This window comes from Shewanella sp. UCD-KL21 (assembly GCF_001957135.1).
Lineage (GTDB): Bacteria > Pseudomonadota > Gammaproteobacteria > Enterobacterales > Shewanellaceae > Shewanella.
The window spans coordinates 57,672-115,342 of record NZ_MPHK01000002.1; the positions used below are offsets into that span (position 1 = coordinate 57,672).

Sequence of the window (57,671 nt, forward strand, 5' to 3'; positions counted from 1 at the left end):
CCATGATGGTGGGTTGGCAATGCCTTTGAAAAAACCTTTCTTTGACACCATAGGTCACCTCATTCAATTATTATCATTTGATATAAACAGTAGACAGTCTAATACGCGTTTAAATTTCAAAAAGTTTACAATTTTGCTGTTTTGAGTTTAATAATTAAGCGCTTAAGTATTAAATAGCCCCTTTGCAGCTTGCAGTGTACTGCCCTGCATGAGAATCTTAAGCATCATTTTTTGCAGGTTTTTTGCATGACATTTCCTACAAGTTTAACTATCCCCGAAATTATCGTTTTAGCCGCCGTCGCTTTTTTATCGCTTCTTATTGGCGCATTACTTAATCAGCGGTTAACCCGTCAGCGCTGGGAGCAACACAGGCAGCGCATTGCTGAAGAAATGAGCCAATTAACTGCTGAATTTGAAATTAAACAGCAAACACTTACAGAGCAAATTGATGACAAACAAGATGCGTTAATGCTCACTCAAAATAAGCTCGAGTCATTGATTGGTCAATTAGCTAAAATGGAAGCCTTTGCCGAAAGAGTGCCATTACTAGAACAACAGTTAAACGATGGCCAGCGTAAGTTCATGGAAACCCAGCTAGCACTGTCTAAATCTAATGCGATTCAACAAAGCATTCAAGCCCAGGCTAACATCGAAAAAACCGCCTTAAATGACAAAATCGCCTTACTAGAATCAGCCGAAGAAAGGCTAAAACTGCAATTTGAAAACCTGGCCAACCGTATTTTCGAGGAGAAGTCAGAAAACTTTAAGAAGCAAAATGTCAGCCAAATGGATGGCGTGCTTGGGCCCTTAAAACAGCAGCTAGAAGGCTTTAGACAACAAGTTAGAGAATCCTATAGCCAGGAGCAAACTGAGCGCAGCGCCCTTAAACATCAACTTGATGCACTCAAAGAGTTAAATTTGAGAATGAGTCAAGATGCAGTCAATCTGACCAAAGCGCTTAAAGGCGATAACAAGCAACAAGGTAATTGGGGTGAAGTGATCCTTGAACGAGTCCTACAAGAAAGTGGTCTGCGTGAAGGCCATGAGTACGATACCCAGCAAGATTTAAAAGACGATCAAGGTAAACGCTTTAAACCTGATGTCATCGTTCACCTACCTGAACAAAAAGATGTGGTGATTGATGCCAAAATGTCATTAATTGCCTACGAGCGCTTTTTTAATAGTGAAGACGAGCTAGTGCAGCAACAGGCGATAAAAGAGCTGGCTTTATCTATTCGTCAACACATTAAAGGCCTAAGCCATAAGGACTATCACAAGCTACATGGCCTCAAAAGTCTCGACTATGTATTAATGTTTATTCCAATAGAGCCTGCATTTTTACTGGCACTGGAGTCAGATCCTAGCTTGGTCAATTTTGCTCTCGATCATAATATTATGTTAGTCAGCCCAACGAACTTATTAGTGGCACTGCGCACCATTAACAATATTTGGCGCTATGAGTACCAAAACCAAAATGCCCAAAGTATCGCAGCCCAAGCTGGTAAAATTTACGATAAATTATGCAGCTATGTTGACGACATGGATAAACTGGGCCGCGCTTTAGACACTGCCGATAAAGCCTACCAGCAAGCAATGAATAAACTGTCCCAAGGTAAAGGTAATTTAATAAGGCAAGCCCATGTTATGCAAAAATTGGGTGTTGAAACCAGTAAAAACCTTGATCCTCAATTAATAAATAAAGCCTTAGATGACTCTAAAGAGTCATAAGCGGTTTTAATTTAGTTTTTATAAGCAATTTTTATGAGCAATTATAGCTAATTGCACTATTCTTTGGCTTGAGGTGGCAACACCTTAAGCAAAAATAGACACTTGGCTAATATTGATAATGCCGCTTAATAGATACTATTCATTAATTAGATTCAAACAGATTGGTTCGCAAAAGATGTCGTACTGAGGCGGAGATTCTCATTATTATGCGCAACATATTGGTTAATTTTGTAGTTTTTCTAGGGTTACTGTGGCTGTCAGCTAGCATTAATCTCGCCCATGCTGAAAAATCAAGTTTAAGCCCCCAACAGCAATTGTATCTTGATGCCAGAGAGGCGTTAGACAAACAACAGCTCAACCAATACCAAAAGCTACGTAAGCAGTTGGGTGATTACCCATTAACTGTTTATCTTGATTATCATGAGCAAATCGCCAAGATTTTAAAAATGAGTGGAGCTCAAGCCCATAAAGCTATCGAGCAATTTAATACCACTCCACTTTATAACGGCTTACGCTATCGCTATTTGAAAAATGCTGGCGAGAAAAAGCAGTGGCAAAACTTTTTAGCCATCTCACCTAACGCCCCTAATGATGTCACCTTGCAGTGTTACTATTACCGCGCTCAATTATCTCAAGGCAATAACAACATCGCTTATGAAGGCGCTGAAAAACTGTGGCTTTATGGTCGCTCACGCCCCAAGGCTTGTGATGTGTTATTTAGTCAATGGACCAAAGCAGGTAAAAGAACCCAAGCATTAATTTGGTCAAGAATGTTACTTAGTTTTAATGAAAACCAATATGGCTTAACCCAATACCTATCAAGAAAAATCACCAAAAATAAAGCTGAAGCGGATTTACTCATTTCAGTTTATCGCGATCCCAACAGTCTACGTAATACCAAAAAGTTTTCGTCTAAAACGCCCATTGTAGCGGATATTGTTAATGTTGGGCTCAGAAAACTTGCCAGAAAAGACTTAAAACAAGCAGTCAAATTATATAAGAAATATGATAAGGCTAATCGTTTTAGTGCTATCAAAGGCCAACAACTTAATCGTTATATTGTCCGCAGGGCATTAATCAGAAAAGAAGCTGATTTACTGGAACACATTGATGCAAGCTTACCGATTTTAGACTCTGATGACTTATTTCAAATTCGTTTGCGCTGGGCAATCGCAGAGCAAGATACAAAAGCAATTAAACACTATCTCACATTACTCAGTGATGATGTGATTGATGACTCTCGCTGGCAGTATTGGAGCGCACGCATAAGTCAAACCACCGACAAAACCCAAGCAGACAAGATAACGAAGCAACTTAGCCAAGCACGCAATTTTTATGGCTTTTACGCCGCCCAATCCATAAAGGCCCCGCTGGCGTTAAATGATGACAAGTTACAGTCATCGCCACAGCTTGCTAAAAAACTGCATGATGACCCCGGCCTTGCCAGAATTATCGAATTAATTGCCATCGATAAAACCCGCGATGCTCGCAGTGAATGGGTTCATTTGCTGCGCCGCCATGATACCGCGATGAAGGCCGAATATGGCCTACTCGCCCTTAAAAATGCTTGGTTTGATTACAGCGTCGAAGCCAGCATACAAGCCAGAAAATGGAATAGTTTGCAACTACGCTTTCCTAACGCCGCCCAAAACGAATTTGAACAAGCAAGTAAAAAATATCAGGTTGAGATAGATGAAATACGCGCAATCGCCCGCCGCGAAAGTGCGTTTTACCCTTATGCCACCTCTGGTGTGGGCGCGCGCGGATTAATGCAACTCATGCCCGCAACCGCAAAAGAAACTGCCCGTAAAAATAAGCTCAAATTTAACAATAAAAATGACCTATATAAGGTGAATTATAATGTCCAACTTGGCAGTGCTTATTACGGCCAATTGCTCAAACAGTTTGATCAAAATCGCGTCCTCGCCACAGCAGCGTATAATGCCGGCCCCCACAGGGTCACCCGTTGGTTAAAAGAGTCTGACGGAAAACTGGACGTCATGAGCTTTATCGAAACCATTCCCTTTAAGGAAACCCGGGAATATGTGCAAGCCGTACTCAGCTATAGAATGATCTATCAGCAGCAAGAGGGTCGCGATGCCCCTATGTTTAGCGATGCCGAACGCAAGTTTGCTTACTAATACATTTGTCATAAGTCATTAGCCTTAAGCCACTTTAATGCCCGTTTAAGGCTTACTCAGGCTGTCGTGAGCAGTGCTCTAAACCGATAACTCACTGCCACGATAGCTAAACTCATCACAGAGTTTAGCTATCATTTTTTATCACTGAATATCTTCCTTTATTATCTTTGGCAGGTTAACGTAAGCCATTCGATGTACTTGTTAGCAAAATAGCTTAATTAGGCCGTATTTGTTAACTAACGGAGTATTTAGTGTCAGCAACAAAACTACAATCGCTGTTAAGCCAATTAGAAACGGTATTATTAGGTAAACCTGAGCAAATCAAACTGGCGCTAGCCTGTATTCTCGCTAAAGGTCATTTACTGATCGAAGACTTACCTGGCATGGGTAAAACCAGTCTGTCTCAAGCATTAGCCACCTCGCTAGGCATGAGCTATCAACGCATTCAATTTACCAGTGACATGTTACCTGCCGATATTTTAGGGGTATCCATTTACCAGCAGCAAAATCAAGTATTTGAGTTTCACCCTGGCCCAATTTTTAATCAAATGCTGTTAGCCGATGAAATCAACCGCGCCAGTCCTAAAACCCAAAGTGCCTTACTTGAAGCCATGGCAGAAAGACAAATCACCATTGATGGTGAAACACACACATTGCCACAACCATTTTTTGTTATCGCTACCCAAAACCCCATTGAGCAATCGGGGACTTTCCCCCTGCCTGAATCGCAACTTGACCGCTTTATGATGCGCATTTCTATTGGCTACCCTGATGAACATGCTGAGTTAGCCATGCTAAAGGGGCTACATCAGCGCAGCGATGCCCCGCCGCTTACACAATGCTTAAGCCCAACCGAGCTAATGAGTTTGCAACATCAGGTACAAAAAGTCAGTGCTTCTGATGCAGTGCTTAAATATTTAATCAACCTTGCCCAATACTCTCGCCAGCAAATCGATGGCAATGGGCTATCGCCTCGGGCCAGTATTGCACTGCTGGACTCAGCTAAAGCTTGGGCGCTATTAAATCATCGCAATTATGTGGTACCTGAAGATATTCAGGCCGTATTTCACTGCGTAGCAGAGCACCGCATAAGAACCAATAGCCAACTGCAGGGGCAAGCGTTGTCAGATCAAATTCTCGCAAGCGTTAACCCAATTAGCTAAGCAGAAATTAATTGCAGATGAATAACTCCAAGGCGACAAAGAAATGGTATTCACGCTTGATCCCAGCCGCGATTAAGCAGCGCTGGTCACAGTGGTTAGATAAGCGAATACCCGCGAACAAACAAATCACCTTAAGCCATAAAAGTATTTTTATTTTACCCAGTGGCTTTGGGGTCGCTTGGTTTTTGCTGATTGTGGTGCTGTATTTATTTGGCACCAACTATCAAAACAACTTGGTGATCGGCTTAAGTTTATTACTGGCCAGTGTGTTCCATAGCTGCATTATTTACAGCTATAAAAATCTTGCAGGTTTAACCTTAACCGCATTAACCCCACCTGAGACTTATGCCAACCAAAGCTTGGCCTTTCCGGTTGTGTTATCCAGTAAAATCAACAAAGACAACAGCCAAACCAGTCACCAGCAAATTTGCTTGAATCTACCTAATGAGCGCCATAGCCGCATTACCGATGTCGCTGAAGGCATCGACACCAGCGTCAGCAGCTCTGCGCAATCCAGAGGTCTAGTTAACCCCGGTAGAATTCGCGTCTCATCCAGTTTCCCACTGGGGCTATTTAACACTTGGTCCTATGTGGATTTAAATATCCAGCATATTATTTATGCCGCGCCGCTGGCCACCCATGTATCGTTAACCAGTTTAGATAATGACAATCAAACCGAATTTGAACACGGTAAATTGCAACCTGGGGTTGATGACTATAAAGGCCTTAAAACCTTTGTTGAAGGTGAGTCACTTAAACAAGTGGCATGGAAGCAATGGGCACAAGGGCGCGGTATGCTAACAAAAGAATTTGCCCAACCTGAAGGCAAACCTGTGTGGCTCAGTTTAGACGACACCCGTGGTGATAGTCTTGAACAAAAACTCAGTAAACTGGCGTGGCAAGTCAACGCCTTATCTCAATCACAGCAAGTTTTTGGCTTGGCATTAAACCAGCAAATTATCGAACAAGACAGCGGCGAGTCACATCGAAAACAATGTCAGCAAATGATTGCGCTTTATGGCTCAGCAGCTCAGCCAACTGTTACACCTAAACCAACAAATACACCAGAGTCAACAATTACACCTGAGTCAACATCGGCATTTACTGATAAACGCCCAGTGGAGAGCAGAAAATGACCCAAGGCTCAAAGGCGTTAAAACATCAGTTAAATGACCCATTTAATGAGAACATTGGTCGCAATACCCTCTTTTGGTTATTAATTACCAATGTATTGGTGCTATCGCCGTTATACCAGCATGCCACCTTATGGAGCATCGGCATTTGCGCCATTTGCTTTGTGTGGCGGGTGGGGATTTACCTTGGCAAGGTGGCGGCGCCGCCTAAAGTATTAGTCACAGGGCTAGCCATTGGCGCCGCTGTCACCTTGGCTTTAGTGTCACAGGAAATTGGATTACTAAATGCATTAGTCAATTTGCTACTGCTCGGCTATGCCCTTAAATACATCGAAATGCGCCAAGTACGCGATGTTAAAGTCGTGGTATTGGTGGGCTTTTTCTTAATCGGTTTTGCACTATTAGATCGTCAATCCATACTCGACACCCTGCAACTGAGCTTTGTCGCCATCATTAATACCTGTGTGTTAATCAGTATTTATCAGCATTCAAGTCGGAAGGTAAACTTTCGCTTCGGGGTAAAATTATTCGCCCAAAGCTTGCCTTTAGCCATACTGCTTTTTGTGGTATTTCCAAGGCTGCCACCATTGTGGTTAGCCCCCAGCATGAAAAACGCTACTACCGGCCTGTCAGATGAAATCGCATTAGGGGATATCAGTAAGTTAACCCGCTCGCCGGATTTGGCATTTAGAGTGGGTTTTGAAAATGAACTCAACAACACCGATAAGCAGCAACTGATTAGCAATGAGCAACTGTATTGGCGCACACAGGTCATGGAAAACTACGATGGTCAGCGCTGGAGTCAGTCGCCTTATCGTAAAAATGAACAGCGTAGCGCCTATGGCAATAAACCTAAGCGCGCTAAGCCCAATGCAGCAGGTCTTGCGGCGCCATTAAATTATCAAGTGATCACTGAGCCGACTTATCAAAAATGGTTGTTTGGTTTAGATCAGGCTTTTAGTCAATCTGAGCACATTGTCGAGTTATCCGACTTTAGGCTATTCTCACTGCGCAACATTGATCAACGTTTAAGTTACCAAGTGAGCTCTTATCCCAATAGCGCACTTGATGACAAACTCGCGCCAGATATCAGCAAGATAAATTTGGCCATTCCTAATAATAGCAATCCACTAACTCGCCAGTTGGCAGCCCAATTTGCTAAGGATTACCCACAGCCAGCAGCGCGCATCAATGCCATGATGGGTTACTTCGCCGAGCAAGCTTTTTACTACACCTTAAGCCCGCCAAAGCTTGGCCAGCAGCAAGTAGATGACTTCTTATTTACTAACCAAGCAGGCTTTTGCTCCCACTACGCTTCAGCTCTGGTGTTTCTCGCCCGTTCAAGTGGCATACCTGCCAGATTGGTCACAGGTTACCAAGGCGGCGAATATAACCCCAAAGCCGGTTATTACAGCATTTATCAATACATGGCCCATGCATGGACCGAAGTTTGGCTAGAAGGCCAAGGTTGGGTAAGGTTTGACCCCACCGCCATGATTGCCCCAGAGCGTGTATTAGACGGCTTTGATGCTACGTTTACAGGCCAAGATAGCTACTTACAAGACAGCCTATTTACCAGTTTACAGGTCAAAAATATTCCGTGGTTGAACAATATTCGCCTGCAACTGGCTAGCATCGATTTCTACTGGAGTGTGTGGGTACTGGGTTTTGATGAACAGCGACAGCAACAAGTATTAGCCAAACTACTTGGCAATGTCACTAGCAGTAAAGTGGCCATAATGATGATCATCAGCTTTATCATTATTGCCCTTATAATCGCCTATTTTGCTGGCGTGTTTAAACTGCAACCCAAGCAAGATCCATGTATTAAACGTTATAACCTTATTTGTGAAAAGTTAGCACACAAAGGCTTTCAACGTGATGCGATGCCTCCACAAGCTTATGCCCAGTTTATTCATCAAGCATTTAGTGAGCAGCAACCACAACTGGTGGCTCATTTTGACAAAATGACTGAACACTTTATTGCGCTGCAATATCAACCATTGACGGCGAAACAAGTTGTTTTGCACCAAAGATTGTTTAAGCGCTATTTTAGGAAGGTAAAAAGGAATTTGTAGGCTGATTTGTGTATTTCTAAAAGTTGTTGAGTTCATTTATTAGATCAAAGTCGTGGTGCTAAAGAGATAAAAGCAACATCGCAGGATTCCATCCTGCACCGGCCAAAAGGGTATCAACAGCAATACCCTCTATACTCCTTGTTAAAGAATTAGGCCCTGCCGCCCCTAACGAAAAATGCTGAAAAGCGCATAATTTCCGATGGGGATTAATCCAGCTTTTAACTTCGTTTATTGCTAACTTCAGACTTATTCGAAAATGCTAACGCTTCCGATGGTGCATCCATGCACCGCGAAAGCTAAACTCACATCCATGTGAGCTTCACGCTATTTTCTCTGCGTCCTCAATTCAAATTGAACATGCCTATCTTTAAACTTCGTTACTAATGAAGTTAAATCGAAGAGATAAAAATTCCAGTGTAAGCGCGGCTGTGACCGTCCATGACATGGACGTCATGGCCGAGCTTTCAGGGACCTTTTGATTTATATAAAGAATGCAGCGTGTCGCAGTCGTGCTTGCACAAAGGCCTGCAGCAGGCAATTGATTAACTTGAAGCTATGGTTCTCCATAACCTAACCAATACAACTATGGCAACTTGCCTATGGCTTAAAGCTGATAATTGAAAAATTATTTATGGGTGTCACAAATAATTTCCTCAATTCAAATTGAACATGCCTATCTTTAAACTTCGTTACTAATGAAGTTAAATCGAAGAGATAATAATTCCGGTGTAGATGCGTTCAAGACCTTCGAAAACATGGATGTTTTCGTAGAGCCCACAGGGATGTGTTCACGGCGTGTCTTGGATGCATCTGCACATAAGCCTGCGGCAGGCAATTGATTAACTTGAAGCTATGGTGTTCCATAACCTAACCAATACAATTATGGTAACTTGCCTATGCCCAAAGCTGATAATTGAAAATTAATTATGGGTGTCTCAGTTATTTTTTTATTAACTAAATGGTCAAATAAAAAACAATTGACATAATATGTCTCAAAAGCTAACTTAGACATAATATGTCAAGCAAGGAAGTGTAAATGGATATTTGGAATTTTTTCACCAGTTTTATTGTGCAAACTATTGGTTTTTTCACTAACGAAGTTGGTGTGACTGAGGCCGTAGCAATCATATTGTTTACTCTGATTGGACGCTTAGTCTTAATGCCTATGAACGTTCTGGCTATGACAAATATGTATAGAAATAAAAAAGCAATATCTGCAATAAAACCTGAGTTAGAAGAAATAAAAACAATATATAAAGACAAACCAAATGAAATAGCTAAATGTACAATGGCGCTATATAAAAAACACAATATTAAAATTCTGGATAAAAATAGTGCAGTGAATATTGTCAGTCAGGGTGTTTTTGGTTTAGGCATGTTCCAAGCCCTTCAACAGATAGTGTTTAATAGTAAATTTGCTTGGATTGCTAACATTGCAAAACCTGATGTTGCACTGGCATTGCTTGTTGGCGTTATCACATACTTTTCTATGACTATGATGCCAGGTAGCGCGGAGCACACCAGTACTTTGTTGCTTATAATCCCCTCTATTATTTGTGTTGTTACCTTAATAAGCTTTCCATCCGCTATCGGTTTATATTGGGCTACATCTAGCGTGACTAGTTTATTTCAATCCTTGGTGGTTAATAAATTTTTGCATCAACAAGACACATATAAAGCTATTTAATTTGAATAGATAAAAGGTCAGAATGAACTTTATTCTGACCTTTTATAACTCTTCACTCTCTAAAAATTAATGCCCAAAATCTGCTTCCACAAGTAAAGCCTACTAAATGAAATACGCTATACCCCCTAACCAATACACATCGAATTTGGTTGCTTATTTAGCGCTTAAACCCTCGATGTGATAAAAGCCTTTCAAACCTAATAACAACCTCTTAGAATGGTTTTCATCATCATTTGTAGAGTCGATTAATGCTTAGATTAATTCAATCAAATCAGATGGAAGTTCTGTCTGAACAACTGTCTAAAATGCTCGCTATCCCCCTTGATAACGCTAATTTACTCGCAAATGAACATATCTTGGTGCAAAGCCCGGGGATGTCGACTTGGCTGCGCTTAGAAGTGGCCAAATATAATGGCATTGCCGCTGCCCTGTCCTTTCCGCTGCCTTCAAGCTTTACTTGGCAGTTATGCCATGAGCTGTTGCCTGATGTGCCTAAAGATAATGCTTTTACTAAAGCGGCGATGACGTGGAAGTTAATGGATTTACTGCCGCCATTACTTGATGACCCAGATTTTGCGCCGCTGCAAGCCTATTTAGCCCCAGTAGAAACTCAGCACGCTAGTAACAGCGATGAAACACTGCCCTATGTGCAAGCTGGCAGTTTTGATGCTATTAAGCTGTATCAATTGTGTGGCCGTATTGCTGATATTTTTGACCAATATCTTGTTTATCGCCCTGATTGGATTTTAGCTTGGGAGCAAAATGAGCATCCGCTTAAATTGGAAGAAAACCAGCTTTGGCAGCCTAAACTGTGGCGGGCACTGATTGAATATAACCAGCATCAACTTAATGCCAGCACTTATCATCGCGCTAACTTGCATCAACACTTAATTGCCGCATTGCAAAACTCTGATACTGTGATTAAGTCGCTACCAGAGCGGTTATTTGTGTTTGGTATTTCTTCAATGCCGCCGCAAACCTTGCAAGTGCTGTATCACTTGGCTGAACGCATTGAAGTGATCATGTTTTCCTTAAGCCCGTGTCAGCATTACTGGGGCGATATTATTGACCCTAAAGCTCGCGCAAGAATGGCGCTGCAATACGCTGATAAAAAACAGTTAGGCGAGCAATGGGAAGAAAAGCTTGAAGTGGGTAATCCGATTCTGGCTAACAATGGCAAAATGGGCCGTGAATTATTGGATTTAATGCTCGAATTACCGCCTGAACACACTGATTTTAGTTACGACTGCTATATCGAGCCCGATCAATCCCCTGACAGTTTAAATCTACTGCAAGGGGGGCAATACGATATTCTGCAAATGGAAACCTTAGGCCAAGCCCTTGGACCTGATGCAGCGCTTTATCAAAATGTCGCCAATAGACGCTCGTTAAGCCAGCAAGACCAATCTATTACCCTGCGCAGTTGCCATAGCCCGCTACGTGAAGTCGAAACCCTGCACGATCATTTACTTGAGTTGCTGTCAACCAATGCGAATGACAACGGTAAAGAATCACTAAAACCCAAAGATATAGTGGTGATGATGCCAGATGTAGCAGCTTATGCGCCTTATATTGATGCGGTATTTGGCACTAGCAATAGCGGTTTACATCGAAGTAATCAAGACTCAGGCAAAACAGCTAATTACTATATTCCCTATGCCATTGCCGATAGAGGCGCAGCTCAAGAGTCACCGCTAATTAACAGCTTTTTGAATTTACTCAATATTAATCAAAGCCGTTTTGGCCTCACTGACATTATCAGTATTCTCGAAGTCCCAGCAATTTTACGAAAATTTCAGCTCGATGATGATGCTCTGCAGCTTGTTAGACGTTGGTTAGATGATGCCAACGTGCGTTGGGGCCGTGATGAAAAAACCCGATTGCAACAAGGAGTGCCAGCCTTTAAGCAAAACTCTTGGGCATTTGGTATTAGCCGCTTAATTCAAGGTTATGCTTTTAATGACGAGTCAGCGCTTTATAACGATTCATTGCTCGTACAAGGTGTTGAAGGCCAGTCTGCGCAAATTCTTGGCTATTTACTCAATTTCTTAGAGGCCATTGACGAATACCAACTGCAACTGGCTAGCCAATGTCCAACCCTTGAACGTATCGCGCAGCTACAAGGCTTATTAGAGGTTTTCTTTGATGCTGATGATGACGAGCGCGAGCAAGTTCAAACCATTCGCGAAGCCTTAGTCACCTTAAGCACCGAGCTTGAAGATGCGGGTCACCAAGGAGAGTTAGATGTTGAAGTGCTCAAGCAATGGTTTAATCAAAACCTTAATGAATCTCGAGTTGGTCAGCGCTACCTTGCGGGGAGTGTGAACTTTTGTACCTTGATGCCGATGCGCTCAATTCCCTTCAAAGTGGTATGTTTACTGGGTATGAATGATGGCGTTTACCCGCGAGTACAACACCCTGTTGGATTTGACTTAATGGCCCACAATGGCGCCATTAAAGGTGACCGTTCCCGCCGATTAGACGATCGTTACCTGTTTTTAGAAGCCTTATTGTCTGCCAGAGAGCAATTTTATATTAGCTATATTGGCCACTCTGAGCGTGATAACGCTGAACGAATTCCCTCAATGTTGGTGTCAGAGCTAACCGAGTATTGCCAGCTGTGTTATTTTGCTGACTATTATTTCACTACAAATAATGAGCCACAACTGGAAACCGGCCAAGGGTTACGTGAAAGCTTACGTGAAAGCGTTGAAGTAAATAATGCCGATAAAGCAATATTAAGCCATTTAATCCAGCAGCAACCGCTGCAACCCTTTGATGCCAAATTGTTTACTGCAACTCAGCAAACTAAATTGCAGCAAAGTTATAATCATCAGTGGTGCCCGCCAAGTATCGCTGATGCGAACCACTTACTTAATAATGCCCGCTTCTTTAACCGCCTTAAGCCGTTAGATTTAGCCAACGATGACAACCCATTTGATGCTGTTGCCGACGATGGCAGCGCAATTGTACAACTTGAATTGTCGGCATTATTACGATTTTTCAGAAGCCCGGCGCAATTCTTTTTTAATCGCAGTTTAAAAATTGATTTTAATTTACGTATTCAAGCTGACGATAACGACGAGCCATTTAACTTAGATGCATTAGAGCGCTATAAATTACAATCAGCAATGATTGACAGTGCAGTGCATCACCAACTTGAACACGCTGACATTGAGTTTATCAACCAGCTAAAAGCCAGTGGCAGTTTACCCATGGCGCCCTTTGATGACGTGCTGCTTAATCGCTACCAAAACGACATTAAATACGTCATTGGCAGGGTGCTCTATCTTACTGGCGATAAGAGCCACAGTCAGGAAGTAGATATTGATTTACAGTTTGAAGGGCTAACGCCGCTAGACAGCACTCAATCAAACATTAACGTTAACCTTATTGGCCGCATCGATGATATTTACGCTAAAGGGCAAATAAATTATCGCCCTGGTACTGCCCATGGCCGTGATTTTGTCAGGGTGTATCTACGTCATTTATGTCTTAATGCCGCAGGAGTTGAGAAAAACAGTTACCTGCTGGATATTGGTCATTTTCATGCCTTTAGTGCAATTACGCCAGAGTCCGCTCAGCAATTATTACAGCAATTTATTCAAGCTTATCTCAATGGCCAAGCCCAGCCGTTATGCTTTATGCCGCGCACCGCATTAGCCTATGTTGAAGCCGATGGTGATCATATGGAAAAACTGCAAGCAGCCGAGCCATTATGGCTTGATGAACAATCAGGCTTTGGTGAAGGGAACGATCCCCATAATCGGCGTTTATTTAGTTTTCCTGAAGACTTTACTGAAGCTGAATTTGGCAAAACAGCCACCATGTTACTGCAACCTATGTTGAGTATTTATCACAAAGGCACCCTCGCCGAGCTTGACGAATATGCGACCCAACCACCTAAGCTCTCAGTGATAAAAGGGGGCAAAGCCTAATGACTCATATTATTGACAATGCTAGCAAGTTAGAGGCCGCTAACACAGAAATGACTGACTCTGAAATCGCTCATGGCAAAGAAACTCACTCCCAAGTCAGCAAGCTTAATCCGCTAACACTGCCTTTTGCAGGTTCAAGCTTAATTGAAGCCAGTGCTGGCACCGGTAAAACCTACACTATTTCAGGGCTGTATTTACGGCTATTACTGGGCGATAAAGATAAAGCGCCGCTCAGCTGTGAACAGATTTTAGTGGTGACCTTTACTAATGCCGCTACCGAAGAGTTGCGGGATCGAATTCGTAAACGTATTCAAGTGGCCTTTAAGTGCTTTATTGGCTTAGACACCGATGATGAATTTGTAGAGGCGCTGTACCAACAAGTACCAGAGCCTGAGCGGGCAATTGCCCTAAGACGCTTAGATTTAGCGCTAAAGTCACTGGATGAAGCGGCTATTTTTACCATTCACGGTTTTTGTCAGCGCATTTTATCTGACATGGCGTTTGAGTCATCGCTATTATTTGAGTCAGAATTTACTCTCGATGACAGTGAATTTTTACATCATGCTGTACGTGATTTTTGGCGTGAGACCTGTTATCCGCTACCACAAGTATTAGCCCAAGTGATTGATAACGAGTTTGGCGACCCTGATAGTTTGGCTTGGCAACTTAAACCGTTACTCGGCGCGAGCCAAGCCAATATCCCGTTTGTGGCGAAAGAGTTTAACCAGTTAGCTGATGAATTAGTTCAAAGGCTTGCTCGCTTTAAAAAGCGCTGGCCAACAGACAGTGAAAAAGAACTGGAACTACTACACAGCTTACCGCTCAATGGCGCGAGATTCGGCAAAAAAGCCGATGATTATCCGAAGCTTGCCGCCATGTATGATCGCTTAACCAATTGGGTTACCTTCGGCAATGGCCTGCCGCCAATTAAAGATTTAGAAATGCTGGCGCTATCTGAGCTAAAACTCAATAAAGGTGGCACTATCCCCAGCGCAAATGATGCGCCACTGCTCGATCATATCGAGCGATTATTTGCACTTATCCAGCAAATAAAGCCATCATTTTTAATTCGCGCCCGTGACGGTATTCGCCTGCGATTTATGCTGCAAAAAGCCCAGCGCAACTTGATGACCCCAGATGATCTCTTGATCACCTTGGCTGATGCCTTATCAACGGCGACTGAAACTACTGCTACTGAATCAACTGCTACTGATTCAACTGCCATTGAATCAACTGCTATTGAATCAACTAAGAATGAACCAAGCGCGCAGCATTTAGCCAAAGCCATTGCGACGCGCTTTCCGGTGGCATTAATTGATGAATTCCAAGATACCGATCCGCTGCAATTTACGATTTTCTCTACCATTTATCAGCAGCAAACTCAGCTTGATAGTTTAAGTTTATTAATGATTGGCGATCCCAAACAAGCCATTTATGCCTTTCGCGGCGCCGATATTCATACCTATATTCATGCCCGTAAGCAAACTAAAGCGCACTATAACCTCGAAACCAATTACCGCTCATCTACTGCACTGGTTAATGGGGTTAACCAGCTCTTTAGCCAACATCAGGATCCATTTATCAGTGATGCGATCCCTTATGATGTGGTTGATACCCCAGCCAGCGCTGACAATAAAAAGCTCACTGAAGCCACAGAAGACAAATCAGCGCTGCGAATTAAACTACTTAGCGAAGGTGAAAGCGGCTTAAATAAAACCACTGCCCGTCATCTACTGGCGAATGATGCTGCCAGTGAAATAAAACGTTTATTAACTGAAGCGCAAACTAATCAAGACCAGATAGATGGTCAAAAACAAACTAAACAATGCCATATGAATGGCACAGCGCTCATCGCCAAAGATATTGCCGTGTTAGTGCGCGATAAAAACGAAGCCTCGGTGATGAAGCAAGCCTTAAGCGAGCGTAATATTGGCGCAGTATTTTTAAGCCGAGATAGCGTGTTTAACACCCAAGAGGCCTTTGAACTGGCGATCATTTTACGGGCTATTGCTAACCCGAAAGATGAGCGCTGCCTTCGCGCAGCACTTGCCACCGAGCTTATGGGTTACAGCGCCCAGCAAATTCATCTGTTTAATCAAGATGAAGAGCAGCGACAAAGCTTACTGGATCAATTTGCTGATTGGCATCAAACCTGGCTTAAGCGCGGCATCATGCCTGCGCTGTTAAGTTTGGCTAACCAAACCCAGCTGATTAAGCGCTATTTAAGTAAACAACTTAGCCCAAGCGTCGACAGCAACTCAAATAGCATGGCTGATAGTAGTATTGATAGTAGTGCTAATAGTAATGCTGAAAGTGGCGAGCGCCGCCTCACCGATTTCCGTCATTTGTGCGAACTACTGCAGCAAAAAGCCACCGAACTTGATGGTAGCAGCGCGATAATGAATTGGTTTGACCAGCAACTGATTGATGCTCAAGGCAATGATGAGCAGCAATTGCGCCTTGAAAGCGAACAAAATCTGGTGCAAATCGTTACCATTCATAAAAGTAAGGGGCTTGAATATCCCGTTTGTATGGTGCCATTTATCAGTCTCGCGCGGGATAATCGTAAAAAGCCTGCACCTATGCTTTACCATAAAAATGACCAATTAGTTTGGGATGTTGAGGGTAGCAAAGAAGGCTGGGAGCAATACAAACAAGAAAACCTCGCTGAAGATTTACGTCTGTTATACGTGGCGCTCACCCGCCCGGTTTATGTGTGTTACTTATACATTGCCAACCATAGCCGCATGCTTAAAGCAGGGGTAAGTAGTCACTTATACGAAACCGCCATTGGTTATTTATTGGGGATCACCACTAAAGATTGTGATTTTGAGTTGTTATCACAACAAGCACAGGCCATAAAAACCAGCGCGCCAATCCCCGATGCCATTAGCGTGGTTCAGCTAGAGGCGATTGATGACTCAGTACTCACTGAACTTAATAGCCAGTCGCAACAGTTAGCGGCAAAAACCTTGCAGCGTGATTACCACACCCCATGGCGAGTGGGCAGTTACTCAGGTTTGGTGAAACACCTTGCCCATGAAAAAGTCTCTCCGGGTGCCGACGATGAAGACTTTAGTCAAGAAACCCTGCCGCAATTTGAATCCGCCGCTGACATCAACCCTTTTGACACAGATGTTGAAGACAACGCCATTAACCGCTTTACCTTCGAGCGCGGCGCCAATGCCGGTAGCTTCATGCATTTGGTGTTAGAGCTATTTGATTTCACCAATGCTGAGGTTGAATTGCCACAAGCCTTACCCAAAGCCATGGAGCAATATGGTTTTGACCAAGAGATATGGACAGATACCTTAATCGAATGGTATCAGCAAATCCTTAATAGCCCGCTCATTACCAATAATGCAGCGCAAGATAGTCAACTATTAAATGACCATGGTTTGCCACTGACATTAGCCCAGTTAGCCCCAGAGCAAAAATTAGTTGAGATGGAGTTTTATCTGCCCATTAGCCAATTAAAATCTCAGCAGTTAAATCAGTTATTACAACAATATGGTTATGATGCAGGGCTTGAATTTGACGAGCTACAAGGCATGTTAAAAGGCTTTATCGATTTAACCTTTGAGTATAAAGGCCAGTATTTTATTGCCGATTATAAATCTAACCATTTGGGTGACGATTTAACATGTTATGACCATAATGCTATGGCGACAGCCATTAGTAGCCACCGTTATAATTTGCAATATATTCTTTATACCTTGGCACTGCATCGTTACTTATCTTTGCGAATGCCAAGTTATGATTACCAGCGTCATATAGGCGGCAGTTTTTACCTTTTCTTACGTGGTATGAGCCCAGAAGCTTTAGGCGCTGGAATATTTTTCGATAGACCGCCACAGGCCTTAATCACTGATTTAGATGCACTATTTACTAACAACAATGCATTGGAGCAAAAATAATGATTACCCTAAGCGCCCCAATGACTCAGTTACTTAAAAATTGGCAACTACAAGGGTTAATTACCCCACTAGATCGTCACTTCGCCCTTGAAATGGCTAACTCTCAGCTCGCTCAAGTTGATGCCAAAGATGACGCTGATAATGAGTTTTTATTATTAATCTGTGCGCTATTAAGCCAGCAATTATCAAGTCAGCACAGCTGCTTAGTTATCAATAATATCGATCTTGATAATCCGTTTTGCGAGCAAGAGTCCCATTGCAAGTTAACAATGACCCACCAGCAACTCAGCGACGCTATCGAAGCATTAACCTGTGTCGGGTCACCTTCTGAAAACCAGCCATTAATTGTTGAACATAACCGGTTGTACTTAAATAAGTATTATCACTTTGAAACCCAAGTGGCTGCCCGATTCAACCAGTTGGCACAAGTTAACTTAACTGTTGATACCGCAACGCTAGCGCAATATTTGAATGACTTATTCGATGAAAAAACTGATGTAAATAGCACTAGCATCAACTGGCAAAAAGTGGCCACTGCAACGGCGCTAACTAAAGCCTTAGCGGTGATTACTGGCGGCCCCGGCACAGGTAAAACCACCACGGTCACCAAGTTATTATTACTGCTGTTAACCCAATCAGCATTAACCATTCGACTGGTGGCACCTACGGGTAAAGCCGCAGCGCGATTAAGTGAGTCCATTAAAGCCTCTAAAGCGCGGCTAGTAAATCAAGTTGAGCAAACCGCTAAGCCAGAGCTAATTGATGCGCTAAGCAAAATTCCTGAAGAGGCCGCTACCCTGCACCGTTTGTTGGGAGTGATCCCTAACTCACACTTATTTAGACACCATAAAGATAACCCTCTTAGGTTAGATTTATTGGTGGTCGATGAAGCATCAATGGTTGATTTGCCCATGATGCATAAGCTGTTAAGCGCGCTACCTAAAAATGCACGGCTGATATTATTGGGCGATCAAGACCAGCTGGCATCCGTTGAAGCAGGCGCAGTATTGGCTGATATTTGTGCCGGTTTGAAAGTGACTGCCGATCTTAGTGCTAATGCATCACCATGGCAAATGCGCTATTCAGAACAGCAAGCCAACTTATTGCAGCAGTTAACTCAGCAAAATACCAGTCAGTTTATTCATCCTAAACCTATGCTCGGCGACAATTTATGTATGCTGATGCACAGCCACCGCTTTAAAGGTGATGGCGGCATTGGCTTGCTGGCCAATGCGGTTAACTATGTCAACATCAACGGCATTCGCCGTGAGTGGCAGTGCGGCCATCAAGAGTTAACTTGGATAGAGCATCAGCCCGACGCCCAAAGTCTGCCGTTATTGCAATCGGCAGTAGCAGCTTATGCTGAGTACTTACAAAAAGTGCTCGATAATCAGCATGCTTACTCGCAGCAATTAAGCAGGGTTTATGGCGCAGAAGAGATTATTGATACCTTCAATAAATTCCGCATTCTATGTGCCATGCGCTCAGGTGAATTTGGCGTTGATGGCATGAACCTCGCCATCACTAATGTACTTAAACAAAACCATTGGATAAAACCCACTCAAGAATTTTACCTTGGCAGACCGATTATCATTCAAAGCAATGATTACAATTTAGGCTTGTTTAACGGTGATATTGGTTTGATATTGCAAGATGAGCAAAAGCCTGAAAAATTAATGGCCTACTTCGTTAAAGCCGATGGCAGCTTGTTAAAAGTACAACCTGCAAGGCTACCCAATCACGACAGTTGCTTTGCGATGACCGTACATAAAAGCCAAGGCAGCGAGTTTGAAAAAGTCGCCTTTGTGTTACCACAAAAACCCAGTAACGCCCAATGGCAGCTGCTGACTAAAGAGTTGGTTTATACCGCTATCACCCGCGCTAAAGAGCATTTTATTTGCTTAGGCACACCTTATGTATTTGAGCGTGCCAGCAAACAGGTAACCTCACGCGCATCAGGCTTAGCGCTGAGGTTATGGGAAGAGGATAACGAGTAGTTGGTATTTTAAACTACGGGGGCTGCCGCCAAGCAATTGGTCAAATTGAGAGAGCTAGAAATGTAACTTTTTTGATGTTTTTCCATAAAGCAGCTAAGTTAGTTTCTATCAGTTAATTCATAGAAACAAGGAAGTATAATGGATCTAGAAAATAGTTTAGACCAAGCAGATAAGGCAATAAATGACCCCAACCCGCCTAGATGGCAAAAGATAGGTAAAGAAAACTATAACCTAGTTCTCAATCGATTCAGTCCAGGGCATGAATTTAAAATTGCGCCGCTACATAAGGAAGACTTTGACAACGCTGCATTTATTGTAACCCATATCACTAATGATAAAATATCCACTGTGATTGATTATAACGGCGAACTTATAAGTGTTTCAGTCGCGTTCAATGATCTGGCTTGTGACTCACAAACGACTCCCTCAACGGGCAAAACCTCTAAGCCTGTTTTAAGTTCTTCAGCTGGAAAGGATAGGTTTGAATGCGTCGTATTTTTAAAGCGAACAGGCTAGTATCATCGAACCGATAATCTTTAAAAACTTAAACTGGCAGTTATCCCGTTAAGATAACTGCCAAATCAACCCCTAAAAACAACCTAAAAACTATCCCCAGGTATTCTTACCCAACCTTCCATAAGCACTCTAGCGCTGCGGCTCATGCTGGCTTTATTCACCTGCCAGCTACCATTGGATAATGTCGCTTCTGCGCCCACTTTTAGAGTACCTGATGGATGACCAAACACCACTGAAGTACGTGCTTGTCCACCAGTGGCAAGATTGACTAGCGAGCCTTCAACGGCAGCAGCCGTGCCTATTGCTACCGCAGCGGTACCCATCATGGCATGGTGCAGTTTACCCATTGATAATGCCCGCACTTGTAAGTCAATATCAGTGGCCGATATCGCTTTACCACTTGATGAGTTGTATGCACTTGGCGGCGACACAAAGGCAATCTTGGGCGTGTGTTGGCGCGCTGCGGCTTCATCAATATGTTTAATTAACCCCATTTGCACTGCGCCATGGGCACGTAAGCTTTCGAAAAATGCTAATGCGCTATCATCATTGTTTATGTCATCTTGAAGCTCATTTCCCACATAACCAATGTCGGCAGCATTAACAAATATCGTTGGAATACCTGCATTAATCATAGTGGCCTTAATAGATGGGATCCCTTTTGCGGTGAGCTCTGGCACAACTAAATCATCCACTACATTGCCAGTTGGGAACATAGCAGCATCAGCGTCAGCTGGAGCCAAAAACTCTACCAGCACTTCGGCTGCAGGAAAGGTCACCCCGTCTAATTCAAAATCACCGGTCTCTTGCACTGCGCCGTTAGCCATTGGCACGTGCGCAATTATGGTTTTACGGATATTGGCCTGCCATATACGCACTACCGCAATACCATTTTCAGGTACGCGGCTACTGTCAACTAAGCCATTGGATATGGCAAATGAACCCACAGCCGCCGTTAAATTACCGCAATTACCACTCCAATCAACAAAGGGTTTATCAATGGCCACTTGGCCAAAAAGGTAATCCACATCGTGATCGGCTTGGGTGCTTTTAGACAGTATTACCGTTTTGCTGGTACTAGAAGTCGCGCCGCCCATACCATCATTTTGCTTACCATAAGGATCAGGACTGCCAATGACTCTAAGCAGCATGGCATCGCGGGCATCACCAGCCACTTGAGCGGATTTAGGTAAATCAGTTAGATTGAAAAACACCCCTTTACTGGTGCCACCACGCATATAGGTTGCTGGAATTTTTATTTGTGGAATATGAGACATCATGTTTCCTAAAATCAATCAGCACAATGAGTGAGAGGCGCTCATTGTGCTGATGTTTGTTAAATTTAACGCAGCTATAATTACTTATGACTAATCGCTAGTCACTAATCATCACTAATCACTAAAAACTAATGGCTGGCCTCTAAAAAGTCTTGTGCAAAGCGCTGTAAAATACCGCCCGCTTCATAGATAGACACTTCTTCAGCCGTATCTAATCGACACTTAACAGGGACAGTTATTTGTTCACCATTATGACGCGTGATGATAACCGTGAGTGCAGCGCCTGGAGTACGTTCACCAATCACATCATAGGTTTCTGTACCGTCAATTTGATAGGTATGACGATTATCGCCATTGGTAAATTCAAGCGGTAAAACGCCCATGCCAACAAGGTTAGTACGATGAATACGCTCAAAGCCTTCAGCAACAATGACTTCAACACCTGCTAAACGCACGCCTTTGGCAGCCCAGTCACGACTTGAACCTTGACCATAATCAGCACCTGCAATAATGATAAGCGGCTGTTTACGTTCCATGTAGGTTTCAATCGCTTCCCACATGCGCGACTCTTGCCCTTCTGGCTCTATTCGAGCATAAGAACCTTGCTTAATCATTGGCTTGCCGTCTTTACCTAAGGTGGTCACCATTTCATTAAACAGTTTAGGGTTAGCAAATGTGGCGCGCTGGGCGGTTAAATGATCGCCGCGATGGGTGGCATATGAGTTGAAGTCAACTTCAGGCAAGCCCATTTTATCAAGATAAGCACCTGCAGCACTATCAAGCATAATCGCGTTTGATGGTGATAAATGATCGGTAGTGATGTTGTCACCTAATACCGCTAATGGACGCATGCCTTTCATCTTACGCTCACCCGCTAATGCACCTTCCCAATAAGGAGGTCGACGGATATAGGTACTCTGAGGACGCCAATCATACTGTGGATCAATCTTTGCTGAAGAGCCGCTGCCGTATTCCACTTTGACATCAAACATTGGCTCATACACTTTACGGAACTGCTCAGGCTTAACGCTAGCAGCGATAACCGCATCAATTTCAGCATCTGATGGCCAGATATCTTTAAGTCTGATGTCATTACCTTGTTGATCCTTGCCTAAGATATCTTTTTCAATATCAAAACGAATGGTGCCAGCAATAGCGTAAGCAACCACCAGTGGCGGCGATGCTAAAAACGCTTGTTTAGCGTAAGGATGAATACGACCATCAAAGTTACGGTTACCCGATAACACTGCGGTGGTGTAAAGGTCGCGATCAATCACTTCTTTTTGAATAACAGGGTCAAGTGCGCCACTCATACCATTACAGGTGGTACAGGCAAAACCGACAATACCAAAGCCTAACGCTTCAAGTTCGGTTAATAAATTGGCATCTTCAAGATACAGTTGCACTGCTTTTGAACCTGGGGCTAATGAAGTTTTAACCCAAGGTTTACGTGTCAGCTCCTTGGCATTGGCATTACGAGCGATTAAGCCTGCGGCAATCACATTGCGTGGGTTAGACGTGTTAGTACAACTGGTAATAGCGGCAATAATACAAGCGCCATCAGGCATTAAGCCCTCTTCATTCTCAACAATACCGCTAATGCCTTTAACGGCTAAATCACTAGTCGATACGCGGCGATGTGGGTTTGAAGGACCTGCAATGTTACGTCCAACACTGGATAAGTCAAAACGCAGCACGCGTTCATATTCTGCATTAACTAAGGTGTCAGCCCATAAACCGTTTTGTTTGGCGTAAGTCTCAACTAACTCAACTTGTTTATCGTCACGGCCAGTCAGTTTTAAGTAATCAATGGTTTTATCATCGATATAAAACATCGCTGCTGTAGCGCCAAATTCTGGCGTCATATTCGAAATAGTAGCGCGATCGCCCAAGGTCAGATTAGCCGCACCTTCACCATAAAACTCAAGGTAAGTTGATACCACTTTTTGTTCGCGTAAAAACTCGGTAATCGCCAACACAATATCTGTTGCAGTAATGCCTGATTGACGCTCGCCGACCAGCTCAACACCGACAATATCAGGCAGACGCATATAAGACGGACGACCTAGCATCACGCTTTCAGCTTCGAGTCCACCAACACCAATAGCGATAACGCCTAAAGCATCAACATGGGGCGTATGACTATCCGTGCCCACTAAGGTATCAGGAAATGCCACGCCTTCACGGGCTTGCACTACTGGCGACATTTTCTCTAAATTAATTTGATGCATGATGCCGTTGCCGGGCTGGATCACATCAATATTTTTAAAGGCTGTTTTAGTCCAGTTAATAAAATGAAATCTGTCTTCATTACGTCGGTCTTCAATGGCGCGGTTTTTTTCAAAGGCATCTTTTTCAAAACCTGCATGTTCGACAGCCAGTGAATGATCGACAATCAACTGCGTTGGCACTACTGGATTCACTTTTGATGGGTCGCCGCCTTTTTCAGCGATAGCATCACGCAAACCCGCTAAATCAACTAATGCAGTTTGACCAAGAATGTCGTGACAAACAACGCGGGCTGGAAACCAAGGAAAATCGAGATCTCGCTTACGTTCAATAATTTGTTTTAAGCAATCTGTTAGCGTCTCAGGTGGGCAACGACGCACAAGGTTCTCGGCATAGACGCGAGAGCTATATGGCAGTTTGTCGAATGCGCCAGCTTGGATATCATCAACAGCAGCTTTGGTATCAAAGTAATCAAGCTCTGTACCTGGTAACGGTTTTCTATAATTTGAATTCATAACCCAATCCATCAAGTTTGGTAATTGTTAGCTAGTTTGCAATTTGCATGTTCAATAAGGTCTGAAAAACAAAAGGCTGACCCATTGGCCAGCCTTTGACTGTTTATCTTTGGCTAATTGGCGTTACTGTGCGAGGCTCTGAACCGATGTAATCAGCACTTGGTCTGATAATACGATTGTTTGAACGCTGCTCCATGACGTGAGCTGCCCAGCCAGTAAGGCGTGAACACACAAAGATAGGCGTGAATAGTTTGGTTGGAATACCCATAAAATGATAAGCCGATGCATGGAAGAAATCAGCATTACAGAATAGTTTTTTGCTATCCCACATGAACTCTTCACAGGCAACTGAGATGTCGTACAAGCTAGTATCGCCATTTTCCTGAGCCAGTTTTTCTGACCAGGCTTTGATAATCACATTACGTGGATCTGAAGTACGGTAAATCGCATGACCAAAGCCCATGATTTTTTCTTTACGCTCTAACATGCCTGCCATTTGCGCTTTAGCATCGCTTGGCGAAGTAAACTTTTGAATCATGTCCATTGCTGCTTCATTAGCACCACCGTGAAGTGGGCCACGCAATGTGCCGATAGCACCCGTAATACACGAGAACATGTCAGATAAGGTTGATGCACATACGCGCGCAGTAAAGGTAGAAGCGTTAAACTCATGCTCAGCATAAAGGATTAACGATACATCCATCACCTTACGATGTTGCTCTGATGGCGTTTTACCATTTAAAAGTTTTAAGAAGTGACCACCGATTGATGCTTCATCAGTGACACAGTCAATTTCAACGCCTTCATGGCTGAAACGATACCAGTAACACATGATGGCAGGAAAAGCGGCGAGTAAGCGGTTTGCTGCTTTATGTTGCTCAGCAAAATCAGCTTCTGGCTCAAGATTACCTAAAAATGAGCAACCGGTACGCATCACATCCATTGGATGAGCATCGGCAGGAATACGTTGTAATACTTCTTTTAATGCTTGTGGTAAATCACGCTGTGTCGTCAATACTGATTTATAAGTATCTAGCTGATCTTGATTTGGCAATTCGCCATTAAATAATAGATAGGCGACTTCCTCGAAAGTAGCATTTTCAGATAAATCAGCAACATCGTAACCGCAATACGTTAATCCTGAGCCAGATTGACCCACTGTACATAATGCTGTGTCACCTGCACTTTGGCCGCGAAGGCCTGCACCACTTAGTTTCTTGTCTACCATAATGATTTCCTATCCTTATATTTTTATCTCTATTTCTGAGTTACTTTCTGGTTATCTTTTAAGCTAACGGTTTGCCTAGCTGCAATCTTTGTTTAAGAACAAGATTTGTGCATTTATCATACAATCGCAATTGATTTCTATTGCAACAACGACACTGCTTATCGACATAGCTTATCGACACAGCTAAACAAGAGAACAAACCGCTTTTATGTCTTGCCAGTAATTACTTGTTTTTACCTTCAGCAAATAAGCTATCAAGCTTTTGCTCATAATCGTGGTAACCGAGGTAATCGTATAAATCCATACGGGTTTGCATGGTGTCGACAACCGCTTTTTGGTCGCCATCTTTTAAGATTGCGCTGTAAACATTTTCGGCGGCTTTATTCATCGCACGAAATGCACTTAACGGGTAAAGCACCATGGCTGCGCCCCACTGACCGAGTTGCTCTTTGTTCCATAATTCTGTTTGACCAAACTCTGTGATATTGGCCAAAATCGGCACATCAAGTGCATCGGCAAAGGCGCGATAATGTTCTTCAGTTTTTACCGCTTCGGCAAAAATACCGTCTGCACCGGCGGCAACGTAGGCTTTAGCACGGGCAATTGCCGCCTCTAAACCTTCTTGAGCAAATGAGTCGGTTCTTGCCATGATGAAAAAATCAGGATCAATACGGGCATCGACAGCCGCTTTAATGCGATCAACCATTTCTTCAGTAGACACTATCTCTTTGTTGGGGCGATGACCACAACGCTTCTGCGCTACTTGATCTTCCATGTGCACTGCAGCAGCGCCGGCTTTTTCCATATCTCGAACGGTTTTAGCGATGTTAAATGCACCGCCCCAACCAGTATCGATATCCACTAATAATGGTAAGTCACATGCAGAGGTAATACGCTGAACGTCAACAATGACATCATTGAGTGACGTCATACCTAAATCAGGTAAACCATAAGATGCGTTCGCCACACCGCCACCTGATAAATAAATCGCTTGATGACCAATTTGTTTTGCCATCATGGCTGAATACGCATTAATGGTGCCAACGATTTGTAATGGCTTGTTGTCGACTAATGCCTGACGGAATTTTTTGCCTGCGCTCATGATATCCCTCTCTCTATTTGTTATTGCTATTTACTGCGATGCGGCAGTTGCTTTCGTTTAACTGCCGAAGCTTAATTAGCGGTTTAATTTAGTTTCGATATTATTTTTGGAGTACATAATGTGACGACGCATTAGCATCTCAGCTAACTCTTCATCACGATTTGAAATGGCTTTAACTATATGGGTATGTTCTTCAAATGCGGTTGTCACCCGAGGTCCTGCCATGCCCAACTGCACGCGATACATGCGAATTAAGTGATACATACCGTCTATCAGCACAGAAATGAGGTGCTTATTTTTACTGCCTAATATGATGCGATAATGAAAATCCACATCACCTGCTTCTTGATAATAAGATTCACCGGATTTCACTTCAGCGGAGTGTTGGCTCAGAAGCGTTAATAAATCTGCAATCTCTTCATCAGTCATGTTTTTAGCGGCAAGCCTTGCTGCCATGCCTTCAAGGGATTCGCGCACTTGATACAACTCTATGAGTCCTTCAGGCGTTAATGCCACCACTCGGGCACCTATGTTGGCTTTACGTTCAACCAAATGGCATGACTCTAAACGGTTTATTGCCTCGCGGATAACTGCACGACTAACGGCGTACTTTGTCGACAGTTCTGTTTCACTCAGTTTTGAGCCTGCCGTAATATCGCCTTCAACGATGTCCTTTCTTAATTCAAAAAAGGTCTTATCGGCTGCTGTAATAGGCTGTTCAGTAAAAAATGTCATTTTATAGGCTGTCTGACCAAATGGTAATTGTCGACAATTTAGGCTTTATTTAGCATTTAGTCAACAATAAAAGCCTATATTGTCGACAAAGGTATAAGCTAATTAGAAGATGTTTAGATATCAAATTTGAATTTTCAAACAAGTGACTGCTGATTATTGTTATTTTTTAACAAAAAAAGCACAATAAAACTAAATATGAGACTGAATGCTAAATAACAACAAAATCAAGGCCTAATATGTCAGATAACACAGCTCCCACAGCCGCTGAAAAGCCTGCTGTAAAAAAGGGCTTTTTAAACAGCATTAATCATTTTCGTGGTATCGCGATTATTTTTATCGTCATGGCACATTGCTACCGTCCAGCGGGATGGGAAGTTGAAACGCTGGCAGATAAAGCATGGTTTAATTTAATGATGAACGGCACGGTTTTTTTTGTGTTTATCTCAGGCTTTTTATTCCACCATGTTTTTTATCATCGCTGGGATTATCAGAAATACATGAAAAACAAAACCAAGTTTGTTTTTCTTCCTTACTTGATTCTTTCTTTACCTTGGATTGTTTGGCATTTAACAACGGGCACAGATCCAGCATTACATATTTTATATGCTGAGATTCAAAACCCCGTTAAAGCTGCCAGTTGGTATGTCATTACTGGACGCACGTTAACCGCTTATTGGTATATTCCCATGGGCATGATGCTATTTGCCCTTTCACCTTGGGTGATGCACTTAATCAAACGAGGCCACTTACTAACAGTGTCCTTACCACTTTTTATCATCGCGATGGTGATCCACCGTCCTGAATCCAATCTCAATGCCATTCAGTCATTATTTTATTTTCTACCTGTGTATTTATTCGGTGTTTGGGGATCTGCCCATCGCGACAAGCTGTTTCCATTTATTGATAAACACTGGATTGCGATGCTAGTTGCGGCTGTTGCTTTGGCCATTGGTCAAGCTTATTGGTTCGGTGCAGGCGTGCTTAATAAAGCGGCTTTTGAACTCACAGTGCCAGATTTAATGTTGCCGCAAAAAATGTTACTAGCCTTGGTAATTTTGGCCATTCTGAATAAGTTTGAACATATTAGTATCAAGCCTTTACAAAAATTAGCTGAAGTGAGTTTTGCGGTATATTTTATTCACCCTTGGATAACCACCCCTTGGTGGATGATATACGAAAGTCCTGATATTTTTGGCTTTGCTGGACAAGGTAATATTTTCACGACACTGGTTGTGACCATGGGCGTTATTGTTATTTCGTATTTCATTGCCATTGTAATAAAGAAATTATTAAGCAAACGTAGCCGTTACCTTATAGGTTGGTAATAACCGCTGTTTACATTTCAGCTGTAATGCTTATTTGATATATGATTGTTACAACTGGCAGATGGTGTAGTGTTAAATCATCTAGCCAGTTAATTGCCCACTAAAGCAGCAATCAAGCTGAGTAAATCGTTATTTGCTGATTTGTGCACCATTTACTCAATCTCCCTCTTGCTTAGAGGCTCACCAGTTCATTATGATGAGTTAATTAGTCAACATAACCACTCAATCTTTTAGCTATTTAGCGGAGCAACAATGACAACTATCAATTTACTTTTAATCTGTGGCGGCGGCAGTGCAGAACATGATGTGTCTTTGTTATCAGCTAATTTTTTTGAAGCATCACTCACTGACAATAAAGAGATAAATCTTCTTCGAGTGGAGTTAGACAAAAATGGTCATTACCACGACCAACAAGGCAACCTTTGTGAGTTAACTAATAAACGTGAAATTCGCTATGAAAATCAAGCTAAAGCGCCTTGGCCTGTAGACTACGCGATTCCTTGTATTCATGGTTTCCCTGGTGAAACTGGTGATATTCAGTCCTACTTTAACCTAATCCAATTACCTTACTTTGGCTGCGAGTCAGAAGCTTCAAGAAACTGTTTTAATAAAATTACCGCCAAAATGTGGTTTAGCGCCTTAGGGATACCTAATACGCCTTATATATTTCTTAACGAGCTAAACGACAGCGCCATACAGCAAACGGCAGCGGCTTTATCTGAATGGGGCTCGGTATTTGTTAAAGCCGCCTCTCAGGGTTCATCAGTGGGCTGTTACAAAGTTGATGATGCAGCGCAAATAAAACAAGTATTAACTGATGCCTTTAGTTTTGCGCCTTCTGTGGTGGTTGAAAAGACCATTGTCGCCCGCGAATTGGAAGTGGCCGTTTATGAATATCAAGGTGAAGTCATAGCAACATTGCCAGGTGAAATTATTTGCGCCAGTAACACTTTTTATACTTTTGAAGAAAAATATAATGCTTCAAGTAAGGCGACCACCAATGTTGTTGCTAAGAATTTATCTGAGGATGTGATTGAAGCGATTCGCGGGTATGCGATAAAAGCATTTAAAGGGATGAAGTTACGTCACTTATCAAGAATTGATTTCTTTTTAACCGAAGAGAATGAAATTTTATTAAACGAGATTAATACCTTCCCTGGCTCTACACCAATTTCCATGTTTCCAAAAATGCTACAAAACCACGGCGAAAACTTTACTGATTACTTGGTTGAAAACATCAAAAGCCAATTATAAATCTAAACACATATACCAACTGGATACACGATTCACGACAAAATAGCTATCGCGTCATATTGATTGAAACAATATTGGAATATGTTTGCTGATGGCCAGCATCTTCCAATTGTTTGCGCCAAGGATTATCTTGAACCCTGACCATATAAAAACGCTCACGGTAGGTATCAGTGACGAATGCAATCCCATGTTGCATTAATTCATAATGAATCTCATGCACAAATACTACCGAAAAGTTCTGTCTGCCTGTTAGTTGATTAATATCCTCACGAGTTAAGCTTACTCCATTCTCTAATTGTTCAAATTGAATCATTAGCCAATTCGCAAAATCTTTTGAACTCACCATTTGACTGCCCTCGTATTGAAATCAAAAAACTACGACTAAATCTAACTAATAGTTTAGAGCACTTTTCAAGTTTCAGCACAATAATTTAACAACTTCTTCAAGCAGAATTATTATCGTCAAGTGAGTATATTGTAGCTAGATATCAGAACCACCTAGATTAAGAGGCTGAAATATAACACTTTAATTCAGCATGACCACTATCACAAAAAACTTCAAAAAGGTGTCAACTTCTTAATTTGTGTCAAATAAATGACTTATTTGTTGATTTTTACAATTAATTGCAACAATATTGCGCCATTAATCTAATGGATTAGTGTTATGTACATAGTATTAGTTCTATGTTGATGTTAATCATAACTTTATCGGAAAGGAAAAATGTCAAAATTTGTTTTATACATTGCCAGTTTTATGCTCATATCTGGCTGTAGTCAATCTCCTCATTTCAATGATTCAAACCTAAATTCAAACTCCCTTGTTGGCATTTATACTAATGATGATGGTTTTGGAAACCGTATTGATATTGTTTTAAATGAAGATGGGCGTTACGAGTCTAAACTAAATGGAGCCATTGGAATGGAGGGTTTTTCTTATGGTGAATGGGAGCACACCGCGAAGCCAAATAGCATTTTATTTTCGCCAATTAAAGAACAAGGTTTTTTAAAAGGAAAGCTTAAGACGTTACTAGTTATTAGTGATAGTAACAATATTTCCTTAATTCCAGCTAAAAAGCTTAAAAGGCACTCTAAGCTAATGGCTGATTACGGACAGTCAAACTATACCTATCAGAAAAATAATATTTAATTGTGCTCTAATCGCTTCTGTACAAGGATGTACAGTAGGCATTATTTAATGAGTTATTTCATTCGTTCAAATACATACCCTCTGTTATTTCTCTTAGCTATTGATCCCAGCAACTATTAAGTAAAAGCGACAAAGATTTTAATCATACATAGATTTTATATCGTAATATACTAAGTAAATAGGCCAGCTTTCGCTGGCCTATTGATATTTATAACCGGCTAAAAATTAAAATCCTTCAACCCCCGCCATATCCGGTAATTGATGCGCAATCCCTTTATGACAGTCGATACAGGTTTTATCACCGCTCGCTAATGAAGTAGAGTGCATTTGCGAAGCCCTCTTAGATTGACGAGTAAAGTCCATGTAATCGAAATTATGGCAGTTACGGCATTCTAATGAGTCATTAGCTTTAAGGCGTGCCCACTCATGTTCTGCCAATTCACGGCGTTTAGCTTCAAATTTTTCACGCGTGTTGATGGTGCCAAAAACTTTGCCCCAAACCTCTTTCGAAGCCTGCATTTTACGAGCAATTTTATTGGTCCACTCATGAGGAACATGACAATCTGAACACGTTGCTCTAACACCACTTCGGTTGGTAAAGTGAATGGTGGTTTGTAACTCTTGATAAACGTTACTTTCCATTTCATGGCAACTGGTACAAAACTCCTCGGTGCTTGCTAATTCAAGAGCTGTGTTAAATCCGCCCCAAAATATCACCCCAGCGACGAAGCCACCTAATGTTAAAAAACCCAAGCTATAATGAACACTTGGCCGATTTAACACTTGCCAAACTAACTTCAACATTGCCAGTAATTTTGCAATCATATTTGCTCCTAGTGCTCAGTGGTCGAATTAGTTTTCATTAATTGCTTAACATCAACAAAATCATTTTCGACCAATAACTTGGCATCCAATTGAGGGACATGGCATTGAGTGCAGTAATAACGACGTGGCGATAATGACGCCAAAAAGTTATTTTCGCGATCCATATAATGGGTCACACTTACCATGGGGGCTTGGGAATTTCCGGTATTACTACGTGAATGGCACTGCATGCACTTATTTACTTTTAAATCAATTTGATAACCATCAATTTTATGAGGAATAATCGGTGGTTGCATTGGGTAATTACGCACTTGCTTAACGTCTTTATTATTCACTTGCTGCATGGCAGGAGGTGTGGGTTCAACGTTTAACGGCGCAAGGCGCAGGGTCGCTACTTTTTCATCTGGTACTGATGCTGACATCGCCGTAAAAGAGAAGCTAAGTAACGCTATGATTGACACTATTTGATATGCTTTCATGGGGCTTCTCCTTAGGCTTTAACGATTTTAACCGCGCACTTTTTAAAGTCAGTTTGAAGTGACAAAGGATCTGTCGCATCTAAGGTGACTTTATTAATTAGCTGGCTCGCATCAAACCAAGGAACAAAGACCAAACCAACAGGCGGCTTGTTACGACCTCGGGTTTCGACACGGGTTTTAATTTCACCACGGCGAGAAATCACTTTAACTTCATCTCCGCGGCGTAAACCGCGCTTCTTAGCATCTTCTGGGTGCATAAAACAAACCGCATCAGGGAAGGCTTTATAAAGCTCAGGCACACGTTGTGTCATCGAGCCTGAATGCCAATGCTCTAACACCCGCCCCGTTGATAACCAAATATCATATTCTTCATCAGGCACCTCAGGAGCAGGCTCATATGGCAATGCAAAAATAACCGCTTTACCATCAGGCTTACCGTAAAATTCAAAACCTGTACCAGCTTTAACATAGGGGTCAGAGCCTTCTCGGAAACGCCATTTGGTTTCTTTACCGTTAACCACAGGCCAGCGAAGACCATGCTCTTCATGATAGCGATCAAAATCAGCCAAATCATGACCATGACCTCGACCAAAGCTGGCATATTCTTCAAATAAGCCTTTTTGAACATAAAAACCAAAATGTTTAGCTTCATCATTCAAGAACTTAGGATCTGCATCACTTAATGGGAACTTCTCAACATTACCGTTTTGGTAAAGCACTTCGAATAATGTTTTACCCTTAAACTTAGGGTTGGCATCTAGCACCGCTTGCGGCCACACTTCATCAGTGGTGAAACGTTTTGAGAATTCCATCAATTGCCATAAATCTGACCTAGACTCGCCCGGTGCTTTCACCATTTGATGCCAAAATTGAGTACGGCGCTCAGCGTTACCATAAGCCCCTTCTTTCTCAACCCACATTGCGGTAGGCAAAATCAAATCAGCTGCTTGTGTTGTTACCGTTGGGTAAGCATCAGAAACAACAATGAAGTTTTCTGGATTACGGTAACCCGGTAATCCTTCTTCGTTCATGTTAGCCGCTGCTTGCATGTTGTTATTCACTTGCACCCAATAACAATTTAAATCACCATCTTTAAGGCGGCGGTTTTGCTCAACAGCATGATAGCCTGGCTTAGGTGGAATAATGCCGCTTGGGATGTGCCAAGTGTCTTCTGCATGTTTACGATGCTCAGGATTAGTAACCACCATATCTGCAGGTAAACGATGGGAGAAGGTTCCCACTTCACGGGCAGTACCACATGCTGAGGGTTGACCTGTTAATGAGAATGGGCTGTTACCTGGGCTTGAGATTTTACCCACAAGTAAATGGATATTGTAAATCAAGTTATTACACCAAACACCACGGGTATGTTGGTTGAACCCCATGGTCCAGAAAGAGGTTACTTTCTTATTAGGGTCAGCATATAACTCTGCCAATTCAATCAACTTGTGCTCAGGTACACCAGAAAGTTCACTGACAGATTTAACATCATAATCAGCAACAAAAGCTTTAAACTGCTCAAAATCAATTGGAGTTGAATCACCCGCAGTATCGACATTCTTAGCTTTTTTCTGTAACGGATGGCTTGGACGCAAACCATAACCAATATCCGTTTCACCTTTACGGAAATTCACATGCTTGGCGACAAAATCTTTGTTTACTTTATCGTTTTGGATAATGTAATTGGCGATAAAGTTAAGCATGGCCAAATCGGTTTGCGGCGTAAATACTATGCCTAAATCCGCTAAATCAAATGAACGATGTTGGAACGTCGATAGCACTGCAACTTTCACATGGGGCGCACTTAAACGGCGGTCAGTAACGCGAGTCCAAAGAATTGGATGCATTTCTGCCATGTTTGAGCCCCATAATACGAAAGCATCTGCCGCTTCCATATCATCGTAACAGCCCATGGGTTCATCAATACCAAAGGTACGCATGAAGCCACCAACAGCAGAAGCCATACAATGACGCGCATTGGGGTCAATATTGTTTGAACCAAAACCAGCCTTCATAAGCTTAACGGCGGCGTAGCCTTCCCAAACCGTCCATTGGCCTGAACCAAACATCCCCACCGCAGTCGGGCCTTTAGCTTTAATTGTTTTCTTCCACTTTTGTGCCATAGTGTCAAACGCGGTATCCCAGCTCACTGGAGTGAACTCACCGTTCTTGTCGTACTTACCGTCTGTCATTCTTAACATCGGCGTTTGTAGGCGATCACGGCCATACATAATCTTTGATAGGAAGTAACCTTTAATACAGTTAAGGCCTTTATTTACTTCACTTTTAGCATCGCCATGGGTAGCAACCACTTTACCATCACGGGTCGCAACAATGACTGAACAACCAGTACCACAAAAACGGCATGGCGCTTTGTTCCACTCTAATTTGGTCTGCTCTGAGCTGGTAATTAAATTACTGGCTGAAGCTGGTAACGCCATGCCAGCCACGCTGGCCGCAGCCATTGCAGCATTCGCTTTCATAAACTCACGTCTGTTCATACTCATTGTTCATCCTCTTCGAGCTCTTCGCTTTGGTGATAAACCATGGTCGCAGTTAGCACGCCAGGTATTGCGTTAATTGTCGAGATGTCGTCCATCAAAGAACGCTGAGTCGGTCCCTCAATAACGACAACTAATTTCATTTCGTTGTTTACCGATAATTCTGCATTGTCCATTGCCATAATCTGTTGGCGTACTTCAGCCATTTTTTCTGGTCTTACTTGCACAATCAGGCTTGTCACGTGTATTTCTTGTTTGCTCATCGACTTTATTTCTCTAATTTTTATAAATTGAATGACTATCCAACACCTGGAGGACCTGTAAGAATTTGACTAAACCAAATACTAAAACCAAGCACGCTAACGAGTATTGCTGACAAAATTGGCGCAAGAAAAACCGTCAAAAATATAAATATTTTTAATTCTAAGCTTTTCTCACTTTTGGGATCTATATTCATGGAGCCTCCGGCAGAGGTTTCTAAGGAAAGGGATGTAGCATAATTGTTACTGATTGATATTCGTGTGAATTCTATCTTTTATCAATGACTAAACTATATACTCACAAATTGGTAAAACGAATAAATGTTGATCTAGATCATAAAAAACCAACAATTATTACAACTAGAAATGGCATATGAAAAATAAAGCGCTTCAATAGTCAATCCAGCCAAAAATAAAAATCTCATTCATGTTAATTGATTCGATTTAAATCAGAAACACAGGAGAGAAATACTCATACATAAGTATATATAGTCTCTAACGCAAAAGTTATCAACTTGTTAATCGCCAATCAAACACTTACAGAACATTCTAGTGATTTCAAACAGGCTTAGCCGATAACCATGCGAGTTACCTCGGTCACTTCTCCACCTTTAAATTATCCTCAAATAAAAAAGCACAACTGAATTGTTATTCAATTGTGCTTTTTAAAGAAATATAGATGTGTCACTACACGGTTAAATACTTATAACTTATAGCGTAAGACCTTCAAGGATTTTTGCTCATCAATATCAGTAAACTCGGGGGGATTATCAATACGCTCAACAAAGGTTAAGCTTTCTGCAGTTTCTTCAACTTGTTTCATTAAAAAATCACAGCCAAGCTCAGGCGCATTTAAACACAACAACACTTCACCGTTATCAGCCAGTAACTCTGGTAAACGTCTCAGCAGCCTTACATAATCTTTGGTGGCAACAAAACTACCTTTTTGATTACTTGGTGGATCGGCAACAATTAAATCATAAGGCCCAAGTTTGGTTAGTTTGCCCCATGATCTAAAGATGTCATGACCGAGAAAGCGTGCACCTGAAGCAAAATCATTGAGCAAATGGTTTTGTTTGCCTATGGCTAATGCGCCCTTGCTCATATCCATATTAACCACTTCAGTAGCTTCGCCCTGCAAAGCGACAACAGAAAAGGCGCAGGTATAAGCAAATAGGTTAAGCACTTTTTTATCCTTTGCGTGTGCTTTAACCCACTTTCGACCATTGGCCATATCAAGGAAAATACCGTGATTTTGCCCGCGTAACAGGTGGACTAAAAAATGGGCGCCATTTTCTGTCACGGTGTGCTTTTCAGGTACTTCACCGGCAACAACATCGGTAATAGTTTGCCCTGCATTACGGTACTGAAATACTAAATTAAACGGTTTATCGCCATGACACTGCTGCCAAACTGCTTCTATATCAGCCACCATAGACTGTCTTTCTGATTCTGGCAGTTCTTTAAAGCTAGTCAGCAGTAACACAGGGTTAAACCAGTCTAAGCAAATATGCTCATAACCGCTAAATCGTCCCCCACGGCCATGAAATAAGCGACAAAGTTCATCACCTAATTGTGCTTGGGCTAATGCGTTAGCCGCAGGAAAATTTGAATCAATTGAGTTCATTAATAACGCTCATTTATGTAAATTAAACATGCCCATTTTCGGACTTTTCAGATTGAGTTTCATCCATTGTTTGTTCAGTTGCTTCTGCTTGGGCAACTAATGCGCTATTTGGGTCATCTTCATCATGGATTTCATCAGATAACAAGATAGCCAACCACTTACCACTGTCGCTGGACTCTAATGCAATTTTGACAATCATAGTCAATGGAACCGATAACAGCATCCCTACCGAGCCAAGTAACCAGCCCCAGAAAATTAATGATAAGAACACCACTAAGGTTGATAAGCCTAAACCGCGGCCCATAAACTTAGGCTCAACCACATTACCCATGACAGTATTTGTGCCTAAATATAGCAAAGCCGTGACACCAGCAGCCCCTGGTCCCATTTGAATAAATGCCAACAGTACCGCAGGAATAGCCGCGATAATAGAACCAATGTTAGGAATATAGTTAAACAAGAAGGCTAATACTGCCCACAATAAGGCGTAGTCAACACCAATGATGCTTAAACCCACACCGACAATAATACCGGTGCCGATACTTACTAGGGTTTTAATCACCATATATTGATTCACTGAATGCAAAAATTTATCAATTTGCTTTAAACGCATGTCTGGATCGTCTAAGGCAAAATGAAACTTTTTCGGTAATGATTGCGCTTCAAACAACATAAAGATAATGGTCAAGATGATTAAAAACAGATTTGCCATCACATTACCAAGGCCTGACAACATATTAGTGGTCATGCTTAAGGCCATACCGGGGTCAAAGTATTCTAAGGCTTTCTCTTTAGAGATATTAATATTTAACGCGGTTAGCTTTTCTAATATCCATGAAAACTGCTCAATTAATTGTTGGCGGTAAACCGGTATTTGTTTAGAAAACTCATTAATAGAGCTGCCCACTAAACTCGCCAGCCACAAGCCCATTAGCACTATCAGTAGCATCAACAGAATAATTGATAGCCATTTAGGCACCCTAAAGCGGCTCATAAATACAATGGCGGGGTTACAAACAACCGCTAAAAATGCAGATAATACAAACGGCACCACAATTGGACTTGCTGTTTTGATACCGGCAAGGATCACCACTAAGCAAGCCATGATGGCAAAACCACGTAACGCAATTGAGGAAGAGTTACCTCCATTCATAATGAAAACCTTTTTATACTTAAACGTGAAATAAACTAAGATTTGTAATCATGGAACTATATGCTTAGTTAATTGAAAAAACAAAATAACTCACTACAAAGTTATTGATTATACCTGTTATCTTTTGTGTTTAAATACTTTAAACGGCCCTATGGTGTCTTAAAGCGTCAATTATTCACTTGGATGCTATAGAAGTCAGTTAACATTGATCTAAACACGTAATAATCACGTAGTATTACCCATGTTGGCAAAATAAGTGGTGAGGCAATATGAAAATTTTAATGACTGGTGCAACAGGTTTTGTTGGCCAACAATTGGTGCATTTACTACAAGAGCACCAGCTTACTATTGTCAGCCGTAATATTGAGCATGCTGAAGCCGTGCTGAGTAATAAACATCAGTACTTATCAGGGCTTGATACCTTAGATAATCTTAACGAGTTTGACAGCGTGATAAATCTAGCTGGCGAGCCCATTGTCGGCAAACGCTGGAGCCAACAACAAAAGCAGCGTATTTGCGATAGTCGCTGGAATATAACCGCCAGACTGACCCAACTTATTCAACAAAGCACAACCCCACCAGCCAGTTTTATTAGCGCCTCAGCCATCGGCTTTTATGGTCGTCAAGGCCAAGAGCCTGTTGACGAACATAGCCGAGCCCATGATGAATTTAGTCATCAGGTCTGTAGTGAATGGGAACACTTAGCCTTAAAAGCCCAGTCAGAAAATACCCGTGTCTGTGTGCTCAGAATTGGCATTGTATTAGGTAAAAATGGCGGTGCATTAGCGAAAATGTTACCACCGTTTAAATTAGGTTTGGGCGGCCCGATTGGTAAAGGCACCCATGGGGTTAGCTGGATACACATTGATGACCTAACTCATTTGATTGAACACTTAATTAACTCAAACGATGCTAAGGGTATTTTCAATGCTACGGCGCCGAACCCCGTGAATCACAAGCAATTTGCGCAATCATTAGGCTTTACCTTAAAGCGCCCAGCTAAAATCCCGACACCTGTACTAGCATTGCGGTTAGCTATGGGCGAAATGGCAGACTTAATTGTTGAAGGGCAATTTGTATTGCCAAAACGTACATTAGCGTCTGGATTCAATTTCAAATATACCCATATTGACCCAGCATTAGATTCAATTTTTAATGCCTAATTACATGTATATCTGTACGGTGCAGTTAATTTAGGTGCTGCTCATTTAACTTCTAATTATTACAGTCAAGCAGCTTACTATTTACTGTTAACCAGCTCAGTGGTTTTATCCATAAACCACTGATAACGCTTCGGTAACGGTCGATGCTTTTTATAAATCATGTACAAGGGCTCTTTTACTTGCTTATCAAGCTTAGCAATTGATATTGCAGCTAAGTCACTAAAGCTTTTCACTGCAAACTCAGGTAACACAGTAAACCCTAGGCCTTTTGAAACTGGCAGCAAGATTTGGTTAAGTTGATTAACATAACTGACAATACCGACCTCAATTGCTTGTTTATCTTCATAGTTATTAGCCACCACTTGCTGCCAATTATGCATCGCATCAGGGTGAGCAACCATGCCCAAGTTCATTAACTCATCATAATTTATCACTGATTTAGATTCACTTTTAGGCACCACAAGACAAAGGTGCTCATAACCAATGGCTAACACTTCAAGCTCGGGATCGGATACAAACTGAGTCACAATACCAATATCAATATCATTATTGGTTAGCAGCTCTATTATCCTTCTATTGGGTCCCGCTTCGATTGAAACACTCAGCTGCTGATGTTGGATTTGATAATCAATAAAGTGTGGATATAACAAGGATGCCAATGAACCTGAGCAAGCAAAGCGGCACTCACCCACATGTTCTGAATCAAGCTGTAAATCAGTTAATAATTGCTGCTGCTCTTTAACTAAGGATTGACCATATTCTTGAAGCTGCATGCCTGCGGAAGTTAACTCAAAGCGCTTACCAAAGCGTTCGATTAACTTTACGTTCAACTGCTTTTCTAATTTCTGCACATGCTGACTCACACCCGGTTGAGTCATAAATAACTGCTCAGCAGTTTGGGTAAAGTGGCCTACTTCAGCCAATTTTAAGAAGGTCGTTAACCATTTTTGATTAATCATCAAAGTCACCTTTGTTATTCAAGCAGCAAGTGCAGATGGCGCGCTCTGCTAATCTTTAGTTTTGATAGCATAGCAAACTTTAAATAACAGCAGGTTATAAAACTAACTCACTTTGATAATTATATGATTTGATTATTAGCAGTAAAAAGCTTGTGGAACTAAATTAACAACTATTGATTATCATAGGAGTATTGCCTTTTAATTTCGACAACCTCAACTGTGTAAGCGCAGTACCACTTATCTTGACCTAACTTTTGCGCCACGGCATGTTTTGAATCTTGATGCCAAGCTTGAATATCGGCTTCTGAATGCCAATATGAAATCGCGATTTCCTTGTCCCCTTCTGATACCGCAATAAAATCGATGCAATTATAATGCTTAAACGCTAAGTCTCTCATCACGGCAACAGTATCTGCATAATGCTTACCTTGTTGTCCAACCCTTGCTTTAAATATCACCGCAAACATGCTTCAAACTCCTTTTGATTAGTAATAAGACATATAAATAGGGAGTCACGCTCCCTATTTATATTATCTTCTGCACATATGGTTAAGGCAGCTAAACTAGCCTGCTTTTAGTAACTCACCGCAGGAGCGATTAAGTAACTGTCTGCAGCGCCACATACCTAAGAATGATACTACCGCAGCGCCCGCTGTTGGGGCGATAGCCCACCACGGCCAGTGCATGTACACCACAAGTTCAAACACTTGGGTTTTAAGCATGTACAGCGCAAATTCAGCAACTATCACCGCTAAAAGGCCTGCTATAGCACCTAAGATGGCAAATTCAAGCCCTGTTGCCGAGCGAAGTAACCAGCCTGATGCGCCAAAGGTGCGCAGCACTGCAAGCTCACGCTGGCGAGTTGCCATACCAGCTTCTGTTTGGGCTATCAGCACTAAGGCACTTGCCAGTAACACCAATGCCAAGACTAAGGTAAGCGACAATGACACTTGGTCAATAATTTGTCTAAGTTGCTGCACCATAGCGCCAACATCGATAACCGAAATTGTCGGGAACTGCTGAATTAACTGCAATACCACCGCATTTGCAGTGAGCGAACTGCCTGCTTGTTTCAAGTCTTCATCATTTAAATGAAAGCTCGCCATAGAAGTATACGAAAAGCCTTCCAAGGCTTTAGGCCTAAAGATCATAAAGAAATTAGGCTGCAAGGTTTCCCACTGCACTTGCCTAAAGCTGGTCACTTTCACGGTGACTGCCCGATTATCCATAGTAAAGGTCATGGTATCGTTTAAGGCTAGGCCTAAGCGCTCTGCAACACCTGACTCCACTGACACTTCATCATCGGCTTGATTAAATGTGCCTTCAGTGATGTCGTTGTTAGGCGGCAGGGTGTCACGGTAAGTCAGATTTAACTCTCTTGAAATACCAACTCGCCCTTCTATGCCAGACTTTTGTTCATCTCGCGAGATCAATTCTTCATCATTAATATGAGTTAAACGTCCACGGATCACTGGGTAAATATCGGTAGCGATAATTTTGTTAGTGTCTAAGAAGTTATTTAATGGCTTAGCATCTTCTGGGGCGATATTGACCAGAAAATAGTTTGGCGCATTTTCAGGTAATTGTTTTTGCCATTCATTGAGCAAATCTTGCCTTAACGCCAAAATGGTCAGTAAAAGCACTAACGCGCTGCTAAACCCAACCAGTTGCACTGCATTTTGTCTTGCTCTGCGGCGCAGGCCCGCTAATGCTAGCTGCAACGGATTAGTGGTTTTCATGCCAACGCTATGACCAAGTCGAATCATCACAAAACCCAGCACGCTAAGTAGTACGCCAAGTAATAGCACCGCAAGTACTACTGTCATGGTCAGTTCAATGCTGCGTGAATATAAGTAGCCCAGTAACGCCATCGCAGCTAAACTCAGCAACAAATGCAGCCACATGCCTAGCTGTAAGCCTTCTAATTGACGCTGTAACACCCGTAATGGTGGAATGGCTAACAAACGCATCAATGGATAGGCAGAAAACATAAATGCACTGATGAGGCCGGTACTGACGCCCAGAAGAATTGGTCGGCTATAAGGCGGAGAATAAGCCGCTATTTCAGCAGGTAAAAACTGGGTAATACCAATATCCAGTAGCACACCACCAATTAAACCTAACACAATACCTAATACCGTCACCAACAAGAGGTGCAACCCAAACAAGCTGCGAATTTGCTTAGCTGACGCGCCAAAGGTTTTTAGCATCGCCACCACATCATAATGACGCTGACAATAACGCTGCGCTGCAATACCAATGGCTGCGCACGCAAGGGCGATACCTAATAAGCTTGCTAGCAATAAAAAGCGTTCGGCGCGTTTTACTGCAGAGGCAATGGGTGAATCACCACTTTGTACATCAACCCAGCGCTGGCTGTTATTTAATAGCGGTTTAACTTGGTTTTCAAACTTGGTTAATTGCGCCGCATCGCCAGCAAACTGATAAATATAACTGACTCGACTACCGGGCTGAATAATACCTGTTGAATCAACATCATCAAGACGCATTAATAACACAGGTGATGACGCAAAAGGATTAAAGCCTGCATCGGGTAAACGACTAATCTCAGCGCTTAAATTAAGCTCTACATTACCCAGTTCAAGGGATTTGGGGTAATCGAGTAATCCCCCTAAGCGATTTTCATACCACGCCTCACCTTTAGCGGGCAGTGCTTGGGTAGCGCCTGATGATAGCTCTATTTCGCCCCGCAGTGGATAACCATCAGCTACTGCTTTTATGGTCACCAGTTGAAATTTATCACCCGAGTAAACCATGGAGTTAAACTTCATATTGGTGACATGATTAATCGATAATGACTCTGCTATCGCCAATACCTTGTCATCAATTTTAACCGGTGAATCAATAATGCGATCTGCGGCGATAAAATTAGCCGCCTCACCATTAATGGCAACTTGTAATCGCTCACTCACTCGAGCAAGGCCGCTGACCGATAGCACCGCCAAGGTGATCGCCAATACAATCAGTACCAGCTGGCCTTGCATTAATTCTCTTTTAAACAGACGCCACGCTAATTGTAACTCCATTAGCTGGCCTCCTCGGTGACGTTTACAAGCGTCGAGTTAGTGTTGGCAGCCGTTATAGCAGGTTCAGACAAGTGACCATTTTCCATCACCAGTTGTCGTTTGCAGCGTTTAGCCAGTTCAAGATCGTGGGTCACTAACACCAGCGTAGTATCACTTTCTTGGTTTAGTGCAAATAACATATTAGCAATTTTATCGCCGTTTACACTGTCTAAATTACCGGTAGGTTCATCAGCAAATAACACTTTAGGCTCGCAAATAAAGGCTCTGGCAATAGCCACACGTTGTTGCTCGCCACCCGATAATTGCTTAGGAAGATGGGTCAAACGATGGGAAAGCCCCACTCTGTCCAGCATGCTTTGGGCTTTTTCTTTGGCATTACTTACACCAGCAAGTTCCGCTGGCAACATGACATTTTCAAGTGCGGTAAGGGTATCGACCAGCATAAAAGATTGGAAAATAAAACTGACTTTTTGTTTTCTCAAGGCGGCTTTTTGTTCTTCATTCAGGCCCGATAATTCTTGGCCATCAAGATAGATCTCACCCGATGTTGGCGTATCAAGCGCAGCCAGTAAACCCAGTAAGGTTGACTTGCCAGATCCAGAAGGCCCAAGAATAGCAATACTGTCTCCCTGCTTGACATCCATATTAATGCCGTTGAGGATAGTGAGCTCTCCCTCTTGGGTCACCACTGTTTTATTGAGGTTAGTTACATTAATGGCACTGGAATTATTTGCAAAATTAGTAGACATACGATCCTTCTTATTATTACCGGCGAAACGCCTGCTTAATGCAGCTTTCATCTTAGTTGTGGTATCTGCAGTGTCGTTTTCAACACTGGTCACATCCGCGTTGTTAACCTCGACACCTAGCTATGCTGCCACGGTTTTAATCCTTGGCGATAGTCTAAGTGCAGGTTATGGCATGTCGGAAGAGCAAGGTTGGGTACAATTGTTACGTAATGACCTGCCCGAATACCAGATTATTAATGGCTCTGTCAGCGGTGAAACCACAGCTGGCGGTTTGCGTAGACTACCGAATCTACTGGCTTCAAGCCCTGTTAACCTCGTGGTCATAGAGCTTGGTGGGAATGATGGTCTACGTGGGTTCCCCCCAAAACAGCTGAAATCAAATCTTACAAAAATGATTGAGTTATCTCAACAAAGTGGCGCCGATGTGTTACTTACTGAAATCATGGTGCCGCCTAATTATGGTCCTCGATATACTAAAATGTTCAATGATGTATATCATCAATTGGCCAGTGATTATGATATTGAACTGGTACCATTTTTTATGCAGGAAATCGCTCCTAACCCTGACTTAATGCAACGAGATGGCATTCACCCTAATGAGGATGCCCAGCCTAAAATTACGCAATGGATGAGTCCATGGATCATCGATGCAGTAAAAAAGTAACAGAGGTTAAAACATTTAGTCAAAAATGAGAACAAAAGCCTAAAATAGTAATTTTATTTTAAGGTTTAGGATTTAGAATGATACACAAATAACTTTGTTCAAACGTTCTAAAATACTAATTCTTAATGACAGTTTTTGAGCAATAAGGTTTGGTATTTTCTTTATGACTACAAGGAAATCTCATGGCTATCAGTCGGCAAAAGAAAGTTTACTTACCTACTACGACCAGAAAAAATCAATATATTACCGTTGGTTTCCCACTTACTGATGAATTTATCGCCCATTATGAAAGTTTAGAAAACTGCTACCAAGAGTTTTCTAAGCTGGTTTTTCAAACCGCGGATAAATTTGAACTTTATAATGTCCATGTTGTTGCGACAGATAAACTCCCTGTTGTGCGTTTTCATAATGAGGTTTACTGTTTTTCAACCCAAGAACAGCTTCGTTTTTTCTATAACCCGGTGCATCATGAAGCAAACCGTTTACACATGATCCCTGATTATCGCGCTAAAAAACTTAAAGTGGTCTTTTTAGCAACTGGTGATGAAATACGTAGCAAAGCAGCAAACTTTCATGCCCGTATTCGAGAGTTTACTGAAGCATTAATGCCACAGTTACCCACTCAGGAGCTGGCAACTAAAATACGCGATCACCAGCATATTTCTTATGACCTATTTGCCAAAAATAAAGGTCATAAAGAAACCTACGGTTATAAACTAAGAGCACTAAATAGCCGCTACCAGCATCGTGACTGCCCATTACCAGAAGATGTCAGTGCGCTTTCTTACGTTCAGATCACTATGCCTGTTGGTCGCCGAATTAAAAATCAGCTACTTGCAGAAAACCGCAATGATTTTAGCGACAGCTACCAAAAGGTTTGCGAAAACTTTGTAGAGGCAGCCCGCTCAAAACAACTGAATAAATTAGCCGTGGTTGCTAATGGTAAAGTGCCTTTAGTACGTAATAGTAAGTTTGAAGATTTACAAAGTACCGCTGAATTTCAAATGATTGGTTTTGACCCTAGTGCCACAGATGCTGAGCCTATCTGTCATTGGGATGGTAATGTCATTACTGAAGCAATACGCTTTGTTATTGTGGCGGGTGATAGCGATATTGCTGATGGTGGTTATGGCCGCTTTATGAACCAAGTTGAAGATGCGATGCGTAAATTTATCAGTGACATCGACTTTGATAAAGAGCACATCGATTTAACTGTAGGCTTCCATCAACACCTTAGCTATAAGGCATAACTAACTCTATTCTCCTCATAAACGGCAGCCTAGCTGCCGTTTTTTTATTGCTCGTTTTTTATCATCCTTCCTTGTGCAAGATACATCAAAAAAACTTGTTAAATAAATGTGGCCAGATTTCACATTGATTAACAAGTGTCCTCCAAGGCATGTTGAACAACATACGAATAAATCGTATCCACTCCTTTGGGGCGTATAACGCTGGAGTAGGACATAAATAATAAAAAGCAGGAGATGCTATGTTCAACAAGACAAAGCCTTGGCTGGTACCTACACTTGTAGCAACAGCTGTCACAATCAGTTTAGCGGGCTGCGGCTCAGATGATAACGATTCACAGATCACCGAAACCCCACCCGTTGTTCAACCACCAGCAGAAACCGGTCCCACCTTCCCTGAAGGTGCCATCATGGTCGAAGCGGGTGATAACCTCACTATCAGTATTCAAGAAGCATTAATCAACGCCCAAAGTAATGACGTTATCGTATTACCCAAAGGTAACTTCAAAATAGAATCAACCTTACTGTTTGATGGTGATGTAGACGGCGATGGTAGTTTTGCCAAAAATATTACCATTATGGGTTACGGCCAAGATGAAACCGTACTGGATTTTTCAGAGGCAAACTCGGGTGATGGTATTTTTGTTCAAAATGCCATGAACATTATTATTCAAGACTTATCCGTTAACGAAGCCAAAAATAACGGTATTAAACTCAAAAATACCAATGGCATTATTTTAAGAAGGTTGGCAACCATTTGGGAAGGCGAACTTGATGAAGGCAACGGTGCTTATGGTTTGTATCCTGTAGAGTGTGAAAACATTCTTATTGAAGATACCTATGTTCGCGGTAGTGCCGATGCCGGTATTTACGTGGGTCAGTCTCAATATATTGTAGTGCGCCGCAATATCGCTAAAGAAAACGTCGCCGGCATTGAAATTGAAAACTCTAAATATGCCGACGTTTACGATAACGAAGCCATGGGTAATACCGGCGGTATTTTAGTCTTCGATTTACCGATTAATAACCATAGATATGGTTCAAGCGTACGTATTTTTAATAACAAGGTTTACGATAATAATACCTTGAACTTTGCTAACGCATCATCAAACCCAGCAGGGGTACATATTGTGCCACCCGGAACTGGGGTGATTGTGTTATCCACTGACGATGTAGAAATTTTTAATAATGAAATTACAAACCACGACACCGTAGGCTTAACTATTTCGAGCTTCTTTATTGCTGAGCCCGATATCAGTACTTTTGTGGGTAATTATGGTCAACCAGGCCAAGCTATTGATGATGGCTGGCGTCCAACACCGCGTAATATCTCCATTCATGACAACGTGATCAGCGATTATGGCACTAAGCCAAAAGGCTATTTAATTAAAGATATCATCACCGCTTATGTATTAACCCACGGCGCATTACCGGGGATTTTATATGATGGTTTAGGTGAGATGTTCTCTAACAACGGCACCGCGGCCTATTTAGGTTTACAGGAGTTACCTTTTGCAGCCGATGGCAGTGATAACGTGTGTGCGCAAAATAATGGTGAGGTAAGTATTGGCCGTTTATATGCCAATAATAATACTGATGCCAGTATTGCAGATGTGCTATATGAAAAAACGCAAATGGACTTAATGAACTGCGCCCAAGTGAGCCTACCTGTTCATACCGTTACCTTTGGTGATGAGATATTTGGCTGTGGTGTTGATGATGATACCGCAGGTTGTGATGGCGGCACTTTAATCGGTGGCGGTGGCTCTATTGGTGAAGGTGAAGGCGGCCTTGAAGGCGATGGTGATTTAGCCTTATGTGAAGCCAGTGGTGATAATGTCAGCTGGGATGCACTACTAAAAGCTAACTGCCCTAACCTGTCTGATTATAATCTATTTGCAGATATGGCTAATCCAACCGATGGGCCAAACTCGGGTGGCTTACCTTATGATCTTAATACGCCATTATTTACCGATCATGCCAGTAAATATCGCTTTGTGTATTTACCTGATGGCACTATCGCCGACTACAGCGAAAATGAATCATTCGACTTCCCTGTGGGAACCGTGATCAGTAAAACCTTCTCTTTGCCAACAAACACCAATAATCGTGGATTTGCAAACGAGGATTTAATTGAAACACGATTACTGATCCATCGTGACACGGGCTGGACAGCGCTGCCTTATGTTTGGAAAGCCGATAAATCTGATGCTGTTATTGCTAAAGCGGGTGCGATTCAAGGTAAAACTGTCATTCACAAAGGCACTGAACTGGCATTTGATTACGTTGTACCGAGCATGAATCAATGTAAGCAATGTCATCAATTTAAAGCCGATGAAGACAGTAACGCAGTATTTATGCCTATTGGGCCTAAAGCTCGCCACCTTAATAAGAATTATGAATATTCTGATGGCGCAATGAATCAACTGGCGAAATGGCAAGCAGAAGGCATTTTACAAGGCGTGCCTGAATTAGACACTGTCCCTATGATGCCAAAATTCCAAGATGGCGATGAAGCAAATATTGATTCTATGTCGGATACTGAGCTTATGGCCGCAGCTAAGGGTTACTTAGATATTAACTGCGCCCATTGTCATCGACCTGAAGGTAATGCCTCTAACACTGGCTTAAAGCTTGAGTACTGGCGCAGTTATGATGAAGATGCTGGATTTTCTCATGGTACTTGTAAGTCACCTGTTGCCTATGGCGGCGGCAGTTTAGGTTTTGATGTGGTACCGGGTAATCCTGAAGAGTCAATCTTACATTTCCGTATGGAAACCAATGAACCTGGCGATCGTATGCCTGAAATTGGCCGTAGCTTATCTCACGATGAAGGTGTTGCACTCATCAATGAGTGGATTAAGCGTTTACCTGCTGCATCATGCTCTTAAGTAAGCTTTAACCCATGTGATGTGAATATGGGTTATATCAAACCAAATAAGCCGGGGAGACTCGGCTTTTTTCATCCGACATGCTGCTCATATATTCAATTCATTCAAGGATGTCATCAATGTTTGTTTTAAAAGCTCATCAAATTCTTGTTATTAGTTTATGTTTGTCGCTAGTTGCCTGCGGCGGCTCTGACTCAAAAGAGAATAATACTAACGCTGACAATATCCTAGATACACCTACGTCTCCACTACCTGAAGATCCCGAAAGTGCGCCAGATGACCTATGTTTACAAAGCAATAGCGAAGTAAATTGGCCGGCATTAATGAGCGTAGATTGTGACAACTTAGCCGATTATAGTTTGTTTATCGACCCAAGCATCCCAACTAAATCACCACGAGTCCCAGGTATACTTTACCAACTGTCTACTGAGTTATTTTCCAATTATGCCAGTAAATATCGGTTTGTTTTTTTACCTGACAATCAAGCAATCAGCTTTAAAGCCCAAAGCCAATTCGAATTACCCGTTGGTAGTGTGTTAGTTAAGAGCTTTGCTCTACCTTTTGATAGCCAACATAGTGGCGCAGATAATGAGAAGTTAATCGAAACACGGCTGTTAATCCATCGAGAAACGGGCTGGACAGCATTGGCCTACCAATGGAGCGAAGGCCAAGCCAAACTTGTTATCGCTGGCGCAAATGTGGCCCACACCATGAACAATCAGGGCGAATCGATTAGTTTTGATTACCACATTCCCAGTAAAGCAGAATGTAAAATTTGCCATCAAGTTAATGAGCAAGGAAGCAGCAAAATAAAGCCTATTGGACTTAAAGCCCATTTATTAAACCGCCAAATAACAAACAGTAACAACACTGCCATTAATCAACTGACTCAGTGGTCACAACAAGGCCAGTTAATCAACTTACCCGCGCTTAACAGCGTTGCACAATCTTTTGCCATTAATGATGACACTGCAGATTTAACCAGCCGCGCTAAAGGCTATCTCGATGTGAATTGCGCCCATTGTCATAGCGCAGAGGGCTTTGCTAGCATTTCTGGTCTCAGGCTCAACTATCATGTTGATCATACTTCCTTTGAGTATGGCGTTTGTAAGCAGCCACCTGGTTGGGATGGCGGCCCTAATGGGCTTGCTTATGACATTGTTCCTGGTAATGGTGAACGCTCAATTGTGCATTATCGACAAACGCTGTTAAGCCCTAAAGACAGAATGCCGCCCATTGGCAGAGAAATGACCCACATTGAAGGTGTTGATTTAATTAAACGCTGGATTGATGACATGGCTATCACCATTGGCACTTGCAGTTAAATAAGCTGCAGTAGAGTGCACCGTTAAATAATGAATGATTAAGCTATGAAATAGGAAAACTGAGGACTGTTAACTGGCAATATTAAGCTTTAAGAAGTGACCGGGTGGATAACCAAGCCAATGCTTAAAGCTTTGTCTGAAATGGCTAACATCGCCATAACCGAGCACCTCAGATATCTCTTCAGCACTCAACTCATTCGCTAAAATTAAATTTATCGCTGCTTGGCAGCGCACTTGATCCACCAGCTTTTGATAACTGGTACCCGCAGCCGATAATTTTCGACGTAAACTTCGGGCGCTCATATGGTGTTTTTCTGCCAATTGTTCAAGCTTAGGCGGCTTAGGCATATCGATACGAATATCTGTTAGTACTTGATCGATAAATGACACAGCATCTGGCACCGCTGCGGCTACTACCAGATGGTCAAATTGATAATTTAACGGCGTATTGAGTACAGCAATATCAATGCCCCACTCATAAAAATCACAATCAAACACAATTTTAGCGCCGGTTTCGTTACTTAAAAACTCAGTGTCACATTGAGGCTCTGCCATATGAATTTCATCAATCATCACTGGTGAAGCCACTAACTGCCTTGCTGCGCCTAATAATGCACAAACACTGTGCTGAAATTGAAAAGCAAACTTTTGCGCGTCAACTTTTCCGGTATTAAGCCACCTTACCCATAATGTCGTCTCATCAAAACGAATAACAGTATCAGCAAAGCTACCCGCTAAATCAGGGTTTTTGATCACAAACAGTAGGCATTGATTTAAGGTGGTAAATTTATCAAAGAAAGGCAGCAGTACATCAAGACTGGCAATTTGATAACTGGCGCCCAATCGAGCGCCAATTTCAGGATCTGGCGAGGTGGTTCTTAACACTTCCATGGCATACTCAACCTGCCATACATAAACAAACTGCATGGCGTTGAGTTCTTGTGGCCCTAAGCCTATTTTTAAATAGATGTCAGTAGCAACAGCGTCGCCAAGATGCAGTTCAATAAAGTTAAGCAAATTCCGTAGTTCAAAGGCTGGGTAACATTGATCCCCTACCATCATATTTGCTTTATAGCCTAATTCTCTTTGCATCAATACCCTATTCTAAATAGCTTATTTAACTGCGTTATCACGCTCCATCAAACGGTTTAAGATACTATCAACCGATAAAGACGCGCCATGGGCAATTTTATCAGCCAGTTTCTTTTTCATTTGATATTTAATTTTAATGACTTGATGTTTTTTAGCTAACTCAAGTATCACATCATCACTGGTAGAAATAGCATCAACTAAGCCTAATTCAATCGCTTGCTGACCATACCAATGCTCACCGGTTGCAACTTTTGCAATATCCATATCTGGACGGTACTTACTGACAAACTGTTTAAACAACACATGGGTTTCTTCCAACTCTTGTTGGAACTTTTCACGGCCTTCATCAGTATTTTCACCGAACACGGTTAAGGTGCGCTTAAAGTCACCAGCGGTATGCTGCTCGTAATCAATATCGTGCTTTTTAAGTAAACGGCTAAAGTTTGGTAACTGGGCAACAACACCAATTGAACCCACAATCGCAAATGGCGCGGCAACAATTTTGTTCGCCACACAGGCCATCATATAACCACCACTAGCTGCTACTTTATCAATACAGATAGTTAGTGGGATATTTGCTTGCTTCAAGCGATCTAACTGGCTAGAGGCTAAACCATAGCCGTGCACCATTCCACCACCGCTTTCAACATTCACTAACACTTGATCGTTTTCATCAGCAACGGTTAATACTGCGGTGATCTCTTCTCTTAATGAGGCAACTTCACCTGCATCAATACTGCCTTTAAAATCGATAACAAATACTTTTGAAGTGGCAGCATCTTCTTTCTCAGCAGCTTTTTCATCAGCTTTTAACTGCTTCTCATACGCCTTTAATTGCTTTTTGGATAACAGCTCTTGCTTTAATTCTTTTTCAAGTTGCTTTAGCTCGTCAGTGACATCGGTAAGCTTTAACTCACCTTTTTCAGTTTTATGTTTAATACTGCTCGCTAAAACCACAATAACAACGGCAAGAATGGCGGCAACAATGGTGACGGCTTTCGCTAAAAACATGCCGTACTCAGATAAAAACTCCAAAATACACTCCAAATGGAAAAAGTTAATTGCCGTTATCTTAGCAGGAAGTTAAAGCCTGTAGACAATAAAAAACCCAGCAATTGCTGGGTTTTTAATCAAAAGATTAAATTATTAATCTCTATTACTCACATGCTTGAAGCACTTCGTCGTTATCAACCAAAATCGTTGCAACACCAAGGCCTGCTGACTTTGCAAATCCAGCAACTTGTTGCTGCATTTCAACTGTCGCTGCAGCGGCCATACCATCAGTCACGCCATCAATTTCAGCAGGGCTAACAATAGAGCTGTGATGACCTTTACTAAAGCGAACCGCACCAGAACCTGCATTGGTTGAACTTACACAATCTAAGCCCATCGCTGCGATTAACGGCTCAGTACCTGATAACGGGAAGCCTTCAACCATATTAGGTAGCACTTGGTCAGGTAAGTTACCCGCACCATCACCAGCCACTTCAATTAAGTGAACAGGTAATTGAGTATCCGCAAGCATTGACGCGTGGTTAATCGGATCGGCAGAATCAACCGCTGTTTGCACTGCAAAAGCAAAGCTTGGAATAAACCCAGCATACACAGCTTGCACTAACGCTGCGTACTCAGGTGTTCCAGGTTCAAATCCACCCACATTAGCTTCATCAACTAGTGCCATAAAGTCTGCTGTCGCGGTTACAGTTTCAAATAACACAGGGCCAAATGTGGCAGAGCCTGCAAATGAACCCGCTAAACCGCCAGATGGCGCAACTAAAGATGCGGCATTAATAGCATAAGCATTTGGCAATGTACTGCCATCAGCGGGGTTAACAAGCCCTGTAGAAGCGTAAGTTGAAACAGTCGTACCAACAATGCCACCTAGGCTTAAGCCTTGAGCACTGATTTTACTGATATCAAACAGTTGTTGGCCACCCGTTTGGGCGATTTGGCTATACATACCTGTTAATAACAAACGTAAACCCAAGTGATCTAAAGTCGCTTGGCGGAAATTATCACGCACAGTCAAAGTACTGGCTACGTTAACAAATACTAATGGGTTACCATTGGCATACTCTTCCCCAAATAACTCACTGGTAGCGGATATATCATACACGCCATTGCCAGTAGCATCATACGAGCGATCGCCATGAAGGGGCATATCAATCGCAATGGTTGCGATACCTGCCGCAGCATAAGTACCCGCATAAGCTAATGCCATCTGCTTAGTACCACCTAAACCATGCAAAGCCATTGTTGTTGGCCAGCCGTTAGTTGGTGCTACAAATGGCAGTCCAGCTTGTGCACTAAAGGCTGCTAGTTTGGCTGCATTTGGAAGCGTAATTTGAACCGTGACATTTTCATAGTTCATGATTTTTGGAATAGGGTTAAATTTGGTTAAATGCTTAGTTGGATCTGCATCTGTACCATCATCTAGCAACCAGGTTTTACCTGCCATTAATGCAGGGTTTTGCAATGCAGCAGCAGGATCTACACCCTGAGCAACTGCTTGCTGGCCGAAGTTCGCCTGACTCATGGTTCCAGCCTGAAGCGCTAATAAAACCGACACAGGGCTATCGCCTTGTGCCATCCAGCGACCATTGGGCGCAGTAGGCGCACCATCTACAATTGGAATAACACAACTTGCAGATGAACAATCACCGTAAATAGGTAATTTCACCACGGCGGTATAAATTTCAGCGATATCAGAAACCACATAGGCAAGTCCGTCTGCAGGAGTTAAGCCTGCAGCTTGAGCTACTGTGACGACACCACCAAAGCCATTATCCATTGGCATAGGAACTTGAACAAAAGATGGCATGTAAGGCTCACTTGATGCCATTAACAACTTAGATGTTTCATATACATCAGCAACTGACTGAGTGGTAAATAAACCTGAATATGAAATGGTTTCAGGGTCTACGCCATGCTCAGCTGCTAAGCCTTTTTCATAGCTATTAACTAACCCTTGAAGTAATAACTGCGAATCAGTTTCAAGTGGTTTGGTGTCAATATCCAGTTTTAATAAATTATAAGTGCTTGAAGGCTCAACAGCGCGGCCTGCAGAGTCTTGAACTAATGTGGTTGTGGCGTAAATATAAGACTGATTAGCTTTAAGTGGTTTTAAAGGCACAATCGCAATCTTACTGCCTGAAGCCTTTGCAATAAAATCGACACCAAATTGTAGCTCAGCGCCAACTTTACATGCTGACACTGACAGTGCATCAGTACATTCTGGATCAGAAGATAAAGCGCCGCCCACGGTTGCTTCAAATAATCTGACTGCGCCAGGTTGAAATACTGAGGCTTCATCAAGTGTAAGCATTGTGCCATCTGAGTCAGTGGCTAACGCAACGTCAATTGAAATTGGTGATGATGTTGACCAGCCATCTAATGCCCCCAAAGCAAGTGATGGGTCAACATAGTCAATCCCATCTTCACCTGGAATACTAAGCGTGCCGTCAAGCGTGCCGCTAAAAAGTAAATCGTTTGGTAATGGCACCGCTCCATTTGCTGGGTCAAATACCATTTGAGAGAATGGAATTAGCGTTTCTACATTTTCTTTTGCTTCGTTTGAACTATCTTCACTACAGCCGCTAAGCCCAAGAGCAGATGCAATAGCAACACCCAATATGAGTCTTTTCATCTTTTTTCCCCAAATCTTGTTGTAATAATTTTAATTTCCCCAAAAATTGGTCACAATAGTGTAAACGCATGACCATAAGGACATATTTTTGCCCTTAACTCATCTCAAGTTAACGTAAAATTATAGAGTTAGCTACAAATTTGTCACAAAGAAATATACTAGTCACTAACAAATATAAGTCAATTGTTTAAAACGTTCGTTTACCTTTTGTTCGAAACGAGATTTGACATGCTTTTGCAGTCCAAGGAAAAATTGAATCATGTTGGAATACCAAGCTAAAAAAGATTTACTAAAAAATAAAACAATCCTTGTTACCGGCGCTGGCGCAGGTATTGGTCGCACTGCGGCGATAAACTACGCAAAACACGGCGCGACCGTTATTTTGCTAGGTAAAACAGTTAAAAAACTTGAAACGGTTTATGATGAAATAGTACAAGCCGGTTATCCTAAACCTGCCATTGTGCCATTAGATTTAAAAGGTGCTACTGAGCAAAACTATCAAGACATGGCCGCAACTATCGCTGAGCAATTCGGTCATTTAGATGGATTATTGCATAATGCCAGTTTACTTGGCGCATTAGGGCCGTTTGAACACATCGATCTTGAATCATTAGAAGAAGTGATGAAAATCAATGTCAGCGCGCAAGTGATTTTAACCAAAGCATTATTACCGATAATGCGCACTGCCGATTCTGCATCTATCATCTTTACCTCAAGCAGCGTTGGCCGTCAGGGGCGAGCTTATTGGGGACCTTATGCGTTCTCTAAATTTGCGACTGAGGGCATGATGCAAGTACTTGCCCATGAATGTGAAGGCACTAGTCTGCGTGTAAATAGTATTAACCCTGGTGCAACCCGCACTGAAATGCGCGCAAAAGCTTACCCAGGTGAAGATCCACAAACATTAAAAACCGCACAAGATATCATGCCAACCTACTTATATTTAATGGGTGAAGATTCTGTTGAAGTCAACGGCCAGCAACTTACCGCTCAGTAACCATTCATTGGATCTGTAAGCTGAAAAAGGGAGCGAAAGCTCCCTTTTTTAATACCAAGTCGTCAATTGATAAATAGATAAATAGATAAGTTACAAACTTATCGCTTTAGCATTTTTCTCAACCAGCTTTTCACCTATACCAGCCACTTGAGTTAATTGCTGGACATTTTTGAACTTACCATATTTATTCCGATATTCCACAATGGCTTTTGCCTTGGCTTCACCAACACCATTGAGGGCTTGTAACTGCTCTGCTGTCGCTTTATTAATATTCACCTTAGCCATCTTTGTATTACTACTTTTCACGGCTGTGGTTTTAGACATCTCAGCTGAAGTGAGTGCTGCTGGTTTAGTGGTGTCTTTGGCGACAGCCAAACTGATACTGGCTGCTGATAACGCGCAGGTGAGCATAACGCCCATGAGTAATGGATGTTTCATTGTTAACTCCTTTAAGTCCTATTTAAGAAACCGACCAACTTCCCTATCCATGGTCGGTATTTGTCAGCGTTACACCCTATTCAACAAGAAAATGATCTATTAAAAACAGGGCATTTATCGCTAATATAAAACTGTAGTAAATAATTTATTTTTTGCAAAAAATAAGCAAGATTATTTTTCTACTGTTTGTTTTTGCTTATTTTTATTTGTTTTCATTACACTGGCAGAAAAGCTTCTTAGCTCGCCTAATAACTGCTGATGCACTTGGCTCAATTTAGGGCGATTTTGCGCTTTAAAACTTAGCGGCCGGCATAAGCTCATGGCTTGATAACCAAGTCGCGCAGTTAATAAACCTCCGCCTAAACCTTGGGCTAAACGTGCTGATAACTTTCCGGTCATTTCAACCGATAATAACTGGGTGCCTAAATCTGTGACCACTTCAGTGGTGCCAGCGTAAACAATATTTAGTACGATACTTTTTATCAGTTTAATCCGGCTCCAATAGCCTAATTCAATGCCATAAACATCTGCAATAACGTTAATCATGCGCTGATTACGCCATAAAATAATCGCCATATCTAATACAGCTAAAGGACTCGCCGCTAACAGTAGTGCCGACTCCGCCGCAAAACGGCTAACAATTTTTTTGGCTTTTTCATCGCGTTCAGACAAGACTAATTCATCAAATAGCATCACCATTTCAGCGTCATTATGTTCAACGCTATCAATGGCTAAGTATTGCTTTTTACCTTCGGTATCAGGGTATTTTTGCAATAAGGGGCTGATGAACTTACTGGCTTCACCGCGCTGCATACTTAACGCTAAACGCTCGCCTGTGGCTTGGGTATCGGCCACATGTTTAAGCTTAATCAGTTTTTTCCACTCTGACAGGGTTATTGCCCCAGCCCACGCCATGATGATCCCCGCCACTGTCACGTAAAAACCAAATAACCATGGGCTTTGCAGGTAGGCTGTTTGCAGCCCTTGTATGGTTTGAACGATAACCACCAGTATCAAAGCTAACAATGATAACTTGGCAAGCATTGAGATTTTTTTAGGCTTAGCGCCGAGCTTATCGATGGACTCGAGTTCATCGATGGTTTCAGGGAGTTTGGCTAAATTAGTTTCACAAATAAACTCGACATCGGTAAATGACTGCGATGCTTTAACGTCTTGCTCGTTAGCTGAATCAAGCGTTTCAGTATCAAACACTTGCTGCTGCTTAAGCTGAGCGTCTTCAAACTCTGTTCTCTTGCTATTATTGTTACTCATATTATTGCAACTTATCCCCCAGCAGGAACTGTAAAAGATGATCTAAGCGAATATGCTCAAAACGAGGGTCGGACATCGATGATTGTGGTAATCGAGGCGGATTAAAGGACACAAAGTTAAAGCCTTGCTTGTCCCAAAAACTATCTTGGGGTAAACGCTGAGGCACTTCGCCTGGAAATATGGTGAGCATTTGTTGATTTTTATCTATGCCTCTGACCACTTCTTG

The 57,671-nt window shown here is 42.2% G+C and carries 43 protein-coding genes (2 of these 43 cut by a window edge); 19 read left to right on the forward strand and 24 right to left on the reverse strand.

What is annotated here, in order from left to right; translation table 11 throughout:
* Window positions 1-51 carry the 5' end (the start) of a protein-methionine-sulfoxide reductase catalytic subunit MsrP gene (msrP, locus tag BM739_RS02280; protein WP_076536866.1) on the reverse strand. The gene continues 984 nt to the left of window position 1, outside the view, so 51 of the gene's 1,035 nt are visible here — the first part of the coding sequence; its start codon is at window positions 49-51; its stop codon lies beyond the left edge, outside the window.
* A gap of 195 nt (window positions 52-246) precedes the next feature.
* On the opposite strand from msrP, the gene rmuC reads away from it, so the two are divergent.
* The 10 genes from rmuC (at window position 247) to BM739_RS02330 (ending at window position 20,298) form a co-directional block, all read left to right on the forward strand.
* Window positions 247-1,728 (forward strand): DNA recombination protein RmuC, encoded by a 1,482-nt coding sequence (rmuC, locus tag BM739_RS02285; RefSeq protein ID WP_076536868.1) that lies wholly within the window; start codon window positions 247-249, stop codon window positions 1,726-1,728.
* A 206-nt stretch (window positions 1,729-1,934) separates the two neighbouring features.
* A complete protein-coding gene (locus BM739_RS02290; protein WP_076536870.1) occupies window positions 1,935-3,869 on the forward strand; it encodes a transglycosylase SLT domain-containing protein in 1,935 nt (644 codons plus the stop codon).
* A 251-nt stretch (window positions 3,870-4,120) separates the two neighbouring features.
* Window positions 4,121-5,032 carry a MoxR family ATPase gene (locus BM739_RS02295; RefSeq protein ID WP_076536872.1) on the forward strand — a complete coding sequence of 304 codons (912 nt, stop codon included), beginning with the start codon at window positions 4,121-4,123 and terminating at the stop codon, window positions 5,030-5,032.
* A gap of 17 nt (window positions 5,033-5,049) precedes the next feature.
* Window positions 5,050-6,168: a DUF58 domain-containing protein gene (locus tag BM739_RS02300; RefSeq protein WP_076536874.1), complete on the forward strand. Its 1,119-nt coding sequence runs from the start codon at window positions 5,050-5,052 to the stop codon at window positions 6,166-6,168.
* Window positions 6,165-8,243 (forward strand): DUF3488 and transglutaminase-like domain-containing protein, encoded by a 2,079-nt coding sequence (locus BM739_RS02305; protein WP_076536876.1) that lies wholly within the window; start codon window positions 6,165-6,167, stop codon window positions 8,241-8,243. Before BM739_RS02300 ends, BM739_RS02305 begins: the two co-directional genes overlap by 4 nt.
* Window positions 8,244-9,279: 1,036 nt before the next feature.
* A complete protein-coding gene (locus BM739_RS02310; RefSeq protein WP_076536878.1) occupies window positions 9,280-9,930 on the forward strand; it encodes a YidC/Oxa1 family membrane protein insertase in 651 nt (216 codons plus the stop codon).
* Window positions 9,931-10,178: 248 nt separating this feature from the next.
* Entirely contained in the window at window positions 10,179-13,868 is a 3,690-nt protein-coding gene (gene recC / locus BM739_RS02315) for an exodeoxyribonuclease V subunit gamma (protein ID WP_076536880.1), read from the forward strand.
* A 50-nt stretch (window positions 13,869-13,918) separates the two neighbouring features.
* Window positions 13,919-17,785, forward strand: coding sequence for an exodeoxyribonuclease V subunit beta (recB, locus tag BM739_RS02320; RefSeq protein WP_076537323.1), 3,867 nt, complete (start codon window positions 13,919-13,921; stop codon window positions 17,783-17,785).
* Window positions 17,785-19,782 carry an exodeoxyribonuclease V subunit alpha gene (gene recD, locus BM739_RS02325; protein WP_076536882.1) on the forward strand — a complete coding sequence of 666 codons (1,998 nt, stop codon included), beginning with the start codon at window positions 17,785-17,787 and terminating at the stop codon, window positions 19,780-19,782. The genes recB and recD overlap by 1 nt, the downstream gene beginning before the upstream one ends.
* 138 nt (window positions 19,783-19,920) lie before the next feature.
* On the forward strand, window positions 19,921-20,298 hold the full coding sequence (locus BM739_RS02330; RefSeq protein WP_076536884.1) for a hypothetical protein: 378 nt from the start codon (window positions 19,921-19,923) through the stop codon (window positions 20,296-20,298).
* Window positions 20,299-20,381: 83 nt separating this feature from the next.
* Here BM739_RS02330 and prpF read toward each other — a convergent pair whose 3' ends face one another.
* The 5 genes from prpF to BM739_RS02355 all read right to left on the reverse strand — a co-directional run bounded on the left by prpF (window position 20,382) and on the right by BM739_RS02355 (window position 27,384).
* A complete protein-coding gene (gene prpF, locus BM739_RS02335) occupies window positions 20,382-21,575 on the reverse strand; it encodes a 2-methylaconitate cis-trans isomerase PrpF (protein ID WP_076536886.1) in 1,194 nt (397 codons plus the stop codon).
* Between the two features lie 128 nt (window positions 21,576-21,703).
* Entirely contained in the window at window positions 21,704-24,319 is a 2,616-nt protein-coding gene (gene acnD, locus BM739_RS02340) for a Fe/S-dependent 2-methylisocitrate dehydratase AcnD (protein WP_076536888.1), read from the reverse strand.
* A gap of 103 nt (window positions 24,320-24,422) precedes the next feature.
* Window positions 24,423-25,547, reverse strand: a complete 1,125-nt coding sequence (gene prpC / locus BM739_RS02345) for a 2-methylcitrate synthase (RefSeq protein ID WP_076536890.1) — start codon at window positions 25,545-25,547, stop codon at window positions 24,423-24,425.
* A gap of 223 nt (window positions 25,548-25,770) precedes the next feature.
* Window positions 25,771-26,649 (reverse strand): methylisocitrate lyase, encoded by an 879-nt coding sequence (prpB, locus tag BM739_RS02350; RefSeq protein WP_076536891.1) that lies wholly within the window; start codon window positions 26,647-26,649, stop codon window positions 25,771-25,773.
* 75 nt (window positions 26,650-26,724) lie between these two features.
* A complete protein-coding gene (locus BM739_RS02355; protein ID WP_076536893.1) occupies window positions 26,725-27,384 on the reverse strand; it encodes a GntR family transcriptional regulator in 660 nt (219 codons plus the stop codon).
* A gap of 236 nt (window positions 27,385-27,620) precedes the next feature.
* Between BM739_RS02355 and BM739_RS02360 the strand changes: the two genes are divergently transcribed.
* Both BM739_RS02360 and BM739_RS02365 read left to right on the forward strand, forming a co-directional pair.
* On the forward strand, window positions 27,621-28,709 hold the full coding sequence (locus BM739_RS02360; RefSeq protein WP_076536895.1) for an acyltransferase: 1,089 nt from the start codon (window positions 27,621-27,623) through the stop codon (window positions 28,707-28,709).
* 252 nt (window positions 28,710-28,961) lie between these two features.
* Entirely contained in the window at window positions 28,962-29,963 is a 1,002-nt protein-coding gene (locus BM739_RS02365) for a D-alanine--D-alanine ligase (RefSeq protein WP_076536897.1), read from the forward strand.
* Window positions 29,964-30,009: 46 nt separating this feature from the next.
* Here BM739_RS02365 and BM739_RS02370 read toward each other — a convergent pair whose 3' ends face one another.
* Window positions 30,010-30,309: a hypothetical protein gene (locus tag BM739_RS02370; protein WP_076536899.1), complete on the reverse strand. Its 300-nt coding sequence runs from the start codon at window positions 30,307-30,309 to the stop codon at window positions 30,010-30,012.
* A gap of 375 nt (window positions 30,310-30,684) precedes the next feature.
* Between BM739_RS02370 and BM739_RS02375 the strand changes: the two genes are divergently transcribed.
* Window positions 30,685-31,110 (forward strand): hypothetical protein, encoded by a 426-nt coding sequence (locus BM739_RS02375; RefSeq protein ID WP_076536901.1) that lies wholly within the window; start codon window positions 30,685-30,687, stop codon window positions 31,108-31,110.
* A 225-nt stretch (window positions 31,111-31,335) separates the two neighbouring features.
* On the opposite strand, the gene BM739_RS02380 is transcribed toward BM739_RS02375, so the two are convergent.
* The 7 genes from BM739_RS02380 to BM739_RS02410 form a co-directional block, all read right to left on the reverse strand.
* Window positions 31,336-31,935, reverse strand: a complete 600-nt coding sequence (locus tag BM739_RS02380; RefSeq protein ID WP_076536903.1) for a cytochrome c3 family protein — start codon at window positions 31,933-31,935, stop codon at window positions 31,336-31,338.
* Between the two features lie 8 nt (window positions 31,936-31,943).
* Window positions 31,944-32,414 carry a nitrate reductase cytochrome c-type subunit gene (locus BM739_RS02385; protein ID WP_076536905.1) on the reverse strand — a complete coding sequence of 157 codons (471 nt, stop codon included), beginning with the start codon at window positions 32,412-32,414 and terminating at the stop codon, window positions 31,944-31,946.
* An 11-nt stretch (window positions 32,415-32,425) separates the two neighbouring features.
* Window positions 32,426-34,915, reverse strand: a complete 2,490-nt coding sequence (gene napA / locus BM739_RS02390) for a nitrate reductase catalytic subunit NapA (protein ID WP_076537325.1) — start codon at window positions 34,913-34,915, stop codon at window positions 32,426-32,428.
* A 2-nt stretch (window positions 34,916-34,917) separates the two neighbouring features.
* Window positions 34,918-35,178: a chaperone NapD gene (locus BM739_RS02395; protein WP_076536907.1), complete on the reverse strand. Its 261-nt coding sequence runs from the start codon at window positions 35,176-35,178 to the stop codon at window positions 34,918-34,920.
* A gap of 35 nt (window positions 35,179-35,213) precedes the next feature.
* Window positions 35,214-35,372 (reverse strand): periplasmic nitrate reductase, NapE protein, encoded by a 159-nt coding sequence (locus BM739_RS02400; RefSeq protein WP_076536909.1) that lies wholly within the window; start codon window positions 35,370-35,372, stop codon window positions 35,214-35,216.
* A gap of 506 nt (window positions 35,373-35,878) precedes the next feature.
* Window positions 35,879-36,802, reverse strand: coding sequence for a class I SAM-dependent methyltransferase (locus tag BM739_RS02405; protein WP_076536911.1), 924 nt, complete (start codon window positions 36,800-36,802; stop codon window positions 35,879-35,881).
* A gap of 22 nt (window positions 36,803-36,824) precedes the next feature.
* Window positions 36,825-37,955, reverse strand: a complete 1,131-nt coding sequence (locus tag BM739_RS02410) for an AI-2E family transporter (RefSeq protein ID WP_076536912.1) — start codon at window positions 37,953-37,955, stop codon at window positions 36,825-36,827.
* Window positions 37,956-38,224: 269 nt separating this feature from the next.
* Between BM739_RS02410 and BM739_RS02415 the strand changes: the two genes are divergently transcribed.
* A complete protein-coding gene (locus tag BM739_RS02415) occupies window positions 38,225-39,118 on the forward strand; it encodes a TIGR01777 family oxidoreductase (RefSeq protein WP_076536914.1) in 894 nt (297 codons plus the stop codon).
* A gap of 77 nt (window positions 39,119-39,195) precedes the next feature.
* Here BM739_RS02415 and BM739_RS02420 read toward each other — a convergent pair whose 3' ends face one another.
* The 4 genes from BM739_RS02420 to BM739_RS02435 all read right to left on the reverse strand — a co-directional run bounded on the left by BM739_RS02420 (window position 39,196) and on the right by BM739_RS02435 (window position 43,873).
* Entirely contained in the window at window positions 39,196-40,077 is an 882-nt protein-coding gene (locus BM739_RS02420) for a LysR family transcriptional regulator (RefSeq protein ID WP_076536916.1), read from the reverse strand.
* Between the two features lie 170 nt (window positions 40,078-40,247).
* On the reverse strand, window positions 40,248-40,544 hold the full coding sequence (locus BM739_RS02425) for an antibiotic biosynthesis monooxygenase (RefSeq protein ID WP_076536918.1): 297 nt from the start codon (window positions 40,542-40,544) through the stop codon (window positions 40,248-40,250).
* A gap of 96 nt (window positions 40,545-40,640) precedes the next feature.
* Window positions 40,641-43,124 (reverse strand): ABC transporter permease, encoded by a 2,484-nt coding sequence (locus BM739_RS02430; RefSeq protein ID WP_076536920.1) that lies wholly within the window; start codon window positions 43,122-43,124, stop codon window positions 40,641-40,643.
* Complete coding sequence (locus tag BM739_RS02435) at window positions 43,124-43,873, reverse strand: ABC transporter ATP-binding protein (RefSeq protein WP_076536921.1); 750 nt, start codon at window positions 43,871-43,873, stop codon at window positions 43,124-43,126. Before BM739_RS02435 ends, BM739_RS02430 begins: the two co-directional genes overlap by 1 nt.
* Window positions 43,874-43,943: 70 nt before the next feature.
* On the opposite strand from BM739_RS02435, the gene BM739_RS02440 reads away from it, so the two are divergent.
* The 4 genes from BM739_RS02440 to BM739_RS02455 all read left to right on the forward strand — a co-directional run bounded on the left by BM739_RS02440 (window position 43,944) and on the right by BM739_RS02455 (window position 50,000).
* Entirely contained in the window at window positions 43,944-44,537 is a 594-nt protein-coding gene (locus BM739_RS02440; RefSeq protein ID WP_254843447.1) for an arylesterase, read from the forward strand.
* A gap of 182 nt (window positions 44,538-44,719) precedes the next feature.
* The gene (locus BM739_RS02445; protein ID WP_076536925.1) at window positions 44,720-45,787 is read left to right on the forward strand and encodes a DUF3083 family protein; all 1,068 of its coding nucleotides are present in this window, start codon (window positions 44,720-44,722) and stop codon (window positions 45,785-45,787) included.
* Window positions 45,788-46,026: 239 nt separating this feature from the next.
* A complete protein-coding gene (locus BM739_RS02450; RefSeq protein ID WP_076536927.1) occupies window positions 46,027-48,675 on the forward strand; it encodes a parallel beta-helix domain-containing protein in 2,649 nt (882 codons plus the stop codon).
* Between the two features lie 119 nt (window positions 48,676-48,794).
* Complete coding sequence (locus BM739_RS02455; protein ID WP_139326799.1) at window positions 48,795-50,000, forward strand: SO2930 family diheme c-type cytochrome; 1,206 nt, start codon at window positions 48,795-48,797, stop codon at window positions 49,998-50,000.
* Between the two features lie 69 nt (window positions 50,001-50,069).
* On the opposite strand, the gene BM739_RS02460 is transcribed toward BM739_RS02455, so the two are convergent.
* From BM739_RS02460 to BM739_RS02470, 3 genes are all read right to left on the reverse strand, one after another.
* Window positions 50,070-51,092 carry a helix-turn-helix transcriptional regulator gene (locus BM739_RS02460; protein ID WP_076536932.1) on the reverse strand — a complete coding sequence of 341 codons (1,023 nt, stop codon included), beginning with the start codon at window positions 51,090-51,092 and terminating at the stop codon, window positions 50,070-50,072.
* Between the two features lie 21 nt (window positions 51,093-51,113).
* The gene (sohB, locus tag BM739_RS02465) at window positions 51,114-52,127 is read right to left on the reverse strand and encodes a protease SohB (RefSeq protein ID WP_076536934.1); all 1,014 of its coding nucleotides are present in this window, start codon (window positions 52,125-52,127) and stop codon (window positions 51,114-51,116) included.
* Window positions 52,128-52,248: 121 nt separating this feature from the next.
* Window positions 52,249-54,738, reverse strand: coding sequence for a VolA/Pla-1 family phospholipase (locus tag BM739_RS02470; protein ID WP_076536937.1), 2,490 nt, complete (start codon window positions 54,736-54,738; stop codon window positions 52,249-52,251).
* Window positions 54,739-54,997: 259 nt separating this feature from the next.
* Between BM739_RS02470 and BM739_RS02475 the strand changes: the two genes are divergently transcribed.
* A complete protein-coding gene (locus tag BM739_RS02475) occupies window positions 54,998-55,735 on the forward strand; it encodes a YciK family oxidoreductase (protein ID WP_076536939.1) in 738 nt (245 codons plus the stop codon).
* A 90-nt stretch (window positions 55,736-55,825) separates the two neighbouring features.
* Here the strand turns inward: BM739_RS02475 and BM739_RS02480 are convergent, their stop codons facing one another.
* The 3 genes from BM739_RS02480 to BM739_RS02490 form a co-directional block, all read right to left on the reverse strand.
* Window positions 55,826-56,173: a helix-hairpin-helix domain-containing protein gene (locus BM739_RS02480; RefSeq protein WP_076536941.1), complete on the reverse strand. Its 348-nt coding sequence runs from the start codon at window positions 56,171-56,173 to the stop codon at window positions 55,826-55,828.
* 171 nt (window positions 56,174-56,344) lie between these two features.
* Complete coding sequence (locus tag BM739_RS02485) at window positions 56,345-57,445, reverse strand: TIGR01620 family protein (RefSeq protein WP_076536943.1); 1,101 nt, start codon at window positions 57,443-57,445, stop codon at window positions 56,345-56,347.
* Between the two features lies 1 nt (window position 57,446).
* Window positions 57,447-57,671 carry the 3' portion of a YcjX family protein gene (locus BM739_RS02490; protein WP_076536945.1) on the reverse strand. It continues 1,230 nt past the right edge of the window, so 225 of the gene's 1,455 nt are visible here — the last part of the coding sequence; its start codon lies off the right edge, out of view — the gene reads right to left on this strand; the stop codon is at window positions 57,447-57,449.

What these genes read in the sequence shown, in the direction of transcription:
- rmuC (WP_076536868.1), top strand. Translation starts at nt 247, where the DNA reads ATGACATTTCCTACAAGTTTAACTATCCCCGAAATTATCGTTTTAGCC.
- BM739_RS02290 (WP_076536870.1), top strand. Translation starts at nt 1,935, where the DNA reads ATGCGCAACATATTGGTTAATTTTGTAGTTTTTCTAGGGTTACTGTGG.
- BM739_RS02300 (WP_076536874.1), top strand. Translation starts at nt 5,050, where the DNA reads ATGAATAACTCCAAGGCGACAAAGAAATGGTATTCACGCTTGATCCCA.
- BM739_RS02305 (WP_076536876.1), top strand. Translation starts at nt 6,165, where the DNA reads ATGACCCAAGGCTCAAAGGCGTTAAAACATCAGTTAAATGACCCATTT.
- BM739_RS02310 (WP_076536878.1), top strand. Translation starts at nt 9,280, where the DNA reads ATGGATATTTGGAATTTTTTCACCAGTTTTATTGTGCAAACTATTGGT.
- recC (WP_076536880.1), top strand. Translation starts at nt 10,179, where the DNA reads ATGCTTAGATTAATTCAATCAAATCAGATGGAAGTTCTGTCTGAACAA.
- recB (WP_076537323.1), top strand. Translation starts at nt 13,919, where the DNA reads ATGACTGACTCTGAAATCGCTCATGGCAAAGAAACTCACTCCCAAGTC.
- recD (WP_076536882.1), top strand. Translation starts at nt 17,785, where the DNA reads ATGATTACCCTAAGCGCCCCAATGACTCAGTTACTTAAAAATTGGCAA.
- BM739_RS02330 (WP_076536884.1), top strand. Translation starts at nt 19,921, where the DNA reads ATGGATCTAGAAAATAGTTTAGACCAAGCAGATAAGGCAATAAATGAC.
- prpF (WP_076536886.1), bottom strand. Translation starts at nt 21,575, where the DNA reads ATGTCTCATATTCCACAAATAAAAATTCCAGCAACCTATATGCGTGGT.
- acnD (WP_076536888.1), bottom strand. Translation starts at nt 24,319, where the DNA reads ATGAATTCAAATTATAGAAAACCGTTACCAGGTACAGAGCTTGATTAC.
- prpC (WP_076536890.1), bottom strand. Translation starts at nt 25,547, where the DNA reads ATGGTAGACAAGAAACTAAGTGGTGCAGGCCTTCGCGGCCAAAGTGCA.
- prpB (WP_076536891.1), bottom strand. Translation starts at nt 26,649, where the DNA reads ATGAGCGCAGGCAAAAAATTCCGTCAGGCATTAGTCGACAACAAGCCA.
- BM739_RS02355 (WP_076536893.1), bottom strand. Translation starts at nt 27,384, where the DNA reads ATGACATTTTTTACTGAACAGCCTATTACAGCAGCCGATAAGACCTTT.
- BM739_RS02360 (WP_076536895.1), top strand. Translation starts at nt 27,621, where the DNA reads ATGTCAGATAACACAGCTCCCACAGCCGCTGAAAAGCCTGCTGTAAAA.
- BM739_RS02365 (WP_076536897.1), top strand. Translation starts at nt 28,962, where the DNA reads ATGACAACTATCAATTTACTTTTAATCTGTGGCGGCGGCAGTGCAGAA.
- BM739_RS02370 (WP_076536899.1), bottom strand. Translation starts at nt 30,309, where the DNA reads ATGGTGAGTTCAAAAGATTTTGCGAATTGGCTAATGATTCAATTTGAA.
- BM739_RS02375 (WP_076536901.1), top strand. Translation starts at nt 30,685, where the DNA reads ATGTCAAAATTTGTTTTATACATTGCCAGTTTTATGCTCATATCTGGC.
- BM739_RS02380 (WP_076536903.1), bottom strand. Translation starts at nt 31,935, where the DNA reads ATGATTGCAAAATTACTGGCAATGTTGAAGTTAGTTTGGCAAGTGTTA.
- BM739_RS02385 (WP_076536905.1), bottom strand. Translation starts at nt 32,414, where the DNA reads ATGAAAGCATATCAAATAGTGTCAATCATAGCGTTACTTAGCTTCTCT.
- napA (WP_076537325.1), bottom strand. Translation starts at nt 34,915, where the DNA reads ATGAACAGACGTGAGTTTATGAAAGCGAATGCTGCAATGGCTGCGGCC.
- BM739_RS02395 (WP_076536907.1), bottom strand. Translation starts at nt 35,178, where the DNA reads ATGAGCAAACAAGAAATACACGTGACAAGCCTGATTGTGCAAGTAAGA.
- BM739_RS02400 (WP_076536909.1), bottom strand. Translation starts at nt 35,372, where the DNA reads ATGAATATAGATCCCAAAAGTGAGAAAAGCTTAGAATTAAAAATATTT.
- BM739_RS02405 (WP_076536911.1), bottom strand. Translation starts at nt 36,802, where the DNA reads ATGAACTCAATTGATTCAAATTTTCCTGCGGCTAACGCATTAGCCCAA.
- BM739_RS02410 (WP_076536912.1), bottom strand. Translation starts at nt 37,955, where the DNA reads ATGAATGGAGGTAACTCTTCCTCAATTGCGTTACGTGGTTTTGCCATC.
- BM739_RS02415 (WP_076536914.1), top strand. Translation starts at nt 38,225, where the DNA reads ATGAAAATTTTAATGACTGGTGCAACAGGTTTTGTTGGCCAACAATTG.
- BM739_RS02420 (WP_076536916.1), bottom strand. Translation starts at nt 40,077, where the DNA reads ATGATTAATCAAAAATGGTTAACGACCTTCTTAAAATTGGCTGAAGTA.
- BM739_RS02425 (WP_076536918.1), bottom strand. Translation starts at nt 40,544, where the DNA reads ATGTTTGCGGTGATATTTAAAGCAAGGGTTGGACAACAAGGTAAGCAT.
- BM739_RS02430 (WP_076536920.1), bottom strand. Translation starts at nt 43,124, where the DNA reads ATGGAGTTACAATTAGCGTGGCGTCTGTTTAAAAGAGAATTAATGCAA.
- BM739_RS02435 (WP_076536921.1), bottom strand. Translation starts at nt 43,873, where the DNA reads ATGTCTACTAATTTTGCAAATAATTCCAGTGCCATTAATGTAACTAAC.
- BM739_RS02445 (WP_076536925.1), top strand. Translation starts at nt 44,720, where the DNA reads ATGGCTATCAGTCGGCAAAAGAAAGTTTACTTACCTACTACGACCAGA.
- BM739_RS02450 (WP_076536927.1), top strand. Translation starts at nt 46,027, where the DNA reads ATGTTCAACAAGACAAAGCCTTGGCTGGTACCTACACTTGTAGCAACA.
- BM739_RS02455 (WP_139326799.1), top strand. Translation starts at nt 48,795, where the DNA reads ATGTTTGTTTTAAAAGCTCATCAAATTCTTGTTATTAGTTTATGTTTG.
- BM739_RS02460 (WP_076536932.1), bottom strand. Translation starts at nt 51,092, where the DNA reads ATGCAAAGAGAATTAGGCTATAAAGCAAATATGATGGTAGGGGATCAA.
- BM739_RS02470 (WP_076536937.1), bottom strand. Translation starts at nt 54,738, where the DNA reads ATGAAAAGACTCATATTGGGTGTTGCTATTGCATCTGCTCTTGGGCTT.
- BM739_RS02475 (WP_076536939.1), top strand. Translation starts at nt 54,998, where the DNA reads ATGTTGGAATACCAAGCTAAAAAAGATTTACTAAAAAATAAAACAATC.
- BM739_RS02480 (WP_076536941.1), bottom strand. Translation starts at nt 56,173, where the DNA reads ATGAAACATCCATTACTCATGGGCGTTATGCTCACCTGCGCGTTATCA.
- BM739_RS02485 (WP_076536943.1), bottom strand. Translation starts at nt 57,445, where the DNA reads ATGAGTAACAATAATAGCAAGAGAACAGAGTTTGAAGACGCTCAGCTT.